Source organism: Streptomyces sp. NPDC001568 (assembly GCF_042893755.1).
Lineage (GTDB): Bacteria > Actinomycetota > Actinomycetes > Streptomycetales > Streptomycetaceae > Streptomyces.
In genome coordinates, this window is sequence record NZ_JBIAVF010000007.1 from 348478 (window position 1) to 391228 (window position 42751).

39 protein-coding genes and 1 other RNA gene (1 of these 40 cut by a window edge) are annotated in these 42751 nt (G+C 74.1%); 19 read left to right on the top strand and 21 right to left on the bottom strand.

Annotated features, from left to right (window positions below; all coding sequences use genetic code 11):
* The 5 genes from ACFY0I_RS15885 to ACFY0I_RS15905 all read right to left on the bottom strand — a co-directional run.
* A protein-coding gene (locus ACFY0I_RS15885; protein ID WP_388895197.1) for an LLM class F420-dependent oxidoreductase crosses the window boundary here: on the bottom strand, nt 1-422 show its start. The gene continues 589 nt to the left of window position 1, outside the view; 422 of the gene's 1011 nt are visible here — the first part of the coding sequence; the start codon lies at nt 420-422; the stop codon falls past the left edge of the window.
* A gap of 113 nt (nt 423-535) precedes the next feature.
* Entirely contained in the window at nt 536-1378 is an 843-nt protein-coding gene (locus ACFY0I_RS15890) for a DUF5336 domain-containing protein (RefSeq protein ID WP_388895200.1), read from the bottom strand.
* Between the two features lie 137 nt (nt 1379-1515).
* The gene (locus tag ACFY0I_RS15895) at nt 1516-2556 is read right to left on the bottom strand and encodes an N-acetylmuramoyl-L-alanine amidase (protein WP_388895204.1); all 1041 of its coding nucleotides are present in this window, start codon (nt 2554-2556) and stop codon (nt 1516-1518) included.
* Nucleotides 2557-2629: 73 nt separating this feature from the next.
* On the bottom strand, nt 2630-3298 hold the full coding sequence (locus ACFY0I_RS15900) for a class I SAM-dependent methyltransferase (RefSeq protein ID WP_388895207.1): 669 nt from the start codon (nt 3296-3298) through the stop codon (nt 2630-2632).
* Nucleotides 3299-3392: 94 nt separating this feature from the next.
* On the bottom strand, nt 3393-5198 hold the full coding sequence (locus ACFY0I_RS15905) for a protein kinase (RefSeq protein ID WP_388895210.1): 1806 nt from the start codon (nt 5196-5198) through the stop codon (nt 3393-3395).
* 281 nt (nt 5199-5479) lie between these two features.
* On the opposite strand from ACFY0I_RS15905, the gene ACFY0I_RS15910 reads away from it, so the two are divergent.
* The 3 genes from ACFY0I_RS15910 to ACFY0I_RS15920 all read left to right on the top strand — a co-directional run bounded on the left by ACFY0I_RS15910 (nt 5480) and on the right by ACFY0I_RS15920 (nt 9892).
* Entirely contained in the window at nt 5480-7666 is a 2187-nt protein-coding gene (locus ACFY0I_RS15910; RefSeq protein WP_388895213.1) for an acyl-CoA dehydrogenase, read from the top strand.
* Between the two features lie 15 nt (nt 7667-7681).
* Entirely contained in the window at nt 7682-8866 is a 1185-nt protein-coding gene (locus ACFY0I_RS15915) for a lipid-transfer protein (RefSeq protein WP_388895216.1), read from the top strand.
* Between the two features lie 183 nt (nt 8867-9049).
* Entirely contained in the window at nt 9050-9892 is an 843-nt protein-coding gene (locus ACFY0I_RS15920; RefSeq protein WP_388895219.1) for a class II glutamine amidotransferase, read from the top strand.
* A 51-nt stretch (nt 9893-9943) separates the two neighbouring features.
* Here ACFY0I_RS15920 and ACFY0I_RS15925 read toward each other — a convergent pair whose 3' ends face one another.
* The gene (locus ACFY0I_RS15925; RefSeq protein ID WP_388895370.1) at nt 9944-10303 is read right to left on the bottom strand and encodes a DNA-binding response regulator; all 360 of its coding nucleotides are present in this window, start codon (nt 10301-10303) and stop codon (nt 9944-9946) included.
* A 309-nt stretch (nt 10304-10612) separates the two neighbouring features.
* On the opposite strand from ACFY0I_RS15925, the gene ACFY0I_RS15930 reads away from it, so the two are divergent.
* From ACFY0I_RS15930 to ACFY0I_RS15940, 3 genes are all read left to right on the top strand, one after another.
* The gene (locus ACFY0I_RS15930) at nt 10613-11467 is read left to right on the top strand and encodes a MaoC/PaaZ C-terminal domain-containing protein (RefSeq protein WP_388895222.1); all 855 of its coding nucleotides are present in this window, start codon (nt 10613-10615) and stop codon (nt 11465-11467) included.
* A 112-nt stretch (nt 11468-11579) separates the two neighbouring features.
* Complete coding sequence (locus ACFY0I_RS15935) at nt 11580-12656, top strand: Zn-dependent alcohol dehydrogenase (protein ID WP_388895225.1); 1077 nt, start codon at nt 11580-11582, stop codon at nt 12654-12656.
* Between the two features lie 73 nt (nt 12657-12729).
* Nucleotides 12730-13671 carry a 3-oxoacyl-ACP reductase gene (locus tag ACFY0I_RS15940; protein WP_388895228.1) on the top strand — a complete coding sequence of 314 codons (942 nt, stop codon included), beginning with the start codon at nt 12730-12732 and terminating at the stop codon, nt 13669-13671.
* A gap of 101 nt (nt 13672-13772) precedes the next feature.
* On the opposite strand, the gene ACFY0I_RS15945 is transcribed toward ACFY0I_RS15940, so the two are convergent.
* Both ACFY0I_RS15945 and ACFY0I_RS15950 read right to left on the bottom strand, forming a co-directional pair.
* Complete coding sequence (locus ACFY0I_RS15945) at nt 13773-14414, bottom strand: HAD-IA family hydrolase (RefSeq protein WP_388895231.1); 642 nt, start codon at nt 14412-14414, stop codon at nt 13773-13775.
* A gap of 30 nt (nt 14415-14444) precedes the next feature.
* Nucleotides 14445-15512, bottom strand: coding sequence for a hypothetical protein (locus ACFY0I_RS15950; RefSeq protein WP_388895234.1), 1068 nt, complete (start codon nt 15510-15512; stop codon nt 14445-14447).
* 325 nt (nt 15513-15837) lie between these two features.
* On the opposite strand from ACFY0I_RS15950, the gene ACFY0I_RS15955 reads away from it, so the two are divergent.
* Genes ACFY0I_RS15955 through ACFY0I_RS15965 form a run of 3 tightly spaced genes read left to right on the top strand, consistent with a single transcriptional unit; the run spans nt 15838 to nt 18784 of the window.
* A complete protein-coding gene (locus ACFY0I_RS15955) occupies nt 15838-16695 on the top strand; it encodes a Nif3-like dinuclear metal center hexameric protein (protein ID WP_388895237.1) in 858 nt (285 codons plus the stop codon).
* Nucleotides 16692-17435 (top strand): zinc ribbon domain-containing protein, encoded by a 744-nt coding sequence (locus ACFY0I_RS15960; RefSeq protein WP_388895372.1) that lies wholly within the window; start codon nt 16692-16694, stop codon nt 17433-17435. The genes ACFY0I_RS15955 and ACFY0I_RS15960 overlap by 4 nt, the downstream gene beginning before the upstream one ends.
* On the top strand, nt 17435-18784 hold the full coding sequence (locus ACFY0I_RS15965; protein ID WP_388895240.1) for a bifunctional RNase H/acid phosphatase: 1350 nt from the start codon (nt 17435-17437) through the stop codon (nt 18782-18784). The genes ACFY0I_RS15960 and ACFY0I_RS15965 overlap by 1 nt, the downstream gene beginning before the upstream one ends.
* An 82-nt stretch (nt 18785-18866) precedes the next feature.
* Here ACFY0I_RS15965 and rnpB read toward each other — a convergent pair.
* An RNA gene (rnpB, locus tag ACFY0I_RS15970) (RNase P RNA component class A) lies at nt 18867-19269 on the bottom strand.
* A 77-nt stretch (nt 19270-19346) separates the two neighbouring features.
* On the opposite strand from rnpB, the gene ACFY0I_RS15975 reads away from it, so the two are divergent.
* Complete coding sequence (locus ACFY0I_RS15975) at nt 19347-20093, top strand: MerR family transcriptional regulator (RefSeq protein ID WP_388895243.1); 747 nt, start codon at nt 19347-19349, stop codon at nt 20091-20093.
* Nucleotides 20090-20944 (top strand): hypothetical protein, encoded by an 855-nt coding sequence (locus ACFY0I_RS15980; protein ID WP_388895246.1) that lies wholly within the window; start codon nt 20090-20092, stop codon nt 20942-20944. Before ACFY0I_RS15975 ends, ACFY0I_RS15980 begins: the two co-directional genes overlap by 4 nt.
* Before the next feature lie 110 nt (nt 20945-21054).
* Here the strand turns inward: ACFY0I_RS15980 and ACFY0I_RS15985 are convergent, their stop codons facing one another.
* Together ACFY0I_RS15985 and ACFY0I_RS15990 are read right to left on the bottom strand one after the other, a co-directional pair.
* Nucleotides 21055-21993: a helix-turn-helix domain-containing protein gene (locus tag ACFY0I_RS15985; protein WP_388895249.1), complete on the bottom strand. Its 939-nt coding sequence runs from the start codon at nt 21991-21993 to the stop codon at nt 21055-21057.
* A gap of 126 nt (nt 21994-22119) precedes the next feature.
* A complete protein-coding gene (locus tag ACFY0I_RS15990; protein ID WP_388895252.1) occupies nt 22120-23562 on the bottom strand; it encodes an RNB domain-containing ribonuclease in 1443 nt (480 codons plus the stop codon).
* A 171-nt stretch (nt 23563-23733) separates the two neighbouring features.
* Between ACFY0I_RS15990 and yaaA the strand changes: the two genes are divergently transcribed.
* Nucleotides 23734-24534 carry a peroxide stress protein YaaA gene (gene yaaA, locus ACFY0I_RS15995; RefSeq protein ID WP_388895255.1) on the top strand — a complete coding sequence of 267 codons (801 nt, stop codon included), beginning with the start codon at nt 23734-23736 and terminating at the stop codon, nt 24532-24534.
* A 75-nt stretch (nt 24535-24609) separates the two neighbouring features.
* On the opposite strand, the gene ACFY0I_RS16000 is transcribed toward yaaA, so the two are convergent.
* Both ACFY0I_RS16000 and ACFY0I_RS16005 read right to left on the bottom strand, forming a co-directional pair.
* Nucleotides 24610-25359, bottom strand: coding sequence for a bifunctional DNA primase/polymerase (locus tag ACFY0I_RS16000; RefSeq protein WP_388895258.1), 750 nt, complete (start codon nt 25357-25359; stop codon nt 24610-24612).
* Nucleotides 25360-25538: 179 nt separating this feature from the next.
* Nucleotides 25539-26177 carry a TetR/AcrR family transcriptional regulator gene (locus tag ACFY0I_RS16005; RefSeq protein WP_388895260.1) on the bottom strand — a complete coding sequence of 213 codons (639 nt, stop codon included), beginning with the start codon at nt 26175-26177 and terminating at the stop codon, nt 25539-25541.
* Between the two features lie 147 nt (nt 26178-26324).
* On the opposite strand from ACFY0I_RS16005, the gene ddaH reads away from it, so the two are divergent.
* A complete protein-coding gene (gene ddaH, locus ACFY0I_RS16010) occupies nt 26325-27149 on the top strand; it encodes a dimethylargininase (RefSeq protein ID WP_388895263.1) in 825 nt (274 codons plus the stop codon).
* 51 nt (nt 27150-27200) lie between these two features.
* On the opposite strand, the gene ACFY0I_RS16015 is transcribed toward ddaH, so the two are convergent.
* A complete protein-coding gene (locus ACFY0I_RS16015; RefSeq protein ID WP_388895267.1) occupies nt 27201-28241 on the bottom strand; it encodes a small ribosomal subunit Rsm22 family protein in 1041 nt (346 codons plus the stop codon).
* Between the two features lie 102 nt (nt 28242-28343).
* On the bottom strand, nt 28344-29714 hold the full coding sequence (locus ACFY0I_RS16020; RefSeq protein WP_388895270.1) for a multidrug effflux MFS transporter: 1371 nt from the start codon (nt 29712-29714) through the stop codon (nt 28344-28346).
* Between the two features lie 108 nt (nt 29715-29822).
* Between ACFY0I_RS16020 and ACFY0I_RS16025 the strand changes: the two genes are divergently transcribed.
* The 3 genes from ACFY0I_RS16025 (at nt 29823) to ACFY0I_RS16035 (ending at nt 32107) form a co-directional block, all read left to right on the top strand.
* Nucleotides 29823-30584: an SDR family oxidoreductase gene (locus ACFY0I_RS16025; protein WP_388895273.1), complete on the top strand. Its 762-nt coding sequence runs from the start codon at nt 29823-29825 to the stop codon at nt 30582-30584.
* 84 nt (nt 30585-30668) lie between these two features.
* On the top strand, nt 30669-31544 hold the full coding sequence (locus ACFY0I_RS16030) for a PhzF family phenazine biosynthesis protein (protein WP_388895275.1): 876 nt from the start codon (nt 30669-30671) through the stop codon (nt 31542-31544).
* Nucleotides 31544-32107: a GNAT family N-acetyltransferase gene (locus ACFY0I_RS16035; protein WP_388895278.1), complete on the top strand. Its 564-nt coding sequence runs from the start codon at nt 31544-31546 to the stop codon at nt 32105-32107. Before ACFY0I_RS16030 ends, ACFY0I_RS16035 begins: the two co-directional genes overlap by 1 nt.
* Nucleotides 32108-32135: 28 nt before the next feature.
* On the opposite strand, the gene efeU is transcribed toward ACFY0I_RS16035, so the two are convergent.
* From efeU to ACFY0I_RS16065, 6 genes are all read right to left on the bottom strand, one after another.
* Nucleotides 32136-33002: an iron uptake transporter permease EfeU gene (efeU, locus tag ACFY0I_RS16040; RefSeq protein ID WP_388895281.1), complete on the bottom strand. Its 867-nt coding sequence runs from the start codon at nt 33000-33002 to the stop codon at nt 32136-32138.
* 22 nt (nt 33003-33024) lie between these two features.
* Nucleotides 33025-34296 carry an iron uptake transporter deferrochelatase/peroxidase subunit gene (gene efeB / locus ACFY0I_RS16045; protein WP_388895285.1) on the bottom strand — a complete coding sequence of 424 codons (1272 nt, stop codon included), beginning with the start codon at nt 34294-34296 and terminating at the stop codon, nt 33025-33027.
* Between the two features lie 30 nt (nt 34297-34326).
* Complete coding sequence (efeO, locus tag ACFY0I_RS16050; RefSeq protein ID WP_388895288.1) at nt 34327-35478, bottom strand: iron uptake system protein EfeO; 1152 nt, start codon at nt 35476-35478, stop codon at nt 34327-34329.
* A gap of 164 nt (nt 35479-35642) precedes the next feature.
* Complete coding sequence (locus ACFY0I_RS16055; protein ID WP_388895291.1) at nt 35643-36548, bottom strand: heme ABC transporter ATP-binding protein; 906 nt, start codon at nt 36546-36548, stop codon at nt 35643-35645.
* On the bottom strand, nt 36545-37738 hold the full coding sequence (locus ACFY0I_RS16060; RefSeq protein ID WP_388895294.1) for a FecCD family ABC transporter permease: 1194 nt from the start codon (nt 37736-37738) through the stop codon (nt 36545-36547). The genes ACFY0I_RS16055 and ACFY0I_RS16060 overlap by 4 nt, the downstream gene beginning before the upstream one ends.
* A 2-nt stretch (nt 37739-37740) precedes the next feature.
* Complete coding sequence (locus tag ACFY0I_RS16065) at nt 37741-38757, bottom strand: hemin ABC transporter substrate-binding protein (protein WP_388895297.1); 1017 nt, start codon at nt 38755-38757, stop codon at nt 37741-37743.
* A 123-nt stretch (nt 38758-38880) separates the two neighbouring features.
* Between ACFY0I_RS16065 and ACFY0I_RS16070 the strand changes: the two genes are divergently transcribed.
* From ACFY0I_RS16070 to ACFY0I_RS16080, 3 genes are read left to right on the top strand one after another with little or no spacing between them, the layout of a single operon-like run.
* On the top strand, nt 38881-40314 hold the full coding sequence (locus ACFY0I_RS16070; RefSeq protein ID WP_388895300.1) for an HtaA domain-containing protein: 1434 nt from the start codon (nt 38881-38883) through the stop codon (nt 40312-40314).
* Nucleotides 40315-40365: 51 nt separating this feature from the next.
* Nucleotides 40366-41913 (top strand): HtaA domain-containing protein, encoded by a 1548-nt coding sequence (locus ACFY0I_RS16075; protein WP_388895302.1) that lies wholly within the window; start codon nt 40366-40368, stop codon nt 41911-41913.
* 19 nt (nt 41914-41932) lie between these two features.
* Nucleotides 41933-42583 carry a PhzF family phenazine biosynthesis protein gene (locus ACFY0I_RS16080; RefSeq protein WP_388895305.1) on the top strand — a complete coding sequence of 217 codons (651 nt, stop codon included), beginning with the start codon at nt 41933-41935 and terminating at the stop codon, nt 42581-42583.
* Nucleotides 42584-42751 lie beyond the last annotated feature (168 nt).

The following is a 42751-nucleotide window of genomic DNA, read 5'->3' on the forward strand; positions in this document are numbered from 1 at the left end:
TGGAAGCGGCCGTCGACGACGACGGGCGCCTCGCGGCGCAGCACCTGGCGGATGACGTCGACGTACTCGCGGGTGGCGGTGAGCGGGCTCGACGGGAACGGGCGCCCGTACCAGCCCTCCACGACCTGGGGTCCGGACAGCCCGAGGCCGAGCATCATCCGGCCGCCGGAGAGGTGGTCCAGGGTGAGGGCGTGCATGGCGGTGGCGGTGGGGCTGCGGGCGGCCATCTGCGCGATCGCGGTGCCCAACCGGATCCGGGAGGTGTGTGCGGCGATCCAGGTGAGCGGGGTGAAGGCGTCGGAACCCCAGGCCTCGGCGGTCCAGACGGAGTGGTAGCCGAGCCGTTCGGCTTCGACGGCGAGGTCGAGGTGGGCGGGTGAGGGCCCGCGGCCCCAGTACCCGAGTGCGAGTCCGAGCCGCATGGAGGTCCCCTCACCAGTGTCTGACGATGCGTCAGGTGACTGTAGGGCAACGGCCCCCCGCCCGGAAGGGTGGGGGGCCGTGAGCGCTGTCCCGGCGGGCCGGGAGGCGTGGCTCAGCCGCGCTGGATGCCCGAGGTGTCGTTCAGGACGCCGCGGCGTCCGTCCTGGGTCTGCGCGATCAGCGTGGCGGGGCCGCGCTGGTCGACGGCCAGGTACCAGGTGCCGGGCGCGAGCTCGGCGATCGGGGTGGGGGAGCCGTCCTCACCGAAGAGGGGACGGGCCACCGGTACCGCGAACCAGAACGGCGTGAAGTCCGCCGCCGGGGTCGGGGCGGGCGCCGGGGTGGGCTGGTGCCCCGCGTGGCCCGCGTGGTCCTGCGGGCCGGGCGCCGGGTTCGGGGTGCCGCCGTAGGGCGGGGCGGGCTGCGGGGTGGAGCCGTACGGCTGGGGCTGCTGCCCGCCCGGGTAGCCGTAGCCGGCGCCCGGCTGCTGCTGCTGGCCGCCGTACGGCGGGACGGCGGCGGGCCGCGGCTCCGGTACGAGCTTGCCGGCGAGGGCGGGGAGCTTGGATCCGGCGATCGCGACACCGGCCAGGACCAGGGTCGCGAGGAAGGCGATGATGCTGCCGGCGCCGAGGTCGGCCCCGGCCGGGCTGGTGATCAGGGACCACAGCGAGGCCCAGGCCGCGGAGACGGCCAGCACGGTGCCCCACGCCGACAGCGGCAGGCCCGCGAGCTTGCGGCCCTCGGGCTGGAGGCGGGAGAAAACGAGCAGGCCGGCCGCGATGAAGCCGGTGAGGAAGATGGAGGGCAGGACCAGCCGGTAGACGTCGGTGTCCCACGCGCTCGGGAGGTCCAGGCCGGTGGCGGAGTAGAAGTCGAGGAACGAGGCGATGAACAGCAGCGCCGCTGCTCCGATCACCACGCCGTCTCCTCGAGTGAGGGAGCGGATGTTCACTTCTCAGGTGTCCTTCTCGGTCTCGGTCGTCTCGTGGTGCCGCGGTCGCAGATCAGGGCTGGAGCGGGGCGGGCGGCACCATGGTACGGAGGTTTTCCGTGACCGGGCTGACCGGGGCGGCGGGCCGCCCGGTGGGACTACCCGCCGAGGAACCCGACGATGCCGTCGGCGATGCCCTGCGCCGCCTTCTGCCGCCACTCCGGACTCGTCAGCAGTGCGGCGTCCTTGGCGTCACGCATGTTGCCGCATTCGATGAACACCTTGGGCCTGGTCGAGAGGTTCAGTCCGCCCAGATCGTCCCGGACCACCAAACCGGTACCGGATCCGAGGTAGTTGGCGGGCCCGGAGCCGGTGGCCCGGGCGAAGTTGCCGGCGATGCGCTCGCCGAGCGTGCGCGACGGTCCGACGATCTTCGAGGTGTCCGCGGAGCCGCCCCGGACCTTGGCCGGGAGGATGACGTGGTAGCCGCGGCTGCCCTCGGAGACCCCGTCCGCGTGGACCGAGACGACCGCGTCGGCCTTGGCCTCGTTGCCGATGCGGGCCCGCTCGTCGATGCAGGGGCCCCACGGGCGCTCCGGGCCGGCCTCGTGGGTGAAGAGCACCTTCACCCCGCGCGCCTCCAGGACCGTCCGCAGCCGGCGCGACACGTCCATCGTGAACTCGGCTTCCATGTAGCCGGAGTTGGTGGTGGTGCCGGTCGTGTCGCACTCCTTGCGGTTCGTGCCGATGTCGACCTGGCGGTTGATCTCGCGGGAGTGCTTGAAGTTGCCGGTGTTGTGTCCGGGGTCGATGACCACCGTCCGGCCCGCGAGCGGGTCGGGGGCGGCGGCGGGCGCGCCCGGCGAGCCGGAGGCGAGGGGAGAGCCCGACGGCAGGGGCGAGCCCGACGCGGCGGGGGAGGCGGGCGCGGCCGGGGCGCTCGGGGCGCTCGGGGAGGCGCCGGCCTTGCCGTCCGCGCCCCCCGGGGCGGTGTGCGAGGCGGGCTGCGGCGCCACCCGGGCCCGCGGGTCGCCGGAGGCCGGTCCGGCCAGGGTCTGGGTCAGCACCCAGCCGGCCAGGCAGGTCGGCGCGAGCACCGCCGCCGCGACCGCGAGGGTGGAACGACGGGTGTACCAGGGCCGGTCCGGGCTGATCGACGAGCCGGACTCGGGGGACGGGGGGCTGTTGTCGTAGCGCACCTCGCGATGCTAGAACGCCCGACCGTCGCACGAAGGGACCATGCGCCATTCGAGGGCGCGGTGCGCTTATCGGTTAAACGCCGGGTGACGTGCGGGCCGGCCCGATCCCCGCTCCGGTACGGCGCAGGACGCGCAGCGAGTCCGTGACGGAGATCTCCTCGAAGGCACCCGACGCCAGCGCCCGCAGGTAGATCCGGTAGGGGGCCTGCCCGCCGTCGGCCGGGTCCGGGAACACGTCGTGGATGACGAGCGTGCCGCCCTCCGCGACGTGCGGCGCCCAGCCCTCGTAGTCGCCCGTCGCGTGCTCGTCGGTGTGGCCGCCGTCGATGAAGACGAGGCCGAGCTCGCCGCCCCAGGCGGCGGCGACCTGCGGGGAGCGGCCGACGATCGCGATCACGTGGTCCTCCAGCCCGGCCCGGTGCAGGGTCCGGCGGAAGGTGGGCAGGGTGTCCATCAGCCCGACCTCGGGGTCCACCACCGTCGGGTCGTGGTACTCCCAGCCCGGCTGCTGCTCCTCGCTGCCCCGGTGGTGGTCGACGGTGATGGCCGGTACGCCGGCCTCGCGGGCGGCGTCCGCGAGCAGGAGGGTGGAGCGGCCGCAGTACGTCCCGACCTCCAGCAACGGCAGCCCGAGCGCCGCCGCCGCGGTGGCGGCCTCGTACAGGGCGAGGCCCTCCCGTACGGGCATGAAACCCTTGGCGGCCTCGAAGGCGGCGAGGGTCTCCGGCTTGGGGGTGGCCATGTCGTTCCTCCTGAGCTGCGGATCAGTGGCGGCCCATGCTGCCCTACCCGCTGGTAGGACGCTACGGCCGGGGTGCGCGCGGCCGGCCGCCGGGTCAGCGCCCGAAGAGGCGGGCCAGGCCGGCTCCCAGCTCCGACCTCCGGTCCTCCCGCAACGCCCGCCGCAGTTCGGTACGGGTCTCCGTGGCCTCCTGCGTCAGCCAGTGGGTGTTGCCGGCCGTCAGCTGGAGGCGGTGCAGCAGCGGTTTGAGGAGATCCAGTGCGCGGTCGGGGTTCCCCGCCTCGCCGATGCTGCGGATCACCCGGTGCGCCATCACCGCGTCGCCGTGCGTCGCGAGCGCCTCCGGGTCGGGGTACAGCCACAGGTAGAGCCGGGCGGCCGTGTCGAAGTCGCCGACCAGCCAGGCGTCGTGCGCCAGGCGTCGCCTCACGTCCAGCAGTACCGGGCTGTCGGCGGGCAGGCGGCGGTCCAGGTCGGGCAGAAGCGGAGTGAGCCAGGCCCGCTCGGCGTGCGCCTGCGCCGCGGTCTCCGCGCCGCCGCGGCCTCCCTCGCCCCGCTGGAGGGCTCCGGTCAGGTGGTAGCGGGCGGTCACCGTGACCGGGTGGCCGGTGCCCAGGACCCGATCGGCCTGCTCGATGACCTCGCGCAGTTCCGCCTCGTGCCGGCGACCGTCGCCGGGCCCGTGGGCGGCGGCCTCGCCGACGTGCGTGGCGCGCGCCTCGATGGTGTCCGGATGCTCCAGCCCGAGGACCCGGACCATCCTCGGCAGGATCCGCTCCAGATCGGTGGCGGAGTGCCCGCGTACGGACATGGCCCGGTGGTACGCGGCGCGCACGGTCAGGGCGTCGTGCGCGCCGATCTCCTCCGACAGGTCGGTGACCAGCACGCCCAGCCGGGCGGCGATGTCCGTCGGAGCGTCCGCCAACAGTTGCGCCAGTCGCCGTTCCAGCATGGCCCGGACCGGGTCGCCGGCGGCCGTGTGCACGGTCGGCGAGTACGACGGCGGGGGCGGGAACGGCGCGAAGGCGTCGGCGACGGCCCGCGGGGCGGCGTCCCGCACCGGCGCCACCGGCCCGGCGATCTCCTCCAGCCTGCGGACCACTTCCCGGGCGCTTTCCGGCCGGTCGTCCGGAGCCTTGGCGAGGAGGTCGCGCACGAGGACGTCCAGTGCGGGCGGCAGCCCCTCCCGTACGGAACAGGGCAGGGTCGGTTCGGTCATGAGGTGCTGGGCGAGCAGTTCGTGCACCGCCCCGCCGGGGAAGGGCAGCCTGCCGGTGAGCAGTTGCGTCAGTACGCAGCCGAGGGCGTAGAGGTCGGCGCGTCCGTCGACGGGGACGCCGGTCGAACCGCCCGTCCAGCGTTCCGGGGCCATGTACGGGAACGAGCCGATGATCATGCCGGTGGCCGTCAGGTCCGTGGTGGGCGAGCCGTGGGACTTGGCGATCCCGAAGTCGAGGACCTTCGTGACCCCGGTGTCGGTGACCATCACGTTGCCCGGCTTGACGTCCCGGTGGACGATCCCGGCGTCGTGCGCGGCCCCGAGCGCGTCCGCGATCCGCGTGACCCACTCCAGGGCGTCCGCGAGCGGGGGCACACCGGCGTCCAGGACCTGGGCGAGGCTGCGGCCCCGCAGGAGTTCCATGACCAGGAACACGGCGTCACGCCCACCGTGTCGGGTGCGCCCGAAGTCGTGGATGGTGGCGATGTTGGGGTGGGCGAGGTTCCCGGCGAGGCTGGCCTCCCGCTCGAAGCGGCGCGTGTCCTCGGGCGTCTCCGGGAAACCGATCTTCACGGCGACCCAGCGGCCCACCCGACTGTCCTTGGCCCGCCAGACCTCGCCGAAGCCGCCCTTGCCGAGCAACTCGGCGAGTTCGTAGCGCTCCTCGATGGTTGTGCCCACGTCCCCGGCCCCCGTACCCCTTGATCCACTTGCCCGCAGGCATTATCCCCGAGCGCCGGCGGACGGTACGCGACCGCTCACCGCCGGTGGGGTCGCGCGGAGGAGGGAGCCAACACCGGTTGGGGGCGGCTCACTTGGGTCGGACTTCGCGGCCTGCGCCACGAGCCGTCGCGACGTCGGGGTCGTGGCGCCTTCGGGGGCGTCGGTCGGATCCCCGGGCGGGGGAACGCGTTCTTGTTCTGACCTTCCGTCAGAATGGAACGTGTTCTAGTCTGCCGCGCATGGGCATCGGAATCACTGGGGAACAACGGGAGCTGGCCGGGGCCGTACGCGGCTGGGTCGCACGGGCCGTGCCGCCCGAGGAGGTGCGCAAGCTGCTCGACGCCCCGCCGCGGACCGGGGTGCGGCCCGCCTACTGGGACGGCATCGCGGCGGCCGGACTGCTGGCGCCCCACCTGGAGGGCGGGACGCTGCTGGACCTGGCCGTCGTGGTGGAGGAGACGGCCCGGGCGGCGCTGCCCGGGGCGTTCCTGCCGAGTGCGCTGGCCTCCGTACTCCTGGACCGGGCCGGGGCCGAACCGCTCGGCGGCCGCGTGGGGGCGGTCGCCCTCGGACCCGGCGGCCTCACCGCCCTCGCCGTCGACGGCGGCGGGTACCGGCTGGACGGGGTCGCGCCGCCCGTGCTCGGCGCGGGGGAGGCCGAGCTCGTCCTCCTCGCCGCCGAACCGGCCGGGGCCGGCGGGGCCGGCGGGGCCGGCGGGGCCGGCGAAGTCGCCGCCGGCACGCGCTGGTTCGCGGTGGACGCCGCCGCGCTCGACATCCGCACCCACGAGAGCGCCGACCCGACCCGGCCCACCGCCGAGGTACGGGCGCGGGCGGTCACCGTCCCGGCCGACCGGCTGCTGGAGCTGGACACCGGCCTCGTCACCGACCTGGCCCGCGCCCTGTTCGCCGCCGACGCCTGCGGCACCGCCGCCTGGGCGGTGCACACGGCCGCCGAGTACGCCAAGGTCCGCGAGCAGTTCGGCCGGCCCATCGGACGGTTCCAGGGCGTCAAGCACCTGTGCGCCGACATGCTGGTCCGCCTCGAACAGGCCCGCGCCCTCGCCTGGGACGCGGTGAACTGCGCGGACGAACCCGACGGGGACCCCGCGGCCCGCTCGCTCGTCGCCGCCCTCGCCGCGGGCACCGCCCTCGACGCCGCCTACTCCTGCGCCAAGGACTGCATCCAGATCCTCGGCGGCATCGGTTTCACCTGGGACCACGACGCCCACGTGTACCTGCGCCGGGCGCTCGTGGCCCGCCAACTCCTCGGCCCCGGCGACGGACACCGGCTGAGCGCCGTGCGGTACGCCGCCGCCGGCGCCCGTCGCGCACTGCGCCTGGAGCTCCCCGCCGAGGCCGAGACCCACCGGGCGGCCGCCCGGACCGCCATCGCGGCGGCCCGCGGCCTCGACCCGGCCGCCGCCCGCCGGGTGCTCGCCCCCACCGGCTACGCGGCCCCCTACCTCCCGCCGCCGTACGGGCTCGGCGCCGGGCCCGTCCAGCAGCTCGTCGTCCAACAGGAACTGGAGGAGGCCGGGGTCCGCCTCGCCGACCTGTCCATCGCCACCTGGGTCGTGCCCTCGCTGCTCGCCTACGGCACGGACGCGCAGCGGGAGGCGTACGTCCTGCCCACCCTGCGCGGCGACACGACCTGGTGCCAGCTCTTCTCCGAACCGGGCGCCGGCTCCGACCTGGCCTCGCTGCGGACCCGCGCGGAACGCACCCCGGCGGGCACCTGGCGGATCAACGGGCAGAAGGTGTGGACGAGTTCCGCCCACACCGCCGATTTCGGGATCCTGCTGGCCCGCACCGATCCGGACGCGCCGAAGCACAAGGGCCTCGGCTACTTCGTCGTCGACATGAAGAACACCCGCGGCATCGACGTCCGCCCGCTCAAGGAGATCACCGGCGAGGCCCTCTTCAACGAGGTCTGGTTCGACGACGCGGAACTCCCCGCGGACGCCCTGGTCGGCTCCGTCGACGGCGGCTGGAAGGTCGCCCGCAACACCCTGGGCAACGAACGCGTGCACATGGCCGACCAGATGACCTTCGACACCGGTCTCGAAGCGCTGATCGTCGCCTCCGTCGACCTCGACGGCGCCCACCGGGCGCGGATCGGCGCGCTGGCCGCCGAGGCGCACGCGCTCGCCTGCATCGGGCTGCGGACCACCCTCCAGCAGGTGTCCGGGCTGGAGCCGGGCGCGGGCGCGTCCGTACGCAAACTCCTCCAGACCCCGCACCAGCAGCGGACCGCCGAGCTCGCGCTCGAACTGCTGGGTCCGGCGGGCGCGGTACGGGAGGGGGCGGGGGAGCGGGCGGTGCACGGGATGCTCATGTCCCGCTGCCTGACCATCGCCGGCGGCACCACCCAGGTCCAGCTCAACGTCGTCGCCGAGCGGATTCTCGGCCTCCCCAGGGACTGAAGGGACTGCACGGACATGAAGTCGTACATCGTGGGCGTCGGCATGACGAAGTTCGAGAAGCCGGAATCCCGGGACTGGCAGTACTGGGACATGGTCAAGGAGGCCGGGACCGCCGCGCTGACGGACGCGGGCGTGGACTACGGGCTCGTCGAGCAGGTGCCGGTCGGCTACTGCTTCCAGGCCTCCACCGCGGGTCAACGGGCGGCGTACGAGCTGGGGTTGAGCGGGATTCCGGTCTACAACGTCAACAACAACTGCGCGACGGGATCGACGGCGCTGATGATGGCGCGGCAGTTCGTGGAGGGCGGGATCAGCGACTGCGTCCTCGCGCTCGGCTTCGAGAAGATGAAGCGCGGGGCCCTCGGCGGCGGCGCCGACGGGGGCGACTTCAAGACCTCCCCGGTCGCCCGGCACTACGGGATCATGGCGGCCGCGCACGGCTTCGAGATGTCCCCGCCCACCGCCCAGATCTTCGGGAACGCGGCCCGCGAACACATGGACCGGTACGGGACCACGCCCGAGCAGTTCGCGGCGGTCGGCGCGAAGAACCACCGGCACTCCGCGAGCAACCCGAACGCGCAGTTCCAGGACGTGTACACGGTCGCGGAGATCCTGGCGGCGAAGGAGATCCACGCGCCGCTGACCAAACTCCAGTGCTCGCCCACCTCGGACGGCGCGGCGGCCGCGCTGGTGGTCTCCGAACGCTTCCTCGTCCGGCACGGACTGCACGACAAGGCCGTGGAGATCGTCGGGCAGGCGATGACCACGGACACCGCGGCGAGCTTCGGCGGCTCGTGCATCGACGTCGTCGGCAAACCGATGACGGCCGCCGCGGCCCGCCAGGTGTACGAGAGCTCCGGCCTCGGCATCGAGGACGTCGACGTGGTGGAGCTCCACGACTGCTTCTCCGTCAACGAACTCCTGACGTACGAGGCCCTCGGCATGTGCGCCGACGGGGCCTCCGGCAAGCTCGTCGAGAGCGGCGCCACCACCTATGGCGGACGTTGGGTGGTCAATCCGTCGGGCGGCCTGATCTCCAAGGGCCACCCGCTGGGGGCGACGGGGCTCGCGCAGGCGGCGGAGCTGGTGTGGCAACTGCGCGGCGAGGCCGGTCCGCGACAGGTTCCCGGCGCGGGGGTGGGCCTCGCCCACAACATCGGGCTGGGCGGGGCCGCGGTGGTGACCATGCTGCGGAGGTAGGCCCCCGGCGGGCCCGCGGCAGCCCCGTGGTGCGGCGTCCCGCGTGGCGGGCCCCGGGGAGGGAGCCGAGAATGGGAGGGCCGGACCTCGCCCCGCGCCGTCGCCCGCACCGGGTGAGGGACGGGCGGGTCGGGGTCGGCCCGCCTCGGGGGTTGCCCTCCAAGGGACTACAGGTGATGGCGCATGTGCCGATGGCTCGCGTACTCGGGAACCCCCATGTTGCTCGACACCATCCTGTACAAACCAGCCCACTCGCTGATCGATCAGAGCCTGCACTCGAAGCTGGGTGTGGAGACGACGAACGGCGACGGTTTCGGCGTCGGGTGGTACACGGAAACGCAGGACAGTGACACGCCTGCCGTCCTGCGCGACATCGGGCCGGCGTGGAACAACCGGAACCTGAGGGAGATCGCGGACCACGTCCGGTCCCCGTTGTTCTTCGCGCACATCCGGGCCTCGACCGGCACGGCCGTGCAGCAGACGAACTCGCACCCCTTCCGGCACGGCCGCTGGATGTTCATGCACAACGGCGCCGTCTCCGGCTTCCACCTCATGCGCCGCGAACTCTGCATGCTCGTCGACCCGGCCCTGTTCGCCGAGATCGAGGGGACGACGGACTCCGAGGTGATGTTCTACCTGGCCCTCACCTTCGGGCTGGAGCAGGACCCGCCCGCCGCCGTCGCGCGGATGGCGGGCGTGGTGGAGCGGGCGGGCCGCGACCACGGTGTGGAGTTCCCCCTCCAGATGACGCTCGCCATCACCGACGGCGTACGCGTCTGGGGCTTCCGCTACTCCAGCGGACACAGCTCCCGGTCGCTGTTCTACAGCAGCCGGGTCGAGACGCTGCGCCGCCTGCACCCCGACAAGGCGTTCCTGCGGGACGTCTCCGACGAGACCCGGCTCATCGTCTCCGAGCCCCTCGGTGACCTGCCGGGCGCGTGGAACGAGGTGCCGGAGAGCACCTACGGCGTCGTACGGCCCGACGGCCAGGACGCCCTGTTCCCCTTCCACCCGGCGGCGGTGTGAGGCACCCCCCGGCAACCGGTCCGAGCGCGGCGTGACGTGCGCGCGCCCATGTCACGGCCGGTCCAGCGCCGGGTCGATCACGGTCTCGCCCCGGGAGGCGCGACGCAGGGCGTCCGCGAGGTCCTCGACGGGGCCGTCGCGCAGGACCAGGCCGGCCGCGCCCGCCGCGAGGACGGAGTCCAACAGGCCCGGCCGCGCCGAGCCCGTCAGGACCAGCACCCGGCATTCCGGATCGTCCGCCAGCAACTCGGCGACCGAAGCGGGGTCCTCGACCAGGGCCACCGCCGGGCGGGCGGTCAGGTCCCGGACGACCTCGATGTCCGGCTGGAGGCCGAGGTGCACGGCCAGCGCCGGGTTCGGCGGGTGCAGCAGCACGCGCAGGGATCGGGCGGGGCGGTGCGCGGAGGGCATTTCGTCCACCCCGGAAGGGTAAGTCCAGGCCCCCGCGCCGAACGGCAACACGCTTGGCGGAAAGTGCGTCTGACGTGAAGTCAGGAGTCTTCCCAACTGCTGGGACGTGCGTTATACATTCCCTCACCAGCCCTAGAACGCGTTCTAGAACGCGGCCCGGGGTCGGTCCCGCATACGACCTCGGTGCGGCCGACGGTGCGGACGGCCGCACCGAGGTCTTCCAAGGCCTCGGTTTCCGACGACCCCCGGTTTCCGACGACCCCGGTTTCCGACGACCCCCGGTTTCCAACGACAGGGAGCAGCAGCCTCATGCCGATCGATGCCGCCAGGGCACTCGCCGCCGAACCCCGCCAGGGGGACATCGGCTGGGACCACAAGGACATCCAGCTCTACCACCTCGGACTCGGCGCGGGCCTGCCGGCCACCGACCCGGACGAGCTGCGCTACACCCTGGAGTCCAAGCTCCACGTGCTCCCCAGCTTCGCCACCGTCGCCGGCGCCGGCATGGCCATGCTCGGCGGTCTCGCCGCGCCCGGCATCGACGTGAACCTCGCCTCCGTCCTGCACGGCGGCCACTCCATCGAGCTGCACCGGCCGATCCCCGTCAAGGGGCGGGCCACCTCCACCTCCAAGGTCGCCGCCCTCTACGACAAGGGCAAGGCGGCCGTGATCGTGCTGCGCTCCGAGGTCGCGGACGCCGACGGGCCGCTGTGGACCAGCGACGCGCAGCTCTTCGTGCGCGGCGAGGGCGGCTTCGGCGGCGAGCGCGGGCCCTCCGTACGGTCGGACCTGCCCGAGCGGACGCCCGATCGCGTCGAGGAACGTCGCATCCGGGAGGACCAGGCGTTGCTCTACCGGCTCTCCGGCGACTGGAACCCGCTGCACGCCGACCCCGAGTTCGCCAAGCTCGCGGGCTTCGACCAGCCGATCCTGCACGGCCTGTGCTCGTACGGGATGACCCTCAAGGCGGTCGTCGACACCGCGCTCGGCGGCGACGTGTCCCGGGTCCGCGCCTACCGGACCCGCTTCGCCGGGATCGTCTTCCCCGGCGAGACGCTGCGCATCCGTATGTGGCAGGAGCCCGGCCGCGTCCTGATCGCGGTGAGCGCCGTCGAACGGGACGACGCGCCGGTCCTCGCCGACACCGTCGTCGAACACGCGTAGGGCTGCGCCGCGGCCACCCGGCGACGAGGCGAGGCATCAGCTCAGCACGACGCAGCAGAGCAGCACCGCAGCACCGCAGCAACGCAGTCGGACCGACAGAAGGAGCCGCACCGTGCGCGCAGCACTCCAGAGCGAGATCGGCCAGGACAAGCTGGAGGTCGTCGAGGACATGGAGGCCGTGGGCCTCGGTCCCGGCAAGGTGAAGATCCGCATCAGGGCCACCGGCCTGTGCCACTCCGACCTCTCCGCGATGAGTGGCGTCCTGCCGCAGCCCGCACCCTTCATACCGGGCCACGAGGGCTCCGGCGTGATCGCCGACGTCGGCGACGGGGTCACCCACCTCAAGCAGGGCGACCGGGTCCTGGTCTGCTGGCTGCCGCCGTGCGGGGACTGTCCCTCGTGCAAGCGCGGTCAGGGACACCTGTGTCTGGCGAGCCTCGTCAACGCCGGTACCCCCAACTTCCGCCGGGCCGGCGGGGACATCTTCGGCTTCGCGGCGACCGGCACCTTCGCCGAGGAGCTCGTCGTCGACGCCAGGTGCGCCGTGCCGATCCCCGACGACGTGCCCTTCGACATCGCCGCCCTCATCGGCTGCGGCGTCACCACCGGACTCGGCGCGGCCATCAACACCGCCAAGGTGGAGGCCGGTTCGTCCGTCGCCGTCATCGGGTGCGGCGGCGTCGGCATCTCCGTCATCCAGGGTGCCAAGCTCCAGGGCGCCGCCCAGATCATCGCCGTCGACCCGGTGGAGTCCCGGCGCGAGGCGGCCCTGCGCTTCGGTGCCACGGAGGCCATCGCCCCGGACGCCTTCGACGACGCCAAGAACCGGATCACCTCCGGGGAGGGCTTCGACTACGTCTTCGAGGTCGTCGGCAAGTCCGCCACCGCGCAGACCGCCTACAAGATGACCCGGCGCGGCGGCAGCGTCGTCATCGTCGGCGCGGGCGCCCTCGACGACACCTACCAAATCGACATGTTCTCGCTGTTCTTCGACGAGAAGAAGATCCTCCCGTCGATGTACGGCGGCGGGGACGTCCTGCGCTCCTACGAGCGGACCATCGCCCTGTGGCGGGCCGGCCGGGTGGACCTCGCCGGCCTGATCACCCACCGGGTGAAGCTCGCCGAGATCAACGACGCGCTCGACCAGATGCGCACCGGCACGGCCCTGCGCACCTGCATCGAACTCTGACCGCGTCGACCCCGACCCGCGTCGACCCCTGACCCGTATCGACCCCTGACCCGTATCGAGAGGAACCGTACGGATGTCACTGCCACTTGAGGGACTCTCCGCCATCGTCACGGGCGCCGGACGCGGCCTCGGCCGGGCCGAGGCGATCGAACTCGCCCGGCTCGGTGCGGGCGTGGTCGTCAACGACTTCGGGCAGAGCGGCCGGGACGGCTCCGGGGAGGCCTCCGCCGCCCCGGCGGAGGAGGTGGCCGAGGAGATCCGGGCCGCGGGCGGACAGGCGGTGGCGCACCTCGGTGACGTGGCCGACTTCGAGCAGGCGCGGGAGCTCGTCGCGCTGGCGGTGTCCCGCTTCGGCAAGCTCGACGTGCTGGTCAACAACGCGGGCATCCTGCGCGACCGGATGGTCTTCTCCATGTCGGAGGAGGAGTGGGACTCGGTGATCCGGGTGCACCTCAAGGGCCACTTCAACACCACGCACTTCGCGTCCGCGCACTGGCGGGAGCGGTCCAAGGCGGCGGGCGGCCCGGTGTACGGCCGGATCGTCAACACCTCCTCCGAGGCCTTCCTCGGCGGCTCGGCCGGTCAACCGAACTACGCGGCGGCCAAGGGTGGCATCGTCGGCCTGACCACCTCCACCGCCCTGGCATTGGCCAAGTACGGGGTGACGGCCAATGCCATCTGCCCGCGCGCCCGTACCCGGATGACCGAGGACGTCTTCGCGGGCTTCCAGGTCCCGGAGGAGGGCAGGTTGGACGCCCTCGCCCCCGAGCACGTCGCCCCGCTGGTCGGCTACCTGGCCTCACCGGCCTCGGCGAAGGCCAACGGGCAACTGTTCGTGGTGCACGGCGGGATCGTGGTCGTGATGGAACGCCCGCGGGTGGCCGCCAAGTTCGACACCACCAAGGAGGCCTTCTCCTACGAGGAGCTCGACGAGGTCCTCACCCCGCACTACGACTCCCGCCCGGCGAACGAGACCTTCGCGGCGACCGAGGTACTGGGCCTCAAGCACGACTGACCGCCACGGAGCGAGGAGGGGCGGCGGCCCGGGGCGGGGACCCCCGGGCCGCCGCCCCGCCGTGCCCGGACCGGACCCGCCCCGCGCGGGCGCGGTGGGTTTCAGTCCAGGAAGCCGAGCGCGTCCCGCAGGTCGGCGGGGCCGCGGTAGTGCACGCCCGTCATCCCGAGCGCCTCCGCCGCGTCGATGTTCTCCCGCCGGTCGTCCACGAACAGGCACCGGGCCGGTGCCGCCCCGGCCCGCGCGAGCGCGATCTCGTAGATCTCCCGGTCCGGCTTGGCCACGCCCACCCGGGCGCTGCTGACGACGTGGTCGGCGAGGCCGGTCAGGCCCATCGTCTCCAGGTCGTCCTCCAGGTCCAGGGTTGCGTTCGTGACCAGGACCAGCGTCAGCCCCGCCGCCCGGGCCTCCCGCAGCGCGTCGACCGTCGCGTCGTCCGCCGAGAACGGGGCCCCCGCCAGAGCCGAGGCCAGTTCGTGCGCCCGCTCCGCCGGGAGGCCGTGCGAGCCGGTCAGGCCCTCGGTGACGGACTCCACCCACTGGGCCGGGGTGATCCGGCCGCGCATCAGCGGCCCGTCGCGCTCCGGGGCGAACGCGACCTTCGAGGTGGTGCCCTCGGGCAGCCCCGCGCGGCGTTCCAGTCCGGCCAGGCGTGTGGAGTCGTAGAAGCGGATCACATTGTCGACATCACACAGCACCGCGTCGAAGGGCAGGGCCGGACCGCTGGATTCGGAGATCGTCACCGGCCCTGCCTACCACGGGCCGGTGGAACCTCAACCGAGCGGGGCCTGCTGGAGCGGGACCGGCCGGGGAGCGGGCTCCGGCAGCGGGTCCAGGCGCACGGGCGGGAGCGGGGCGACGGGCTGGCCGAGGCTCATGACGCCGCAGGGGACCTCCGGGACGGCGTACGGCAGGTGCAGGCGGCCCTCCGCGCTCCACAGGCCGGCGCCGCCCAGCCAGCCGGTCGGGGCCGCGAGCCGGAACACGTGCCGGTCGGCGGGCCGCCACAGGGCGAGGCCGGCCTCGCCGACGCGCAGCGCGACCCCGCAGGTCTCCGGCATCAGGACCTGGCCCGGCTGGACCGCGAACGGGGTCGCCTCCTCCGGCAGCCGCAGGCACTCCGGGAAGCGGACGGGCCGGGCGCTGCCCAGCACCCCCCAGCCGAGCCGCATCTCGCCCGGGGCGTCCGAGCGGATCACCAGCAGCCCGCTGTCGGGGGCGGCCAGCAGCAGCCGGTCGTCACTGTCCTCGGAGATCTGGAGCAGCGGGCTGACCGCGCCGGCCAGGTCCACGGCGACGGTCTTGGTCCGGCCGTCCAGTTCGCGGTCCAGCGCCAGCAGCCGACCCGCCCGGTCCAGCCAGACGCCGCCCGAGCAGAGCCCCGGGACCTGGGCGACCCGCTGCGGGCCGGAGGGATTTCCGGCCACCTGCCAGACGGTGCTGTCCTCGGGCCCCACGGCGAGGGCGTAGGCGCGGACCCCGTCGGGCGACGGGGGCAGCAGGGTGACCCGTAGCCCCTCCTGGGCCAGGATCGCGCCGACGACGAGCTCCCCGGTGCGGGGCTCCGCCTCGGTGCCCGTCGGGTACAGCAGGGCGAAGACGTGCCGGTCGGCGACCCGGCGGTGGATCAGCACCCGCCCGTCGGCCAGCGGCAGCACCTCGCTGTCGGCCTCCTCCGGCTGGGCGAGCGGCAACGGCACCGCGTACGCCTCCGGCCCGGCCAGCGTCCAGCGTTCCGGGTAGCGCGCCTCCTCCTCACCGGCCAGCCGAGCGGCGTACGCGCCGTCGGCGGTGATCGTGAACGGGTCGGTCCTCGTGATCTCGATGGCGCAGACAGTCATCCGGGCCGTCACCTCCGCTGAGGAAGCTAGTTTCGTCCCCCCTGCCGAACCACAGGTCGCAGCAGGCTTCACACGTACGGGTGGCCACGGGGCGGTTCGCCCGCAGAGGTCGGCGCGATTGTGCTGTTGCATATCGGGGCGTTTGGGGTACGGGCGCGGTGCCGGGGGTCGGCGGCGGGTGCCGAACCCGCGCCCGCACCGGTCCCGGTGCCCGCCGGCAACCCCGGGCACCGAGCGGCGTTCCGCCGCCGTGCGCACCCCCGGCCGGGTCCTGAGCGGCCCGGAGACGAAGGGGGGCCCGAAAAAGGGGCGGTAGCCTTGGCCTGTGCCCCGTCTCTCTGAAGTCATCGCCGCGCTGGACGCTCTCTGGCCCCCCTCGCGGGCCGAGCAGTGGGACGCGGTCGGAACCGTGTGCGGCGAACCCGACGCCGAGGTGTCCCGCGTGCTGTTCGCCGTGGACCCGGTCCAGGAGATCGCCGACGAGGCGGTGAAGCTGGGCGCCGACCTGATCGTCACCCACCACCCCCTCTACCTGCGCGGGACCACGACCGTCGAGGCGGGCACCTTCAAGGGCCGCGTCGTGCACACGCTGATCAAGAACGACATCGCGCTGCACGTCGCCCACACCAACGCCGACACCGCCGACCCCGGCGTGTCCGACGCCCTGGCCGGAGCCCTCGACCTGCGGATCACCGGCCCCCTCGTGCCCGATCCCACCGACCCGACGGGCCGTCGCGGTCTCGGCCGGATCTGCGAACTGGACCACCCCGAGACCCTGCGCGCGTTCGCCGCCCGCGCCGCCGCCCGGCTGCCGCACACCGCGCAGGGCATCCGCACCGCGGGCGACCCGGACGCCGTCATCCGCACCGTCGCCGTCAGCGGCGGCTCCGGCGACAGCCTCTTCGCGCAGGTCCGCGCCGCCGGCGTGGACGCCTTCCTCACCGCCGACCTGCGTCACCACCCGGTGTCCGAGGCCCGCGAGCAGAGCCCGCTCGCCCTCGTCGACGCCGCCCACTGGGCCACCGAGTGGCCCTGGTGCGAGCAGGCCGCCGCCCAGCTCGACGCGATCTCCGAGCGCCACGGATGGGGTCTGCGGACCCACGTCTCGCGTACGGTCACCGACCCCTGGACGGCGCACGCGCCGTCCGTCACGCCCCCTTCTCACTCAGGAGCCCCCAACTGAACGCCGAGCCCGCCGACCAGATCCGACTTCTCGACATCCAGGCCCTGGACGTCCGGCTGTCTCAGCTCGCCCACAAGCGCAAGTCGCTGCCCGAGCACGCCGAGGTCGACTCCCTGACCAAGGACCTCAGCCAGCAGCGGGACCTGCTCGTCGCCGCCCGCACCCAGGCCGGCGACGCCGCCCGCGAGCAGACCAAGGCCGAGCAGGACGTCGACCAGGTGCGCCAGCGGGCCGCCCGCGACCAGCAGCGCCTCGACACCGGCGTCGGCATCTCGGCCCGCGACCTGGCCAACCTGCAGAGCGAGGTCGTCTCCCTCGCCAAGCGGCAGGGCGACCTGGAGGACGTCGTCCTGGAGGTCATGGAGCGCCTGGAGGCCGCGCAGGAGCGCGTCACCGGCCTGACCGAGCGCGTCTCCGCCCTGGAGACCAAGCTGACCGACGCCACCGCGCGCCGCGACGCCGCCACCGGTGAGCTCGACGACGAGGCCGCCCGGATCTCCAAGGACCGCGAGGTCATCGTCGGCTCCATGCCGGCCGCCCTGATGGCCCTGTACGAGAAGATCCGCGTCAAGCAGGGCGGCGTCGGCGCCGCGCGCCTGTACCAGCGCCGCTGCGAGGGGTGCCGGCTGGAGCTGGACATGGCGGAGATCAACGAGATCAAGGCCGCGGCCCGCGACCAGGTCGTCCGGCACGAGAACTGCGGCCGCATCCTCGTCCGTGCGGCGGACTCGGGCATCTGATGCCGCACTTCGTCGTCGAGGCGGACGGCGGATCCCGGGGGAACCCGGGGCCCGCCGGCTACGGCGCGGTCGTCCTGGACCCGGCGACCGGTGAGACGCTCGCCGAGCGCGGCGAGTTCATCGGCGTCGCGACCAACAACGTCGCCGAGTACAAGGGCCTCATCGCCGGTCTCAAGGCGGCGCGCGAGTTGGCGCCCGACGCGACGGTCCGGGTCCGGATGGACTCCAAGCTGGTCGTCGAGCAGATGTCCGGCCGCTGGAAGATCAAGCACCCGGACATGAAGCCGCTCGCCGCCGAGGCCGCGAAGGTCCTGCCGCGCGCGCAGGTCACCTACGAGTGGATCCCGCGCGAGCGCAACAAGCACGCGGACCGGCTCGCCAACGAGGCGATGGACGCGGGCAAGCGCGGCAAGCAGTGGGAGCCCTCGGCCTCCACGGCCGTCTTCGCCGCCCCCGCGGCCCCCTCCGGGCCGCCCGGCGACGCGGCGAAGGGCGCCGCGGCCGTCCGCGCCGCCCTGGCCTCCGGCGGCGCCACCGGGGCCCGCGCGACCGACACCGCCGCCGCGCGCTCCGTCGCCGCCGGGACGCGGGAGTCCGCCACGCTGTTCGACGACGGCACGGGCCCGGACGGCGCCGCGGCCGGCGGTGGTACGGCGCAGGCCGGCCCCGCGACCCCGCGGACCGGTACGAGCACGGGTACGGGCACCGGCTGGGGTCCCGACATGGGTGCGCCGGCCACGTTCGTGCTGCTCCGGCACGGCGAGACGGCCCTCACCCCGCAGAAGCGGTTCTCCGGCAGCGGCGGCACCGACCCCGAGCTGTCCCCGGCCGGCCGCCGGCAGGCCGAGGCCGTCGCCGCGGCGCTGGCCGCGCGGGGCACCGTACAGGCCGTCGTCAGCTCACCGCTGCGCCGCTGCCGGGAGACCGCCCAGGCCGTCGCGGACCGCCTCGGGCTCCCCGTCACCGTCGAGGAGGGGCTCCGCGAGACCGACTTCGGCGCCTGGGAGGGGCTGACCTTCGCCGAGGTGCGGGAGCGGTTCCCGGACGACCTCCAGGCCTGGCTGGACTCCGCGAAGGCGGCCCCCACGGGCGGCGGCGAAAGCTTCGCGGCCGTCACCCGCCGGGTCTCCGCCGCCCGCGACCGCCTCACGACCGCCCACGCGGGCCGCACGGTCCTGCTGGTCACGCACGTGACCCCGATCAAGACGCTGGTCCGCCTCGCCCTGGGCGCCCCGCCGGAGTCCCTGTTCAGGATGGAACTCTCCGCGGCCTCCCTGTCGGCGGTCGCCTACTACGCCGACGGCAACGCCTCGGTCCGGCTCCTGAACGACACCGGCCACCTGCGCTGAGCTGCCGCTAAAGCAGAGAACCCCCGCCGTCCCGGCGGGGGTTCTCGCACGTGCGCCCACGGGCGCGAGGTGAGGGGTACGGCAGACGAGTCGGCCTGTACGCCGGGTTCTGTCGCCCGGAGACCTCGCGGTCGCCGGGGAGACGGCCATCCATCTAGGACCGGCGTTGCCACCGGTCTCGTGCGGTCTACCCGCGAACATCGGGCGGGCAGCCCTCGATCGTCCGCGCAGACCCGTCCGGGGACGGATCCTCTTGACCTTGCTCCGGGTGGGGTTTACCTAGCCGCCTGAGTCACCTCAGGCGCTGGTGGTCTCTTACACCACCGTTTCACCCTTACCGAGGACCGAAGTCCCCGGCGGTCTGTTTTCTGTGGCACTGTCCCGCGGGTCACCCCGGGTGGCCGTTAGCCACCACCCTGCCCTGTGGAGCCCGGACGTTCCTCGGCGGGATCCGGGGACCCCGACGCGGCCGCCCGGCCGACTCGTCTGTCGTGCCGACCATGTTACCGGCTGTCCGTGGCGGCTTGACCTTGCCGCAACGTCAGGGTTTCTACTGGGGGGCATGCGGATCGGAGAGATCGCCGTGCTCGTCGGGGTCACCACCCGGGCGATCCGGCACTACCACCATGTCGGGCTGCTCCCGGAACCGGAGCGGCGCCCCAACGGATACCGGGCCTACACCGTGCGCGACGCCGTACTGCTGGCCCGCGTACGAAGGCTCACGGAGCTCGGCCTGAGCCTGGACGAGGTGCGCGACGTGCTCGCGGACGACGCCGGGCGCGAACTGGCCGACGTCCTGCGCGAGCTCGACGCCGACCTCGCCCGGCAGGAGGCCGAACTGGCCGAACGCCGACGCCGGCTCGGAGTGCTGCTGGCCGCCGACCCCGGCGAGGGCGAACCGGTTTCCCCCGCCCTCGCCGCGCTGCTGGCCCAGGCGCCGCCGACGGACTCGGCCGCTGCCGCCAAGGACCGCGAGCACCTGACGCTCCTGGACAACGTGGGCGCCGGGGGAGAGGCCGTGTACGCCGCCCTCGGGCAGGTCGCCGCCGACCCGAAGATCCTCGAACTCTACGAACGGCTCGACGAACTCGAAGGGGCCGCCGCCGACGACCCGCGGATCGGGCCGCTCGCGAAGGCGCTGGTCGCGGTCGTCCCCGAAGACGTGTTCGCCGCCATCCCCACCGACGGAGTGCTCGCGGACGGGTTCAAGGAGGCGCTGCTCGCGGACTACGCCCCCGCCCAGGCGCAGGTCGTCCGCCTGGTCATGGACGCCTTCACCCGGCGCACGGGCGGAGGTGGCCGGCGATGAGCGCCGTCCGCGCGGCCCGCGTCGCGGTCGCCGCCGTCCTACCGGGCGAGCTGCTCCTCGTCCTCTGCGTCGCCTCCGGGGTCCGGCCGCCCGGTCGGGTCGTGGCCGCCGCCGAGGTGCTCGTCCTCGGGGCGCTGCTGCTGGAGGCCTGGGTCCTGCGCTCCCTGTACGCGGCCGCCCGGGCCCGCGGCGCCGGCCCGGCCGGGGCGCGGGCGGAGGCGGTGCGGGCCGTGGTGCCGGTCGCCGTACGCCGCCTGCTGCTGCACGAGCTGCGCGCGGCCACCTCGCTTGGCCGGTGGGCGCTGCGCCGCGAGCACGGGGTCCGCCCCGGCGACGTCACCGCCGGCTACACCGGACCGCAGACGGCGATGATGTACGGCCTGGTCTTCGTGTCGGTGGTCGAGACCGTCGCCCTGGCGTTCCTCATCCCCTGGCCGGCCGTGCACCGGGTGGTGCTGGTGCTCGACGTGTACGGGGTCCTGCTGGTGTTGGCCATGCACGCCGCCTGCGTGACCCGACCGCACGTGGTGCGCCCCGACGGGTCGCTGCGGATCCGGTACGGAGCCCTGTTCGACCTCACCGTCCCGGCGGACGCGGTGACCTCGGTCCGGGTCGACCGCCGCTACCCGGAGGGCCGGCTGGTCAAGCTGTCCGGCGACGACCGCGAGGGGGGCGACGGCGGGGTGCTCGATCTGATCGTGGGGAGCCAGACCACCGTGACCCTGGAGCTGAACCGCCCGCTGGAGTTCCGCCGCCCGCTCGGCGCCCGCGCGCGGGCCCGGACGATCCGCTTCCACGCCGACGACCCGCGCGCGCTGGTCACCGCCTTGCGGCAACCCGCACCCCCGTGACGGGCTGCCGCACTGCGCGGCGACCCTCCGGGGAGGAGCCGTAGGCCGAGGGTGGCAGGCCCGACCGGCCCCGTCTTGTCAAAAACGGCACTGCTCAGGAACGGCACTGCTCAGGAACGGCACTGCGCGAGCGGCGTTCCGGCGAACGGTTCCCCGGGGAGCAGGACGCTCGTGATCCGGCCCGGCATCCGGTCCAGGGACGAGCCCGGTGGCAGGCCGCCCCTCAGCACCGCGAACCGGGCGGGCGGCAGGCCGGTCATGGCCTTCACGTCCCGCCCGAAGTGGGCCTGGTCGTGGTAGCCGCAGGCGGCCGCGACCCGGGCGGGCGCGGCTCCGGCCGCGAGCTGCCGCAGCGCGTGCTGGAGGCGGAACAGCCGGGCCACCGCCTTGGGCGGCAGGCCGACCTGTTCGCGGAACCGGGCCCGCAGGTGGCGGGCGCTCCAGCCGGTCTCCTCGGTGGCCCGGGTCAGGGAGCCGCCGTCGGCCCACAGTCGGGCCAGGGCGCCGCGCACTTCGGGGGTGACGGCGGGGCCCCCGTCGAGGCGGGCGGCGAGAACGGCGTCGAGGAGGTCGAACCGCGCGGCCCAGCCGTCGAGCTCCCGGAGCCGCTCGGTCAGGTGTCGGCCGGCGGGGCCGAGGACCTCGGCGAGGTCGACGCGCTCCTCCCCGAAGTGGACCATCGGGATCCCGAAGAGCCGATAGGCCCCCAGGGGGCTCATGTTGACCTCCAGGCCGTGCACCGCGCCCGCGTGGACGCCGAGGGCGGGAACGGTGCGCGGCCCGCTGACCAGGGCGCGGGCGGTGGTGGCGGGGCGCAGCCGGGCCGTGGACAGCTCGCCGGTGCGGGTGACCCACAGGCCCTCGCTGAACGTGAAGACGAGGGTGACGCAACCGGTGGGCAGTTCGAGCCGGCGCCGGGGCGCGGCGAACCGGGTCCGGAAGCCGGTGTAGTTGAGGACGTACGGACGCAGGACGGCGGCGGGCCGCCGCCTGCTCCCGCCGGGGGCCGCGCCGGCGGGCGCTCGCGGGGGCACGTCGACGGAACGCAACCGCGCCCCCTTCCCGGGCCGTCGCGCGGCCCGACCTGCCGCGCGGTGCGCAGATGATGACAGCCGGCGGCCCGGGGAGCCAGAGCCGCAGCGACCCCCACCCCCCGGGGCCTGCGGCCGGGCCGGTCAGGCGGGAGCGAACAGGACCTTCGCGGTGCCCGGGTCGGCCTCCGTCAGGCGGACCCGGATGCGGGCGCCGAGCGGGAGGTCGTCGGTGACGGATTCGACGCGGCCGACGACCGCGGGGTCCTCCAGGTGGACGGTGCCCACCCGCGGTTCGTGCTCCTTGACGTCGATGACCGTCGCCTCGAAGGTCTCCCCGACGTGGTCCTTGAGGACGGCCGCCTCGACGAGGTCCACGCACGCGCGTTCCACCGCGTTGGCCGTCCGGGTGCCCTCTGCCATCTCCCGGGGCAGCGCGGCCAGTGCGTCGGTGGCCCATGCCGGAGGCTCGGCCGCGGCCGAGGCCGCCACGCACAGCTCGCCCGCGTACCGGTCGGCGAGCCGGCGCAGCGGGGCGGTGCAGTGCGCGTAGGGCGCGGCGACGGCCGCGTGCACGGCCGGGTCGGGGGTCTCGCCGCCGGTGAACACGGTGTACCCGGCGCCGCGGAGCAGGGCCGTGCACTCCTGGAGGAAGGCGGCGTGGGCCGGCAGTCGCGGATCGAGGGAGCGTACGAGGCGTGCGTACGGGACGTGGTGCGGCCACTCGATCCGCAGGGCCTGGGCGGCGCGCCGCAGTCGGCCGACCGCGCCGTCCGGGGCGGCGGGCAGGGTGCGCAGGATGCCCGTACCGGCGGCGAGCATGAGCTCGGCCGCGGCCATGCCGGTCATCAGGGAGATCTGCGCGTTCCAGCCCTCGGCGGGCAGCGGGGCCCGGTAGACCAGCCCGTACGTGCCCCCGCGCTCGGTGATCTCCTGTTCGGGGACGTTCAGGGAGATGCCGCCGCGTTCGGTCTCCAGCGTCTCGCGGAGCTTGCCGATGTCCCTCAGCAGCACCAGGGAGGCGTCGGCGGTGCCGGTGTCGAGGTCCTTCTGCACGCCGTCGTAGTCGAGGCGGGCGCGGCTGCGGACCAGGGCCCGGCGGACCTCGGTGGCCTCGACGCGGCCCTCGGCGTCCAGGTCGAGCCGCCACAGCAGGGCCGGTCGGGTCCGGTCGGGGAGGAGGCTGCCCGCGTCCTCGGAGATCACCGGCGGGTGGAGGGGGACCCGCCCGTCGGGGAAGTAGAGGGTGGTGACCCGGCGGTGGGCCTCCGCGTCGAGGGCGCCGCCGGGGGTGACGAAGGCGGCGACGTCGGCGATGGCGTAGTGGACGCGGTATCCGCCGCCGGTCCGCCGCGCGAGGTGCATGGCCTGGTCGAGGTCGACGGAGCCGCGCGGGTCGATGGTGAACAGGGGGATGTCGGTGGCGTCGAGGGTCGGCAGCCGGGGGTCGGCGGCGGCCCGCTCGGCCTCGGCGAGGACCGCCGGCGGGAACTCCTCGGGCACGCCCAGGCGCGTGCGCAGTGCGCGCAGCGCGGCCCGCAGGGCAGCCCCGTCTGCGCCGGTGATGTGCATGAGGCGGCGTGGCATGGACCCGAGCCTAGGCCTTTTTGCCCGGTTGGGGAGGATCTGCCGCCCCCGCCCGGGCGGTCGGGCGCCGGCGGGGCCGCAGGGCGGCCGGGTCCGGGGCGTGCGGTGCGCCGTCTACCCTGGCTCGGGGGCCGCACCCCCTGCGCCGCGTCGTACTGAAGGAGAACCACCGTGCTCGTGCTGCTGCCGCCCTCCGAGGGAAAGGCCGCCGGCGGCTCCGGCGCACCGCTCGACCCGCACTCCCTGTCCTTGCCGGGGCTGGCCGGTGCGCGCGCGGCCGTGCTGGAGGAGCTGGTCGAGCTGTGCTCGGCGGACGAGCTGAAGGCCCGTGAGGTCCTCGGGCTCAGCGAGGGCCTGCGGGGCGAGGTCGCGAAGAACGCCGGGCTGCTGTCCGCGCCCGCCCTCCCTGCCGGGGAGATCTACACCGGCGTCCTCTACGACGCCCTCGGCCTCGCGGACCTGCCCGCCGCCGCCAAGGCCGCCGCGGAACGCTCGCTGCTGGTCTTCTCCGGGCTGTGGGGAGCGGTCCGGGTGACCGACCGGATCCCCTCGTACCGCTGCTCGATGGGCGTCAAGCTGCCGGGGCTGGGCGCGCTGGGAGCGTACTGGCGCACCCCGATGGCCGCGGCGCTGCCGGAGGCGGCGGGCGACGGGCTGGTCCTCGACCTGCGGTCCTCGGCGTACACGAGCGCGTGGAAGCCGAAGGGCGAGGCGGCCGGTCGCACGGCCGGCGTCCGCGTGCTGCACGCGCAGATCGTGGACGGGGTGGAGAAGCGATCGGTGGTCAGCCACTTCAACAAGGCGACCAAGGGCCGCCTGGTACGGGACCTGCTGCTGGCCGGGGCCGCCCCCGCAGACCCGGCCGAGCTGGTCACCGCCCTGCGCGACCTCGGCTACATGGTGGAGGCCGAAGCCCCCGCGAAGGCGGGTAAGGCCTGGTCGCTGGACGTGGTCGTGACGCAGATCCACTGAGACCCGCGCCCGCCGCGAGGGCCGGGCGGTCCGGGGACGCCCCCGCACCGCCCGCCGACGGCGCCCACCGAGGCCCTAGCGGCCCAGGGGCCAGGCCACGGCGGCCGGGGTGTGTCCGGCCTCGCCCGCGTACTGGGCGCAGGCGTCGGTCAGGGTCTCCAGCAGGGTCAGGGGGTCCGGGAGCGGGTGGCTCACGTCGCGCAGCCAGCTCACCGCGAGGTCGCCGGGCAGCGTCGACGGGGGGAGCAGGACGTAGCTGCCCCGGCAGTGCCAGCGCAGGCCCGGGTGCTCGTCCATCGTCTCGGGGTGGCAGTCCAGTTCGCAGGGCCACCATTCGTCCTCGTCCTCCGGCGTACCGCGGGTCGCCGTGAAGAAGAGCATGCGGGCCTGTTCGCCCGTGCCGCCCGATTCGGCCACGGGACCGACCTCGATCCCGGCGGCGAGCAGGCGCTCCAGCGCGCCGCGGCCCGCTTCCAGGGGCACGTCCAGCACGTCGTGGACGATGCCCGTCGCGGTGATGAAGTTGGCCTGGGGCTGGTTGCGCGCCCACCGTTCGATCTGCGCCCGGTCGGTGGTCGACTGCGTCTGCCAGGCGAAGGAGACGGGATGTCGTGCGGGGGTCGGACAGCCGACGCGGTCGCACGAACATCGGTATCCGGCGGGATGGGCGGCCGGGGAGATCGGGAGGCCCGCGGCGGCCACGGCCAGGAGCAGCGCCTCGCGTTCCCTGCCGGGGTCTTCGGGAGCCGGTTTCGAGCGGCGGCGCAGCCACTGGGAAATCCTGCTCTGCTCGCCGCGTTTGACGCGGCCGGACTCAGACCCCATCTATCCCCTCACCTCACCGTTGCCCCGGCGGACTTTCCCCATGGTCCCACCATCCTGCGGCCCGGGTGACCGCACCCCTGGATCCGGGACCCCGCGGCCCGGTCCGATCCGGCCGAACGTTCTCGGCCGACCGGGCCCCGGCCCGCCCGCGCCGGGTCGGGGTGCCCCGGGGCCGTGACCTATCCCACGCCGCCGGGCGCCGGCTCCGCCCCTGCGCCCGGTGCGCCGGCCGACCGCAGCACGGCGTCCACGAGGGCGTCGGCGTAGGCGTGGGTCAGCGGAGCCGTCCGCATCAGCCAGCGGTACGTGAACGGCCCGAGCAGCATCTCCACCGTCAGCCGCAGGTCGGTGTCGGCGGCGATCCGCCCGGCGTCCCGCGCCGACCGCAGCCGCGCCTCGTACAGGGCGAGCTGCGGCTCCAGCAGCTGCTCGGTGAACCGGGCACCCAGCTCCGGGTCGGTGGCCCCGGCGGCGGTCAGGGCGCGCGCGGGCGCCGCGTACTTCTCGTCGTTGAACTCGTCCACGGTGGCCCGCAGTACGGACTTCAGGTCGGCGGCGAGGTCCCCGGTGTCGGGGAAGCCGCTCCACTGCCCGTCCGTCTCCGCGTCCCCGGCCAGGGTGAGCGAGGCGTCCAGCAGGACGGCGGCCTTCGAGGGCCACCAGCGGTAGATGGTCTGCTTGCCGACGCCCGCACGGGCGGCGATGGCCTCGATGGTCAGCTTGTTGTAGCCGACCTCCCCGACCAGCGCGAGGGCGGCGTCGAGGATGGCGCGCCGCGAGCGGTCGCTGCGGCGGGTGGCGTCGGGAGTCTTGCTCATGCCGACCAACGTACCAATGCGAGACGTCTCGTCTTTTGGCGATTCGCTAAACCACCCGGTCAGTTCACTGCGCGGTTCCCCTTGAGGAGAGACGATTCTTTCCACACAACGCACGCCTCGTGAGTTCGCAGTCGTGAGGAGCCTTCTTTGCGCAGAGACGCCACACCCCGGCGCTACCTGATGTGCCCACCGGCACACTTCAAGGTCACGTACTCCATCAACCCGTGGATGGACCCCACGAAACCGGTGGACCTGCCCCTGGCCCAGGCCCAGTGGGAAGACCTCCGGGACCGCTACCGGGCCCTCGGGCACACCGTCGAGACCCTCGTGCCGCACCCCGACCTGCCCGACATGGTCTACGCGGCCAACGGGGCCCTCGTCGTCGACGGCCGGGTCCTGGGGGCCAGGTTCGCCCACCCGGAACGCACCGCCGAGGCGGAGATCCACCTCGACTGGTTCCGCTCGCACGGCTTCCAGGACGTCCACGAACCGGCCCACGTCAACGAGGGCGAGGGCGACTTCGCCGTCACCGCCACCTACATCCTCGCCGGCCGGGGCTTCCGCTCCAGCCCCCTCTCGCACGACGAGGCCCAGGAGTTCTTCGGCCGCCCCGTCATCGGTCTCGACCTGGTGGACCCGCGCTTCTACCACCTGGACACGGCCCTGTGCGTGCTCGACGGGGACGAGATCATGTACCACCCGCAGGCCTTCTCGCCCGGGAGCCGGGCGGTACTGCGCCGGCTCTTCCCCGACGCCCTGCTCGTGGACACCCCGGACGCGGAGGCCTTCGGGCTGAACTCCGTCTCGGACGGCCTGCACGTCCTGCTCCCGCAGGCGGCGGCCGGACTGCTCGCACCGTTGCGCGAGCGCGGCTTCGAGCCCGTCCCGATGGACCTGGGCGAACTGCTCAAGGGCGGCGGCAGCGTGAAGTGCTGCACGCAGGAACTGAGGCCCGCGCCCCCCGGGGACTGACCGCCCCCCGGGGGATGCGCGGACGTACGGGGCCCGCGGGCCCCGCGGGGCCTACGCGTCCTGCGGGTCCTGCGGGTCCCCGGTCCCGGCCGGCGGCCACGCGTCGCCCCAGTCGGCGTTCCGCGCCGCCTTGTAGAGGCCGCCGTGGCGCTTCGTCACGGTGGCCCGGGTCAGGCCCTGCTCCAGGGGGCCGCACAGCTCCAGCTGGACGAGCCCCTTGCGGATCTGCGGCCGCCGCGTGATCCGGGAGGGGACCGGCGTCACCGGGAAGCGGGTCGCGGCGACGTAGCTGAACTTCTCGTCCTCGTACGCGAGGGAGCCGCCCTTGACCTGACGGTGCAGGGAGGAGCGGCTGACCCGCGCCGAGAAGTGGCACCAGTCCTGCCCGACCTCGATCGGGCAGGTCCCGTCGTGCGGGCAGGGCGCCGCCACGTTCAGCCCGGCCTCGATCAACTGCTCGCGGGCCTCCCGGACGCGCAGGTACCCCTCGGGCGTGCCCGGCTCGACCAGGACGACGGCCTGCCCGGCGCGGGCCGCCTCCGCGACGACGGCCCGCCGGGCCGGCTCCGTCAGCTCGCCGAGCACGTACGACACCGTCACCAGATCGGCGTCGGGCAGCGCGATCCCGGTCCCGATGACGGCCCGGCGCCACTCGGCGCCGCGCAGCACCGCGGACGACGATCGGCCCGCCAGCTCCTTGCCCAGGGCCAGCGCGGGCTCCGCCCAGTCCAGGACCGCCGTCGTACGGGGGCCGTCCCAGGTGGCGTCGACCGCCCAGGTCGCCGCGCCCGTGCCGCCGCCCACGTCCACGTGCGAGGCGGGGGCCCATCGCGGCGCCGCCCCGGCCAGCCCGTCCAGGGCGGACCGTACGGCTTCGAACGTGGCGGGCATCCGGTACGCCGCGTACGCGGCGACGTCGGAACGGTCGCGCAGTACGGGGGTGTCGGTCGGGATCGTGCCCCGGTAGTTGGAGATGAGCCGCTCGACGGCGGCCGTGGCCTGCTTCGGCGGGAGCCCGTCGAGCAGCCCGCCCAGCGCGGACCGGAGGGTTTCGGCGGTGGTCGGGGCGGAGGCGGGGACGGAGACGTTCACCCGGGAAGTTTACGGCGCCCCGAGGGGCCGCCCGGCATCACCGGCACGGCCCCCCGGACGGGCGGACGGACGCCGGCGCCGGGCCGTCCCGCCCGCCCGCGCTCAGCCCGTGGCCGCCATCGGGCCGCGGGGCCGCCACGGCCGGCACATCCCGAAGAAGCAGGCCGCCGACAGCAGCGAACAGGCGACCTGGACCAGCGCCATCGGCACCGCCGTGTCCTCGCCCGCGATCCCGACCAGCGGCGAGGCGATCGCCCCGACGAGGAACGAGGACGTCCCCAGCAGCGCGGACGCCGACCCGGCCGCGTGCGGGGTGCGCATCAGGGCCTGCGCGTTCGTGTTCGGCAGCAGCAGACCCATCGCCGACATCAGCACGAACAGGGCGGCGGCGACCGGGAACAGCCCGACCTCCCCGAACACCCCGGTGGACATCAGCAGCAGCGCCACGGACGCGACGGTGATGACGCCGATGCCGGCGGCCAGTGCCTTGTCCAGGCTGACCCGGCCGACCAGCAGCTTCCCGTTGATCTGGCCGACGACGATCAGCCCGACGGAGTTCACGCCGAACAGCAGGCTGAAGGCCTGCGGGGAGGCCCCGTAGATCTCCTGCACCACGAACGGCGAGGCGGAGATGTACGAGAAGAGCACCGCGAAGGCGAAGCCGCCCGTCAGGGTGTAGCCGGCGAAGACCCGGTCGCCGAGCAGCCCGCGCATGGTCCGCAGGGCCGCCCCCACCCCGCCGGTCTGGCGCCGCTCGGGCGGCAACGTCTCGTCGAGGGTGCGCCAGACGACCGCGGTGAGCGCGGCGCCGACCACGGTCAGCACGACGAAGACCCCGCGCCAGTCGGCGAACCGCAGCACCTGGCCGCCGATCAGCGGCGCGACGATCGGGGCGGCCCCCGATATCAGCATCAGGGTGGAGAAGAACCGGGCCATCTCGACCCCGTCGTACAGGTCGCGCACCACCGCCCGCGCGATGACGATGGCGGCCGCGCCGGCCAGGCCCTGGAGCAGGCGGAAGCCGATCAGCAGCTCGGCGGTCGGGGCCAGGGCGCAGATCGCGGTGGCCAGGACGTAGACGATCATGCCGATCAGCAGGGGCCGGCGACGGCCCCACTTGTCGCTCATCGGGCCGATGACCAGCTGTCCCAGCGCCATGCCTGCGAGGCAGGAGGTGAGGGTGAGCTGGACGGTCGCGGCCGGGCTGTTCAGGGCGTCGGTGACCTCCGGCAGCGCCGGCAGGTACATGTCCATGGACAGCGGGGGGAGGGCGGTGAGCCCGCCCAGCACGAAGGTGACGAGCAGGCCGGTGCGCCGCGCCGCCGCCAGGGGTGCGGGGGCTGCGCCGACTTCCGGGACGCCGACGGCGGCGGCCCCGGCGGTGGGGTTCGGGGCGGGGACGGAGGGTATTTCGGGGGACGGCTCGGGCGACGACCCGTGCGAGGGGGCCGTCGAGGGGCCTCTCTCCGACATGCGGAACTCCAGTCTTTTCATCTGCTTTATGCACCCCTGACCGACCCATGCTCTCAGCTGTCGGAACGTCCGTGGCCCTGCCGTCGGTGTGACGTAGCCTGCGGCCCCATGAGCGCACGTCTGAGCAAGATCGCAGTTGTCACCGGGGCCGGCTCCGGCATCGGCCGCTCCGTGGCCCTGGCCCTCGCGGGGGCCGGCTGGTCCGTTGCCGTGGCCGGACGCCGGACCGGACCCCTGGAGGAAACCGCCGCGGCGGCCGGGGCCGACGCGGACGTGCTCCCCGTACGGGCCGACGTCAGCGACCCCGACGACGTGAACGCGCTCTTCGGGGCCGTGCGCGAGCGCTACGGGCGCCTCGACCTGCTCTTCAACAACGCGGGCACCTTCGGGCCCGGCGGCGTCCCGCTGGAGGACATCTCCTACGAGGCCTGGCGGTCCGTCGTCGACGTCAACCTGACCGGGGCCTTCCTCTGCGCGCAGGCGGCCTTCCGACAGATGAAGGCCCAGGACCCGCAGGGCGGCCGGATCATCAACAACGGCTCCATCTCCGCCCACGTCCCGCGCCCTAACTCCATCGCCTACACGGCGACCAAGCACGCCATGACCGGACTGACGAAGTCCCTCTCCCTGGACGGGCGCCCGCACCGGATCGCCTGCGGGCAGGTCGACATCGGCAACGCGGCGACCGAGATGACCGAGCGCATGCAGACCGGCATCCTCCAGGCCAACGGACAGCTCGCGGTGGAGCCCGTCATGGACGCCGCCGACGTGGCGCGCACCGTGCTGCACATGGCCGAACTGCCGTTGGAGGCCAACGTGCAGTTCGCGACGGTGATGGCGACCGCCATGCCGTACATCGGGCGCGGCTGACCCGCCCCGGGCCACGGCCGACCCCGCCCCCTCGGCGGGCCGTTCGCCGGGAATGGCGCCCGGCCCGCCGGGGTTGAGCCGATCATGACGACTGAAGTGCTGCGCTACACCGCCTTCTCCGAGGACCCCGCCGGCGGCAACCCCGCCGGGGTCGTCCTCGACGCCTCCGCCCTGGACGAGGCCGCGATGCTGGACGTCGCCGCCCGCCTCGGCTACAGCGAGACGGCCTTCCTCACCGGCCCGGCGAGCCCGCCGGCGCCCGGGGAAGCGGCCCCGGAACCCGGCCGAGGCTTCACCGTCCGGTACTTCAGCCCGAAGGCGGAGGTGCCGTTCTGCGGGCACGCCACCGTGGCCGCCGCCGTGGCGCTGGCCGAGCGGATCGGGCCGGGGCAGCTTGTCTTCGAGACCCGGGCCGGCACCGTACCGGTGTCCGTCACCGCCGAGGACGGGCACCTGCGGGCCACCCTGACCAGCGTCGTCCCGCACGTCGAGGACATCGCGGCGGCCGACCTCGCCGAGGCACTGGCCGCGCTCGGCTGGCCGGCCGGCGACCTCGACCCGGAGCTGCCGCCGCGCGTCGCCTACGCCGGCGCCCGCCACCTGGTGATCGGCGCCGCCACCCGCGCCCGCCTCGCCGACCTCGCGTACGACTTCGGCCGACTGGAAGCGCTGATGCGCCGCCTGGACCTCACCACGGTCCAGCTCGTGCACCGCGCCGGCCCGACCCTGTTCCACGTACGGGACCCGTTCCCGGTCGGCGGCGTCGTCGAGGACCCCGCCACCGGAGCCGCCGCGGCCGCCTTCGGGGCGTACGCCCGGCAGCTCGCCCTGGTCCCCGAGGACGCGGTGCTCACCCTCCACCAGGGCGAGGACATGGGCCGCCCCGGCGTCCTGACCGTGGAGCTGCGGGCCGGCGACCCCCGCGTGCGGGTGGCCGGCGCGGGCGTACGCATCCCCTGATGCGGCTGCTCTCGTACCCGGAGGCCGACCTCCCGGAGGAACTCGCCGCCCGGATCGCCGCCCTGGAGGCGACGGCCTGGCCCGGCGCCACCCCCGGGCACGACCCGGCGCTCACCCCGCGGGCGCTGCTCCTGGTGGACGCCGACGGGACGGTCGGCGCCTCGTTGGCGCTGCTCCACAAGGAGGTCCCGGTCGCCGGCCGGACCTGTCGCGCGGCCGGGCTCAGCTCGGTGGTGACCCGGCCGGAGCTGCGCGGGCGGGGCCTCGGCGGCCGACTGGTGGCGGCGGCCCGCGCGGCCCTGGCCGCCGACCCCGCGGTGGACCTGGCCCTGTTCAGCTGCGACCGGCCGCTCGTCCCCTTCTACGAGGCCGCCGGCTTCGGCGCCCTGCCCGGCACCGTCCTGGTCGGCGGCACCCCCGAGGACCCGCTGGCCACCGACGCCCCCGGCTTCGACAAGACCGTCCTGGCGGCGTTCTTCACCCCCGACCCGGACGCCGACCGCGGCGCGCTGAGCGGCACCCGCGTCCCGCTCCACCCGGGGCCCACCGACCGGCTCTGGTGACGGCGCGACCCCGGGGCCCGGTGGCGGCTCAGTCCCGGGCGGTACCGCCCGGGGTCTTCGCCGAGGCCCCGGCGGGCGGTCCCGACGGCTTGCCGGAGCGGACCGGCAGCAGGAACAGCGTCAGGACCACCCCGAGGTACAGCGCCCACACCACGAGCTGGAGGACCGTCGGGTCGGGCTGGAAGTTGAAGACGCCCTTGAGGAGCACCCCGTACCAGCTGTCCGGCGGGACGGCGCCGCTGATGTCGAAGGCCCGGTTCTCCAGGCCGCCGAGGAAACGGGCCTCCTGGAGGTCGTGGACCCCGTACCCGAGGACACCCGCCGCGACGACGACCAGCATGCCGCCGGTCCACGTGAAGAACTTCGACAGGTTGATCCTCAGCGCGCCGCGGTAGAACAGCCAGGCCAGCACGATCGCCGTCGCGATGCCGAGCAGCACCCCGACCAGCGGCGCGGAGGAGCCCTCGCCGCTCGCCCGTACCGAGGCCCATACGAACAGGGCGGTCTCCAGGCCCTCGCGGCCCACCGCGAGGAAGGCGGTGGCCACGAGCGCGCCGGTGCCCAGCGCGAGCGCCGCGTCGAGCCTGCCCTGCAACTCGCCCTTCAGATGGCGCGCGGTGCGCTTCATCCAGAAGACCATCCACGTCACCAGGCCGACCGCGACGATCGACAGGGTGCCGCCGATCAGCTCCTGCGCCTCGAAGGTCAGCTCCTGCGTGCCGAATTCGAGCAGGGCGCCGAAGGCGAGCGAGAGCGCGCAGGCGATCCCGACGCCGATCCACACCGGGCGCAGCGCTGCCCGGTTGTCGGTCTTGACCAGGTAGGCGACCAGGATGCAGACGACGAGGCCCGCTTCCAGTCCCTCGCGCAGGCCGATCAGATAGTTGCCGAACACGGCGGTTCCTCTCCGGAGGGGACTACGCGAACAGCGTCCGGCCCCACCAGTCGTCCTCGTCGTGGACGCCCGGCGGGACGGCGAAGACCGCCGAACCCACGTGCTGGATGTATTCGTTGAGTACGTCGGACTTCGCCAGCGCGCGCTGGATCGGGACGAAGCCCGTTCGGACGTCACGTTGGTAGGCGAGGAAGAACAGGCCCGCGTCGAGCCGGCCCAGGCCGTCCGTGCCGTCGGTGAAGGAGTAGCCGCGCCGCAGGATCGTCGCCCCGTTGTTGGAGTCCGGATGGGCCAGGCGGACGTGCGCCTCGGGCTTCATCGCCTTCAGGAACGGCTCGTCGCGCTCCTTGGACTTGCCGACGGGAGCGCCCTCGCCCTTGTCCCGGCCGAAGATGTCCTCCTGCTCCTGGAGCGAGGTGCGGTCCCAGGTCTCGATGTTCATCCGGATGCGCCGGGCGACCAGGTACGAGCCGCCGGCCATCCAGTCCGCGCCGTCCCCGGCGGCGGCCCACACGTGCTTGTCCAGGGCGGCGGTGTCGGTGCCGGAGATGTTCCGGGTGCCGTCCTTGAAGCCCATCATGTTGCGCGGGGTCTGCTCGTCGGGCGTGGTGGACGAGGTCTTGCCGAAACCGAGCTGCGACCAGCGCATCGCGGTCCGGCCGAAGCCGATGCGGGCGAGCTGTCGGATGGCGTGGACGGCGACCTGCGGGTCGTCGGCGCAGGCCTGGACGCAGAGGTCGCCGCCGGAGCGGGTCGGGTCCAGGTTGTCGCCGGGGAAGAGCTCCAGGTCGACGAGGGCCGCCGGGCGCCGGCCCTCCAACCCGAAGCGGTCCTTGGCGAACAGGCCCGGGCCGAAGCCGATGGTCAGGGTGAGGCGCGAGGCCTTCAGTCCGAGCGCCTCACCGGTGTCGTCCGGCGGAGCCTCGGGGAGGCCGCCGAATCCGCCCTCGCCGACCGGCAGGCCGGCCGTCATCAGCCGGGCGGCCGTGGTCCACTCCTTGAGCAGCGCGACCAGTTCGGCGCGGTCCTTGGTCTTCACGTCGAAGGCCGCGAAGTGCAGCCGGTCCTGGACGGGCGTGGCGATGCCCGCCTGGTGCGGGCCGTGGAAGGGGACGGCCGCGCCGGACATGCCGGCCGGGACCTGGTCCGATCCGGCGCGCAGCGCGGCGACCGCGCCACCGGTCGCGGCGGCGCCGAGCGCGAGCCCGGCCCCGCCCCAGCCGAGCAGGGCGCGGCGCGAGGGACCGTCCGCCGTGCCGCCGGTCTTTTCCGGGCCGGGTACCGACTCGACCATCTGCTTCTCCCGCCTCTCCCGTCCCGTCCGCTACTTGGCGACCGCGGCGGCCAGCTTCGACAGCGGCTCCGCCAGCGCGTTCACGCCGTCCGAGAGCTCCTTGCGGTCCGCCTCGCCGACCTTGTCGTAGGCGGTGAACTCGTAGGAGGTCTTGTCGGCGCGGTACTTGTCGAGGAGCAGGGTCAGCGCGGCGAACTGGGTGTCGAGCTGCTTGGTGAGCGCCGGGTCGTTCTTCTCGGCGGTCGGCTTCAGCAGTTCGTAGGACTTCTGCGCGCCCTCGACGTTGGCCTTGAAGTCGACGAGGTCGGTGTGGCTGTAGCGCTCCTCCTCGCCGGTGACCTTGCCGGTGGCGACCTCGTCGAGGAGTTCCTTGGCGCCGTTGGCCATGGACGTGGGGGTGATCTCCGCCTGGCCGACCTTCTTCTGCCAGTCGGTGAGGTCGGCGATCAGGGTGTCGGCGAGCTTCTTGTCGTTGTCGTCGATCTTGTTGTCCTGGAAGAGGGACTTCTCCAGGCGGTGCCAGCCGGTCCAGTCCTTGGCCGGGTCCTGGCCGGCCTCCAGGCCGTCCTCGCGGACGTCGACCTTCGGGTCGATGTCGCCGAAGGACTCGGCGACCGGCTCGGTGCGCTCCCAACCGATGCGGGAGGGCGCGTACGCCTTCTTCGCGGCCTCGACGTCCCCGGCCTTGACGGCGTCGGCGAACGCGCGGGCCTTCGGGAGCGTCTCGTCGGCCTGCTCCTGCACGTACTTGCGGTACGCGGCGACCGCGGTGTCCAGCTCGGGGCTGCGCTTCTCGCCGCCGCCCTGGCCGGTGGCCCTGACCTTCTGGCGGATGCCGTCGCCCTTCATGCCGGGCTTGCAGACGATCTCGTAGTCGCCGGCCTTGATCTCCGCGGTGATGGAGGCCTTGGTGCCGGGGCCGATGTTCTCCCGCTCGGTGACGATCCGGTCGTCCGGGAAGAGCACGTAGAGCTCGGTGACCTTGGAGCCCTTGTTCTCGACGTCGATGGTGACCTTGCCCGCCGGGAACTCCTTCGCGGAGACCTCGCAGGCGCTGTCGGACGCCTTCACGCTGATCGCGTCGGATCCCGCACCGCCGCTCTTCTCGGCGCAGCCGGTGACGCCGGTGAGCGCGGCCACGGCGGCGGCCGCGGTGAGGACGGTGATGCGGGCGGGGCGCATGGGGGCTCCTGGCGAGGCTGAGGGCGGGGGAGAGGCCGGTGAGGCAGGCCTAACTTAACCGAGGCTTACCTCACCTCAACCCACGCGTCCAGTGAATCACCTCTCATATTTCCGCCCGGGACACAAGCCCGTCACGGCCCCGCCATTTCGCTCTCAAGCAGCGGTCAAGCGCGGGTCAAGTCGGGGCCCGCGGCCCGGTCGGCGCGGTGGCCGGCGGGTCCCGGTCCGGCCTGCGCGCGCAGCGGGACGACGAGCGGCGCGCCGGTGCGCGGGTGCGGGAACACCTCCACCGGCTGCCGGTAGACCCGGCTCAGCAGTTCGTCCCGGAAGACCTCGGCCGGGGGGCCGTCCGCCGCGAGCCGCCCGTCGTGGAGCACGGCCGCGCGGTCCGCGTACGCCGCCGCCAGCCCGAGGTCGTGCAGGACGACGACCACGGCGTCCCCGGCCGCCGCCCGCTCCCGGCAGATCCGCAGCACCAGTTCCTGGTGGCGCAGGTCCAGGGCCGCCGTGGGCTCGTCGAGCAGCAGCAGCGGGGCCCGCTGGGCGAGGACGCGGGCCAGCGCGACACGGGCCCGTTCGCCGCCGGACAGGGCGGAGAAGGGGCGTTCGGCGAAGTGGCCGACCTCGGTGGCGGCCATGGCGGCGGCCACCTCCTCCTCGTCCGCGTCGGCGAACGCGGTGCCCGCCCAGGGCGCGCGGCCCATCCGTACGACGTCCGCGACGGGGAAGGGGAAGGACAGGGCGGCCGACTGGGGGAGCACGGAGCGACGCAGGGCCAGATCGGGCGCCGACCAGTCGCCCACCGGGCGCCCGCCGATCCGTACGGTCCCGGAGGTGGCGGGCAGGTCGGCGGCGAGCGCGGCGAGCAGGGTGGACTTCCCCGCGCCGTTCGGTCCGACCAGCGCCAGCACCTCGCCCGCCACGGCGGTCAGGCCGATCCCGGCGAGGACCTCGCGGTTCCCGAGCCGCAGGTGCAGGTCCTCGACCTCGGCGAGCGCCGCGCCGGGCAGCGGTCTTTCCGGGAGGGTCCGCGTGCGCCGGCCGAACAACCCGGTCAGCTTGCTGGTCACGCCCAGCCTCCTTGCTTGCGGCGGGTGCGACGCAGCAGCCAGAAGAAGAACGGGCTGCCGATCAGGGCGGTCAGCACGCCGAGGGGCAACTCGGCGGGCTGGGCGAGGGTACGGGCGGCCAGGTCGCCGGCGAGCAGGACGAGGGCCCCGGCCAGCGCGCTGCCGGGCACCAGGAACCGGTGCCCGGGGCCGTTCGCCATCCGCAGCAGGTGCGGGACGAGCAGGCCGACGAAGGTGATGACGCCCGCGACGGCGACGGCCGCCGCCGTCAGCAGCGCCACCACCAGGATCAGGGCCAGGCGCAGCCGTTCGACGTCGATGCCGAGGTGACGGGCCGGGCGCTCGCCGAGCGCGAGCAGGTCGAGCTTGCGGGCGTAGAAGGGGGCGACGAGCAGACCGGCGAGCGCGCAGGGGAGCACGGCGAGCACCTTGGGCCAGGTGGCCTGGGCGAGCGAGCCGAGCTGCCAGAAGGTGATCTGGTTGACCTGGCCGCTGTCCGCGAAAAAGATGAACATGCCGATCAGGGCGCCCGCGAAGGCGTTCACGGCGATGCCGGTGAGGATCAGGGTGACGACCTCGGTGCGGCCCCCGTTGCGGGACAGCACGTACACGGCGCCGACGGTGATCAGACCCGCGACGAAGGCGCAGGCCGTGATGGTCCAGTTCCCGAGGAAGCTGAGGCCCAGTCCGATCGCGGCGACCGCGCCGACGGCGGCGCCCGCCGAGATGCCGATCACGCCGGGCTCGGCGAGCGGGTTGCCGAAGACGCCCTGCATCAGGGCGCCCGCGCAGCCGAGGCTGGATCCGACCAGCAGCGCGAGCACGACGCGGGGCAGGCGTACGTTCCACAGCACGCTCTCCCCGACCCGGTCGAGGGCGGCCCCGCCGAGGCCCATGCGGTGCTGCACGGAGGCGAGTACGTCCCCGGTCGGGATGCGGTACGCGCCGGTCCCGGCGGACAGCAGCGCGAGCGCGACGAGGGCGGCGGCGAGGACGACGGTGAGCACCAGCGCCCGGCGCCCGCGCGGCGTGGCGGCGCCCGCGCCGGATCCGTCGGGTCGGGCGGGTCCGTCGGGTCGGGTGGGCGCCCCGGGGCGCCCGGGGCCCGCGGGCCGGTCCGACGGCGCGGGCGCGGCCGGCCGGTCCGCGGCGGAACCGGTCGCCTGCGGGGGATCGTAGGAGAGGGTCATGCTCAGGCGCCCTTGCCGTAGAGCTGCGCGACCAGGGAGGAGAGCACCTGGTCGGTGCGGGGGCCGTAGTTGAGCAGCACGCCGTCGTCGACGGAGACCACCCGACGGTCCATGCCGGCCGGGGTCTGGGCGACGCCCGGGACCTTGACCAGGCCGTCGACCCCGCCGACCGACTCGAGGCCCTTGGTCATGACCAGGATCGCGTCGGGCGCGGCGGCGGCGAGGGCCTCGCTGGTGATCGGGGTGAAGTCCTTGCCGAGGCCGGACTCCTTGCCGGTGTCGACGGCGCCCGCGGCCTCCAGCAGCGAGGCCGCGCCGGAGTCGGAGCCGCCGAGCAGGTACACGGAGGCGGTGCCGCGCAGGTAGAGGAAGGCCACGCGGGGCTTCTTCCCGGAGGCGGCCGGAACGTCCTTGCGGGCGGCGGCGATCCGGTCGGCGGTGCGCTGCTTGAGCTGCGCACCGGCGTCCTGGACGCCCAGCGCGCCGGCCACCGCGTCGATCCGCTTCGGGACGTCCTCCAGCGTCTTGGCGGGGGCGATCACCAGGACCGGGATGCCGGCGTCACGGATCTGCTGAATCGCTTCCGCGGGCCCGGTGGTGGTCTCGGCGAGCACCAGCGTCGGGCGCAGCGACAACACGCTCTCGGCGGAGACGTCGTGTCCACGTGTCACCACCGGCAGGGCGGAGGCCTGCTCGAAGGTGGCGGTGATGTCCCGGGCGACGACCTGCCGGCCGAGCCCGAGGGTCTGGACGATCTCGTTGAGGCTGCCCGTCAGCGGAATGATCCGCTCGGCCGAGGCGACGGTCACCCGGGCGCCGTCCGCCGAGGACACCGTCACCGGCAGGGCCGGAACCGGTGCGGCGGTGAGCGGTTCGATCCGGTCGGGGACGGCCGAGGCGCTCGACGCGGGGGAATTTCCGGGGGTGGCCGTACCTCCGCAACCCGTCACCGCGAGGGCCAGCGCCACGAGGGCAACGGCGAGGCGGGGGAAGCGGTTTGACGCGGCGGGCGTAGGCACGAAGGCACCGTCCTGATCGTCCGACTGGGGGCTCTGAGGTTCTGCCGGCGTGAGGGTTCCCCCCACGACCGGGATAGCTTAGGTTAGCCTAACCTCGCTTGCTAGACCCTGGAGGGGACATTCATGCCCGCAAGACCCGTCCGTGTGTTCGCCGTCGCCCTGCTGGCGGCCCTGCTGGGGGCCCTGCTCCCGGCCACCGCGGCTCATGCGGCGAGCCGTACCGTACAGGGCGGCCGACTGGACTGGGGCCTCAAGTCCTCCTTCCAGAGCTACGTCACCGGACCCATCGCCAAGGGCGGCTTCAAGCTGCGCGGCGGAGCCGCCACCGTCGGCGGCAGCCTCTTCCGCTTCCACTCGGCGAACGGCTCCTACGACCCGGACACGGGTGAGTTCACGGCGGCCTTCACCGGCGGCGTCGCCTTCCAGGGCCACCAGAAGCCCGACGGCGCGTACGAGCTGGACATGACCGTCAGTCGGCCGACCGTCAAGATCTCGGGCGGCGCCGGCACCCTCTACCTGGACGTCTCCAGCAAGGCCAAGGACACCGGGGCGGTCACCAACCAGTCCCAGGTCCCCTTCGCCACGCTGGGCCTGCGCGGCATCAACATGTTGGGCGGCGGCACCCCGCTCGCCCTCACCAACGTCCCGGCCACCCTCACGGAACAGGGCGCCAAGGCCTTCGCCGGCTACTACCAGGCCGGCGCGCAGCTCGATCCGCTCTCGCTGTCCGCCGACGTCTTGGCCCCGGCCGCCGAACAGCCCGCGCAGCAGCCCGCGCAGACGCCGAGCACCCCGGCCGCGACCCCGCAGACGCAGGGCGCCTTCACCGACGCCGCCGTCGACTGGGGCATCCGCCGGACCTTCCGCGAGTACGTCTCCGGTTCCATCGGCCAGGGCAAGTGGACCCTCACCGACGGCGCCCAGGACGGCGGAGCCCTCTTCCGCTTCCCCCAGGGCAAGGGCTCGTACGACGGCGCGAAGGGGACCCTGGACGCCGCGTTCGCCGGTACCGTCCACTTCACCGGCGCCCACCTCGACCTCAAGCTCGCCCAGGTCGGCGTGAAGGTCGAGAACGGCAAGGGCGTCCTGTCCGCCGACGTCACCACCGGCGCGGAGACCAAGAACGCGGTGCCCCTCGTCGAGTTCGACGCGAAGGCGCTGAAGACCGAGGGCAACCTCGCCACCGTGACCGAGGCCCCGGCCACCCTCACCGAGGGCGGCTCCCAGGCCTTCAACTCGATGTACAAGGCCGGCACCGAGATGGACCCGATCTCGCTCGCCGTCGCCCTGGACGCGGGCGCGCGGCTGCCCGCCCTGCCCGACCTGGGTTCCACCGCCGCCCCCGCGCCGGCCCCCCGGGCGGCCTCGCCGTCCGCGACCCCCGCCCCGGCGCCGGCCGCCGCGGCGACCGAGTCCTCCGACACCGGGCTGTACGTCGCCCTCGCCGCGGCCGTCCTGGTCCTGGCGGGCGGCGCGGCCTTCCTGGTGCTGCGGTCCCGCCGCGCGAACGCGGCCGAGTCCGCGGCCTCCGCGCCCGCGTCCCCCGACGCGCCGTAGCGCCCGCCCACCCCCCTTCGTTTCTTTCCGGTCCTTCAGGAGTACCCAGCCATGTCGTCCCACCGCCGTCCGATCGCCGTCGCGGCCGCCGTACTCACCGCGGCCGCCCTCGGCACCACCGCCTTCGTCCTGCCCGCGACCGCCAACGGCAACGCCCCGGCCGTCGCCGCGCAGGCCGCCGCCGCTCCCATCCCGGTGCTCGACGGCACCCTCGACTGGGGCGTGCTGACGAGCCTGCGCGAGTACGTGAAGGGCGTCGGCTCCGTCACCGTGCAGGACGGTGCCACCGAGATACCCGGCGGCTTCCGCTTCGGTCGGGCGACCGGTCAGTACGACAAGGACGGCGGCCACGTCGTCACCGCGGCCTTCAAGGGCCGGGTGGTCTTCGACGCGAGCGCGCACGGGTTCGTCGTCAAGATGGAGAACTTCCGGATCGACACCGGTACGAAGAAGCTGACGGCCGACGTCACCAAGAACGGCACGCTCACGCCGAACGTCCCCGTCGCGGACGTGGCGTTCGCCGGAATGAACATGGCCGGCCTCGGCACCAAGCTGACCCCCGAGTTCGCCGCCGTGTTCGGTCGCCCCGCCTACTCGGGAGCGGTCGGCGACAAGGTGACGGTGGCGCTGGAGTTCCCGCCGCCGCCGGTGACCCCGCCGGTGACCCCGCCGGTGACCCCGCCCGTGACTCCGCCGGTGACCCCGCCGGTGACCCCGCCCGTCACTCCGCCGGTGACTCCGCCCGTCACTCCGCCCGTGACTCCGCCGGTGACCCCGCCCGTGACGCCGCCCGTCACCCCGCCGGTGACGCCGCCCGTCGACGGCCCGCAGAAGATCCTCAGCGGCAAGCTGACCTGGGGCATCATGCAGTCCTTCCGCGAGTACGTCGGCGAGAAGGGCATCACCGCGTCCGGCGGCGCCGTCAAGAGCGGCAACACCTACGCGTTCGCCTTCGGCAAGGGCGAGCTGGACACCAAGAACCGGAAGCTGAACGCCGCCTTCGACGGCACCCTGCGCTTCGAGTACGCGGCGCACGGCCTCGACCTGACGTTCAGCAACATCCGCGTCGTCGGCAACGGCGGGACCGGCACGCTGACCCTCGACGCGAAGACGGCGGCGGGCCTGCGCAAGGACGTCCCGTTCGCGACGCTCGACCTGTCGAAGGTCGAGTACAAGACCAAGGGCGGCCTGCTGGCCCTCAACGCGGTCCCCGCCGTCTTCACCGAGCAGGGCTCCGCCGTCTTCGCCAACGACAACGCCGTCCTGGACAAGTACAAGCCGGGCAAGCCGATGGACTCCCTCGACCTCTCGGTGGCCGTGGACAAGGACGTCACCCTCCCGCCGGCCGGCACCGGCGGCAGCGGTTCCTCGGGCGGCGGCAGCACCACGGGCGGCAGCGCCAACGGTGGCGCCGTGGGCGGCGGTTCGGTCGGCGGCGCCGGTTCGGCCGCCGGTGGCGGCGGTTCCGTCGGCGGCAACCTGGCCACCACAGGCTCCGAGATCCCGGCCGGCGCCCTCCTCGGCGCCTCCGGCCTGGTGATCGCCGCCGGAGCGGGCGCGGTGTTCGCCGCCCGCCGGCGCCGTACGGCCCAGGCCTGAGCCGTGTTTGAATGCCCGCGTGAACGATCTGGATGTGATCAAGGTCTTCTGCGCGGGTGACGGCCGCTTCGGCAATCCGCTCGGAGTGGTCCGCGACGGCCGCACCTGCCCGGACGACGCGTCCCGGCAGGCGCTGGCCGCCGAACTCGGCTACAGCGAGACGGTGTTCGTCGACGACCCCGAACGCGGGGTCGTCGACATCCGCACGCCCGGCACTCGGATGGCCTTTGCCGGACACCCGCTCGTCGGCGTCGCCTGGTTGCTCGACATCGAGGAGCTCAACCCACCGGCCGGCTCCGTATGGGCCCGCGGCGACGGGGAGTTCACCTGGATCACGGCCCGTCCCGAGTGGGTCACCGACAAGCGCACCGAGCAGTACGCGAGCGCGGCCGAGGTCGACGCCCTGCCCGCCCCGCCCCCGGGCGAGGGCTGGCTGTACGCCTGGGCCTGGGAGGACGAGGCCGCCGGCCGGATCCGGGCCCGCGGCTTCCCCCGGCGCCCCGACGGCGCCGTCACCGAGGACGAGGCCACCGGCTCGGCGGCGATCCTGCTGAGCGCGCAGCTCGGCCGCGCCCTGAACATCACCCAGGGCCAGGGCTCGCAGATCCTCACCGCTCCCGCGCCCGACGGCACGATCGAGATCGGCGGCCGCGTCCGCTTCGCCGACTGACCGGGCCTGTCGGACCCGAACACGACAGCGGGGCCGGGGCCCCGCGCGGGCCCCCCCCGCCGCCCCCCCCGGGGGGGGGGGGGGCGGGGGGCGGCGGGGGGGGGGGGGCGCCCGCCCCCGCGTCCACGCGCCCGCGGGGGGCACGGGGGGGGGGGGGCCGAGCGCGGA

What these genes read in the sequence shown, in the direction of transcription:
- ACFY0I_RS15900 (WP_388895207.1), bottom strand. Translation starts at nt 3,298, where the DNA reads ATGGCCACCCCCAAGCCGGAGACCCTCGCCGCCTTCGAGGCCGCCAAG.
- ACFY0I_RS15910 (WP_388895213.1), top strand. Translation starts at nt 5,480, where the DNA reads ATGGGCATCGGAATCACTGGGGAACAACGGGAGCTGGCCGGGGCCGTA.
- ACFY0I_RS15915 (WP_388895216.1), top strand. Translation starts at nt 7,682, where the DNA reads ATGAAGTCGTACATCGTGGGCGTCGGCATGACGAAGTTCGAGAAGCCG.
- ACFY0I_RS15920 (WP_388895219.1), top strand. Translation starts at nt 9,050, where the DNA reads ATGTGCCGATGGCTCGCGTACTCGGGAACCCCCATGTTGCTCGACACC.
- ACFY0I_RS15925 (WP_388895370.1), bottom strand. Translation starts at nt 10,303, where the DNA reads ATGCCCTCCGCGCACCGCCCCGCCCGATCCCTGCGCGTGCTGCTGCAC.
- ACFY0I_RS15930 (WP_388895222.1), top strand. Translation starts at nt 10,613, where the DNA reads ATGCCGATCGATGCCGCCAGGGCACTCGCCGCCGAACCCCGCCAGGGG.
- ACFY0I_RS15940 (WP_388895228.1), top strand. Translation starts at nt 12,730, where the DNA reads ATGTCACTGCCACTTGAGGGACTCTCCGCCATCGTCACGGGCGCCGGA.
- ACFY0I_RS15950 (WP_388895234.1), bottom strand. Translation starts at nt 15,512, where the DNA reads ATGACTGTCTGCGCCATCGAGATCACGAGGACCGACCCGTTCACGATC.
- ACFY0I_RS15965 (WP_388895240.1), top strand. Translation starts at nt 17,435, where the DNA reads ATGCCGCACTTCGTCGTCGAGGCGGACGGCGGATCCCGGGGGAACCCG.
- ACFY0I_RS15975 (WP_388895243.1), top strand. Translation starts at nt 19,347, where the DNA reads ATGCGGATCGGAGAGATCGCCGTGCTCGTCGGGGTCACCACCCGGGCG.
- ACFY0I_RS15980 (WP_388895246.1), top strand. Translation starts at nt 20,090, where the DNA reads ATGAGCGCCGTCCGCGCGGCCCGCGTCGCGGTCGCCGCCGTCCTACCG.
- ACFY0I_RS15990 (WP_388895252.1), bottom strand. Translation starts at nt 23,562, where the DNA reads ATGCCACGCCGCCTCATGCACATCACCGGCGCAGACGGGGCTGCCCTG.
- ACFY0I_RS16000 (WP_388895258.1), bottom strand. Translation starts at nt 25,359, where the DNA reads ATGGGGTCTGAGTCCGGCCGCGTCAAACGCGGCGAGCAGAGCAGGATT.
- ACFY0I_RS16005 (WP_388895260.1), bottom strand. Translation starts at nt 26,177, where the DNA reads ATGAGCAAGACTCCCGACGCCACCCGCCGCAGCGACCGCTCGCGGCGC.
- ACFY0I_RS16020 (WP_388895270.1), bottom strand. Translation starts at nt 29,714, where the DNA reads ATGTCGGAGAGAGGCCCCTCGACGGCCCCCTCGCACGGGTCGTCGCCC.
- ACFY0I_RS16025 (WP_388895273.1), top strand. Translation starts at nt 29,823, where the DNA reads ATGAGCGCACGTCTGAGCAAGATCGCAGTTGTCACCGGGGCCGGCTCC.
- ACFY0I_RS16030 (WP_388895275.1), top strand. Translation starts at nt 30,669, where the DNA reads ATGACGACTGAAGTGCTGCGCTACACCGCCTTCTCCGAGGACCCCGCC.
- ACFY0I_RS16035 (WP_388895278.1), top strand. Translation starts at nt 31,544, where the DNA reads ATGCGGCTGCTCTCGTACCCGGAGGCCGACCTCCCGGAGGAACTCGCC.
- efeB (WP_388895285.1), bottom strand. Translation starts at nt 34,296, where the DNA reads ATGGTCGAGTCGGTACCCGGCCCGGAAAAGACCGGCGGCACGGCGGAC.
- efeO (WP_388895288.1), bottom strand. Translation starts at nt 35,478, where the DNA reads ATGCGCCCCGCCCGCATCACCGTCCTCACCGCGGCCGCCGCCGTGGCC.
- ACFY0I_RS16060 (WP_388895294.1), bottom strand. Translation starts at nt 37,738, where the DNA reads ATGACCCTCTCCTACGATCCCCCGCAGGCGACCGGTTCCGCCGCGGAC.
- ACFY0I_RS16070 (WP_388895300.1), top strand. Translation starts at nt 38,881, where the DNA reads ATGCCCGCAAGACCCGTCCGTGTGTTCGCCGTCGCCCTGCTGGCGGCC.
- ACFY0I_RS16075 (WP_388895302.1), top strand. Translation starts at nt 40,366, where the DNA reads ATGTCGTCCCACCGCCGTCCGATCGCCGTCGCGGCCGCCGTACTCACC.